Annotated in this window: 52 protein-coding genes and 1 other RNA gene (1 of these 53 running past the window's edge); 33 read left to right on the top strand and 20 right to left on the bottom strand. The window is 53.9% G+C overall.

The annotated features are described in order from the left end of the window. The 10 genes from hemN to ccoN form a co-directional block, all read right to left on the bottom strand. Positions 1–998, bottom strand: partial view of an oxygen-independent coproporphyrinogen III oxidase gene (hemN, locus tag ACNRUY_RS05960; RefSeq protein ID WP_488110727.1) — the 5' portion only. 409 nt of this gene lie to the left of the window's left edge; only the first 998 of its 1,407 coding nucleotides appear in the window; it begins with the start codon at positions 996–998; its stop codon lies off the left edge, out of view. A gap of 333 nt (positions 999–1,331) precedes the next feature. Then, positions 1,332–2,030 carry a sulfite exporter TauE/SafE family protein gene (locus ACNRUY_RS05955; RefSeq protein WP_488110726.1) on the bottom strand — a complete coding sequence of 233 codons (699 nt, stop codon included), beginning with the start codon at positions 2,028–2,030 and terminating at the stop codon, positions 1,332–1,334. A gap of 66 nt (positions 2,031–2,096) precedes the next feature. Then, entirely contained in the window at positions 2,097–2,300 is a 204-nt protein-coding gene (gene ccoS, locus ACNRUY_RS05950) for a cbb3-type cytochrome oxidase assembly protein CcoS (protein WP_488110725.1), read from the bottom strand. 3 nt (positions 2,301–2,303) lie between these two features. Continuing rightward, a complete protein-coding gene (locus ACNRUY_RS05945; RefSeq protein ID WP_488110724.1) occupies positions 2,304–4,868 on the bottom strand; it encodes a heavy metal translocating P-type ATPase in 2,565 nt (854 codons plus the stop codon). Then, a complete protein-coding gene (locus ACNRUY_RS05940; protein WP_488110723.1) occupies positions 4,865–5,452 on the bottom strand; it encodes a FixH family protein in 588 nt (195 codons plus the stop codon). Before ACNRUY_RS05940 ends, ACNRUY_RS05945 begins: the two co-directional genes overlap by 4 nt. 15 nt (positions 5,453–5,467) lie before the next feature. Further along, positions 5,468–6,862: a cytochrome c oxidase accessory protein CcoG gene (gene ccoG / locus ACNRUY_RS05935; RefSeq protein ID WP_488110722.1), complete on the bottom strand. Its 1,395-nt coding sequence runs from the start codon at positions 6,860–6,862 to the stop codon at positions 5,468–5,470. 68 nt (positions 6,863–6,930) lie between these two features. Next, on the bottom strand, positions 6,931–7,830 hold the full coding sequence (ccoP, locus tag ACNRUY_RS05930; protein WP_488110721.1) for a cytochrome-c oxidase, cbb3-type subunit III: 900 nt from the start codon (positions 7,828–7,830) through the stop codon (positions 6,931–6,933). Continuing rightward, complete coding sequence (locus tag ACNRUY_RS05925; RefSeq protein ID WP_488110720.1) at positions 7,827–8,030, bottom strand: cbb3-type cytochrome oxidase subunit 3; 204 nt, start codon at positions 8,028–8,030, stop codon at positions 7,827–7,829. The genes ccoP and ACNRUY_RS05925 overlap by 4 nt, the downstream gene beginning before the upstream one ends. After that, the gene (ccoO, locus tag ACNRUY_RS05920; RefSeq protein ID WP_488110719.1) at positions 8,030–8,644 is read right to left on the bottom strand and encodes a cytochrome-c oxidase, cbb3-type subunit II; all 615 of its coding nucleotides are present in this window, start codon (positions 8,642–8,644) and stop codon (positions 8,030–8,032) included. Before ccoO ends, ACNRUY_RS05925 begins: the two co-directional genes overlap by 1 nt. A 5-nt stretch (positions 8,645–8,649) precedes the next feature. Beyond that, the gene (gene ccoN / locus ACNRUY_RS05915) at positions 8,650–10,086 is read right to left on the bottom strand and encodes a cytochrome-c oxidase, cbb3-type subunit I (protein ID WP_488110718.1); all 1,437 of its coding nucleotides are present in this window, start codon (positions 10,084–10,086) and stop codon (positions 8,650–8,652) included. Positions 10,087–10,653: 567 nt separating this feature from the next. Between ccoN and ACNRUY_RS05910 the strand changes: the two genes are divergently transcribed. Beyond that, positions 10,654–11,289 carry an alpha/beta family hydrolase gene (locus tag ACNRUY_RS05910; RefSeq protein ID WP_488110717.1) on the top strand — a complete coding sequence of 212 codons (636 nt, stop codon included), beginning with the start codon at positions 10,654–10,656 and terminating at the stop codon, positions 11,287–11,289. An 8-nt stretch (positions 11,290–11,297) separates the two neighbouring features. Here the strand turns inward: ACNRUY_RS05910 and ACNRUY_RS05905 are convergent, their stop codons facing one another. Further along, positions 11,298–11,834, bottom strand: coding sequence for a GNAT family N-acetyltransferase (locus ACNRUY_RS05905; protein WP_488110716.1), 537 nt, complete (start codon positions 11,832–11,834; stop codon positions 11,298–11,300). Between the two features lie 211 nt (positions 11,835–12,045). Here ACNRUY_RS05905 and ACNRUY_RS05900 point away from each other — a divergent pair, with 211 nt between their 5' ends. Further along, positions 12,046–13,365, top strand: a complete 1,320-nt coding sequence (locus ACNRUY_RS05900; protein ID WP_488110715.1) for a YopT-type cysteine protease domain-containing protein — start codon at positions 12,046–12,048, stop codon at positions 13,363–13,365. A 69-nt stretch (positions 13,366–13,434) separates the two neighbouring features. Here the strand turns inward: ACNRUY_RS05900 and ACNRUY_RS05895 are convergent, their stop codons facing one another. Then, positions 13,435–14,358, bottom strand: coding sequence for a Dyp-type peroxidase (locus tag ACNRUY_RS05895; RefSeq protein WP_488110714.1), 924 nt, complete (start codon positions 14,356–14,358; stop codon positions 13,435–13,437). A gap of 237 nt (positions 14,359–14,595) precedes the next feature. Between ACNRUY_RS05895 and ACNRUY_RS05890 the strand changes: the two genes are divergently transcribed. The 6 genes from ACNRUY_RS05890 (at position 14,596) to ACNRUY_RS05865 (ending at position 18,667) form a co-directional block, all read left to right on the top strand. After that, positions 14,596–15,948, top strand: coding sequence for an MATE family efflux transporter (locus ACNRUY_RS05890; protein ID WP_488110713.1), 1,353 nt, complete (start codon positions 14,596–14,598; stop codon positions 15,946–15,948). A gap of 21 nt (positions 15,949–15,969) precedes the next feature. Further along, positions 15,970–16,236: a sulfurtransferase TusA gene (gene tusA, locus ACNRUY_RS05885; protein WP_488110712.1), complete on the top strand. Its 267-nt coding sequence runs from the start codon at positions 15,970–15,972 to the stop codon at positions 16,234–16,236. Positions 16,237–16,471: 235 nt separating this feature from the next. Further along, a complete protein-coding gene (locus tag ACNRUY_RS05880; protein ID WP_488110711.1) occupies positions 16,472–17,101 on the top strand; it encodes a glutathione S-transferase N-terminal domain-containing protein in 630 nt (209 codons plus the stop codon). A gap of 36 nt (positions 17,102–17,137) precedes the next feature. Next, positions 17,138–17,563, top strand: coding sequence for a ClpXP protease specificity-enhancing factor (locus tag ACNRUY_RS05875; protein ID WP_488110710.1), 426 nt, complete (start codon positions 17,138–17,140; stop codon positions 17,561–17,563). 208 nt (positions 17,564–17,771) lie between these two features. Further along, positions 17,772–18,374 carry an NADPH-dependent FMN reductase gene (locus tag ACNRUY_RS05870; protein WP_488110709.1) on the top strand — a complete coding sequence of 201 codons (603 nt, stop codon included), beginning with the start codon at positions 17,772–17,774 and terminating at the stop codon, positions 18,372–18,374. Between the two features lie 68 nt (positions 18,375–18,442). Then, complete coding sequence (locus tag ACNRUY_RS05865; RefSeq protein WP_488110708.1) at positions 18,443–18,667, top strand: YgdI/YgdR family lipoprotein; 225 nt, start codon at positions 18,443–18,445, stop codon at positions 18,665–18,667. Between the two features lie 90 nt (positions 18,668–18,757). On the opposite strand, the gene grcA is transcribed toward ACNRUY_RS05865, so the two are convergent. From grcA to ACNRUY_RS05835, 6 genes are all read right to left on the bottom strand, one after another. Beyond that, positions 18,758–19,141, bottom strand: a complete 384-nt coding sequence (gene grcA, locus ACNRUY_RS05860; RefSeq protein WP_488110707.1) for an autonomous glycyl radical cofactor GrcA — start codon at positions 19,139–19,141, stop codon at positions 18,758–18,760. A gap of 224 nt (positions 19,142–19,365) precedes the next feature. Then, positions 19,366–20,688 (bottom strand): phytase, encoded by a 1,323-nt coding sequence (locus ACNRUY_RS05855; RefSeq protein WP_488110706.1) that lies wholly within the window; start codon positions 20,686–20,688, stop codon positions 19,366–19,368. Positions 20,689–20,827: 139 nt separating this feature from the next. Beyond that, positions 20,828–21,400 carry a BON domain-containing protein gene (locus tag ACNRUY_RS05850; protein WP_488110705.1) on the bottom strand — a complete coding sequence of 191 codons (573 nt, stop codon included), beginning with the start codon at positions 21,398–21,400 and terminating at the stop codon, positions 20,828–20,830. Between the two features lie 60 nt (positions 21,401–21,460). Beyond that, on the bottom strand, positions 21,461–22,045 hold the full coding sequence (locus tag ACNRUY_RS05845; RefSeq protein ID WP_488110704.1) for a phosphoheptose isomerase: 585 nt from the start codon (positions 22,043–22,045) through the stop codon (positions 21,461–21,463). Positions 22,046–22,189: 144 nt separating this feature from the next. Then, a complete protein-coding gene (locus ACNRUY_RS05840) occupies positions 22,190–22,564 on the bottom strand; it encodes a YraN family protein (RefSeq protein WP_488110703.1) in 375 nt (124 codons plus the stop codon). A 32-nt stretch (positions 22,565–22,596) separates the two neighbouring features. Continuing rightward, on the bottom strand, positions 22,597–24,504 hold the full coding sequence (locus ACNRUY_RS05835) for a penicillin-binding protein activator (RefSeq protein ID WP_488110702.1): 1,908 nt from the start codon (positions 24,502–24,504) through the stop codon (positions 22,597–22,599). A gap of 167 nt (positions 24,505–24,671) precedes the next feature. Here ACNRUY_RS05835 and rsmI point away from each other — a divergent pair, with 167 nt between their 5' ends. From rsmI to ACNRUY_RS05725, 22 genes are all read left to right on the top strand, one after another. After that, on the top strand, positions 24,672–25,523 hold the full coding sequence (gene rsmI / locus ACNRUY_RS05830) for a 16S rRNA (cytidine(1402)-2'-O)-methyltransferase (RefSeq protein ID WP_488110701.1): 852 nt from the start codon (positions 24,672–24,674) through the stop codon (positions 25,521–25,523). Positions 25,524–25,646: 123 nt separating this feature from the next. Beyond that, positions 25,647–26,050: RNase P RNA component class A (rnpB, locus tag ACNRUY_RS05825), an RNA gene on the top strand. A gap of 434 nt (positions 26,051–26,484) precedes the next feature. Continuing rightward, on the top strand, positions 26,485–26,940 hold the full coding sequence (gene mraZ, locus ACNRUY_RS05820) for a division/cell wall cluster transcriptional repressor MraZ (protein WP_488110700.1): 456 nt from the start codon (positions 26,485–26,487) through the stop codon (positions 26,938–26,940). Between the two features lie 87 nt (positions 26,941–27,027). Next, positions 27,028–27,951 carry a 16S rRNA (cytosine(1402)-N(4))-methyltransferase RsmH gene (gene rsmH, locus ACNRUY_RS05815; RefSeq protein ID WP_488110747.1) on the top strand — a complete coding sequence of 308 codons (924 nt, stop codon included), beginning with the start codon at positions 27,028–27,030 and terminating at the stop codon, positions 27,949–27,951. Positions 27,952–27,965: 14 nt separating this feature from the next. After that, complete coding sequence (ftsL, locus tag ACNRUY_RS05810) at positions 27,966–28,259, top strand: cell division protein FtsL (protein ID WP_488110699.1); 294 nt, start codon at positions 27,966–27,968, stop codon at positions 28,257–28,259. Next, positions 28,256–30,139, top strand: coding sequence for a peptidoglycan D,D-transpeptidase FtsI family protein (locus ACNRUY_RS05805; protein ID WP_488110698.1), 1,884 nt, complete (start codon positions 28,256–28,258; stop codon positions 30,137–30,139). The genes ftsL and ACNRUY_RS05805 overlap by 4 nt, the downstream gene beginning before the upstream one ends. 55 nt (positions 30,140–30,194) lie before the next feature. Continuing rightward, positions 30,195–31,724 (top strand): UDP-N-acetylmuramoyl-L-alanyl-D-glutamate--2,6-diaminopimelate ligase, encoded by a 1,530-nt coding sequence (locus ACNRUY_RS05800; RefSeq protein WP_488110697.1) that lies wholly within the window; start codon positions 30,195–30,197, stop codon positions 31,722–31,724. After that, positions 31,721–33,133: a UDP-N-acetylmuramoyl-tripeptide--D-alanyl-D-alanine ligase gene (locus ACNRUY_RS05795; RefSeq protein ID WP_488110696.1), complete on the top strand. Its 1,413-nt coding sequence runs from the start codon at positions 31,721–31,723 to the stop codon at positions 33,131–33,133. The genes ACNRUY_RS05800 and ACNRUY_RS05795 overlap by 4 nt, the downstream gene beginning before the upstream one ends. Beyond that, positions 33,134–34,216 carry a phospho-N-acetylmuramoyl-pentapeptide-transferase gene (gene mraY, locus ACNRUY_RS05790; protein ID WP_488110695.1) on the top strand — a complete coding sequence of 361 codons (1,083 nt, stop codon included), beginning with the start codon at positions 33,134–33,136 and terminating at the stop codon, positions 34,214–34,216. It abuts the gene before it with no gap. A 33-nt stretch (positions 34,217–34,249) separates the two neighbouring features. Continuing rightward, a complete protein-coding gene (gene murD, locus ACNRUY_RS05785) occupies positions 34,250–35,632 on the top strand; it encodes a UDP-N-acetylmuramoyl-L-alanine--D-glutamate ligase (RefSeq protein WP_488110694.1) in 1,383 nt (460 codons plus the stop codon). Next, complete coding sequence (gene ftsW, locus ACNRUY_RS05780) at positions 35,626–36,873, top strand: putative lipid II flippase FtsW (protein ID WP_488110693.1); 1,248 nt, start codon at positions 35,626–35,628, stop codon at positions 36,871–36,873. The genes murD and ftsW overlap by 7 nt, the downstream gene beginning before the upstream one ends. Further along, positions 36,866–37,954: an undecaprenyldiphospho-muramoylpentapeptide beta-N-acetylglucosaminyltransferase gene (gene murG, locus ACNRUY_RS05775; RefSeq protein ID WP_488110692.1), complete on the top strand. Its 1,089-nt coding sequence runs from the start codon at positions 36,866–36,868 to the stop codon at positions 37,952–37,954. The genes ftsW and murG overlap by 8 nt, the downstream gene beginning before the upstream one ends. Beyond that, the gene (murC, locus tag ACNRUY_RS05770; RefSeq protein ID WP_488110691.1) at positions 37,947–39,437 is read left to right on the top strand and encodes a UDP-N-acetylmuramate--L-alanine ligase; all 1,491 of its coding nucleotides are present in this window, start codon (positions 37,947–37,949) and stop codon (positions 39,435–39,437) included. The genes murG and murC overlap by 8 nt, the downstream gene beginning before the upstream one ends. A 95-nt stretch (positions 39,438–39,532) precedes the next feature. Next, positions 39,533–40,471, top strand: coding sequence for a D-alanine--D-alanine ligase (locus ACNRUY_RS05765; RefSeq protein ID WP_488110746.1), 939 nt, complete (start codon positions 39,533–39,535; stop codon positions 40,469–40,471). A gap of 7 nt (positions 40,472–40,478) precedes the next feature. Next, positions 40,479–41,342, top strand: coding sequence for a cell division protein FtsQ/DivIB (locus ACNRUY_RS05760; RefSeq protein ID WP_488110690.1), 864 nt, complete (start codon positions 40,479–40,481; stop codon positions 41,340–41,342). A 52-nt stretch (positions 41,343–41,394) separates the two neighbouring features. Next, positions 41,395–42,633: a cell division protein FtsA gene (ftsA, locus tag ACNRUY_RS05755; protein ID WP_488110689.1), complete on the top strand. Its 1,239-nt coding sequence runs from the start codon at positions 41,395–41,397 to the stop codon at positions 42,631–42,633. 86 nt (positions 42,634–42,719) lie between these two features. After that, a complete protein-coding gene (ftsZ, locus tag ACNRUY_RS05750) occupies positions 42,720–43,904 on the top strand; it encodes a cell division protein FtsZ (protein WP_488110688.1) in 1,185 nt (394 codons plus the stop codon). A 126-nt stretch (positions 43,905–44,030) separates the two neighbouring features. After that, on the top strand, positions 44,031–44,945 hold the full coding sequence (lpxC, locus tag ACNRUY_RS05745; protein ID WP_488110687.1) for a UDP-3-O-acyl-N-acetylglucosamine deacetylase: 915 nt from the start codon (positions 44,031–44,033) through the stop codon (positions 44,943–44,945). Positions 44,946–45,413: 468 nt separating this feature from the next. Beyond that, entirely contained in the window at positions 45,414–46,349 is a 936-nt protein-coding gene (locus ACNRUY_RS05740) for a M23 family metallopeptidase (protein WP_488110686.1), read from the top strand. 520 nt (positions 46,350–46,869) lie between these two features. Beyond that, a complete protein-coding gene (gene secA / locus ACNRUY_RS05735) occupies positions 46,870–49,608 on the top strand; it encodes a preprotein translocase subunit SecA (protein WP_488110685.1) in 2,739 nt (912 codons plus the stop codon). A gap of 91 nt (positions 49,609–49,699) precedes the next feature. Then, positions 49,700–50,917, top strand: coding sequence for a bifunctional glutamate N-acetyltransferase/amino-acid acetyltransferase ArgJ (argJ, locus tag ACNRUY_RS05730; RefSeq protein WP_488110684.1), 1,218 nt, complete (start codon positions 49,700–49,702; stop codon positions 50,915–50,917). Positions 50,918–50,921: 4 nt separating this feature from the next. After that, positions 50,922–51,881, top strand: coding sequence for a Nudix family hydrolase (locus ACNRUY_RS05725; RefSeq protein WP_488110683.1), 960 nt, complete (start codon positions 50,922–50,924; stop codon positions 51,879–51,881). A 20-nt stretch (positions 51,882–51,901) separates the two neighbouring features. Here ACNRUY_RS05725 and yacG read toward each other — a convergent pair whose 3' ends face one another. Both yacG and ACNRUY_RS05715 read right to left on the bottom strand, forming a co-directional pair. Further along, positions 51,902–52,102, bottom strand: a complete 201-nt coding sequence (gene yacG, locus ACNRUY_RS05720; RefSeq protein WP_488110682.1) for a DNA gyrase inhibitor YacG — start codon at positions 52,100–52,102, stop codon at positions 51,902–51,904. Positions 52,103–52,197: 95 nt separating this feature from the next. Next, positions 52,198–53,070: an outer membrane protein assembly factor BamD gene (locus ACNRUY_RS05715; RefSeq protein WP_488110681.1), complete on the bottom strand. Its 873-nt coding sequence runs from the start codon at positions 53,068–53,070 to the stop codon at positions 52,198–52,200. Positions 53,071–53,533: 463 nt separating this feature from the next. Here ACNRUY_RS05715 and rluD point away from each other — a divergent pair, with 463 nt between their 5' ends. From rluD to ACNRUY_RS05700, 3 genes are all read left to right on the top strand, one after another. Further along, complete coding sequence (gene rluD, locus ACNRUY_RS05710; RefSeq protein ID WP_488110680.1) at positions 53,534–54,511, top strand: 23S rRNA pseudouridine(1911/1915/1917) synthase RluD; 978 nt, start codon at positions 53,534–53,536, stop codon at positions 54,509–54,511. Between the two features lie 2 nt (positions 54,512–54,513). Beyond that, a complete protein-coding gene (gene pgeF, locus ACNRUY_RS05705; protein ID WP_488110679.1) occupies positions 54,514–55,260 on the top strand; it encodes a peptidoglycan editing factor PgeF in 747 nt (248 codons plus the stop codon). Positions 55,261–55,620: 360 nt separating this feature from the next. Continuing rightward, on the top strand, positions 55,621–56,502 hold the full coding sequence (locus ACNRUY_RS05700) for a hypothetical protein (RefSeq protein WP_488110678.1): 882 nt from the start codon (positions 55,621–55,623) through the stop codon (positions 56,500–56,502). Positions 56,503–56,891: the final 389 nt, after the last annotated feature.

Below are 56,891 nucleotides of genomic sequence, written 5' to 3'. Positions count from 1 at the left end.
ATGGAAGAGACGCCCATTCCTATAAGATCGCAGTGGCTGTGAGTTGTGTAACCCTGGAAGTTTCTGTGCAGGTTTCCGGTTTCCTGGGCGGTGGCCAGCTCATCATCGGGCAGGGCAAAGTGATCCATGCCAATGTATACGTAGCCCTGGTCCAGCAGCTTTTCAGTCGCTTGCTGCAGGATTTCCAACTTGACCTCCGGAGCAGGAAGGTCGTCGTCATTGATCCTGCGCTGAGGCTTGAAGCGGTGGGGCAGGTGGGCGTAGTTAAACAGCGACAGCCGGTCTGGTGCCATATCGATGACCCGGTCGATGGTATCCATAAAGCCAGGCACAGTCTGGAAAGGTAGGCCGTATATCAGGTCCATGTGAACGGACTTGAAAGCCATGGTTCTTGAAGCATCCAGTACTGATCGGACCATATTTTCAGGCTGAACCCGGTTGACGGCTCTCTGGACCCGTTCATCCAGATCCTGAACACCCATGCTGATGCGGTTAAAGCCAAGATCCCGCAAGGTATCCATCATCGGCCAGTCCACTTCGCGGGGGTCGAGTTCAATGGAGTAATCCGAGGTGTCGCCGCTCGTCAGTTGAAAATGCTGGCCGACCTTACCGATCAGGGCGCGCATTTGCTCGCTGCTGAGAAATGTTGGCGTCCCGCCTCCCAGGTGCAGCTGCTCAACTTTCTGCTCGGGAGAATACAGCTTGCTCTGCATTTCAATTTCACGGAACAAATACTCAAGGTATTTTTCCGAGCGGCTGCGGTGTTTGGTGACAATTTTATTGCAGGCGCAGTAATAGCAGACGTGTGAACAGAAGGGGATGTGGAAATAAAGCGACAGTGGCTTGATGGTAGAGGCGCTGAGTTGAGCGCTGGCCTGGTATAGCTCAGGGTTAAAGGTGTTATCAAATTGAACGGCGGTTGGATAAGAGGTGTAGCGAGGTCCCGACTGGTTATATCGTTCAATCAGGTCTTTATCCCAAACTGGCGCATTTTTCATAATCTGTCTCTGGCCGATCTCTCTGGCTATAAGCTTCGGTGTTTTGAAGCGTGCGGCTGTTTTGTCAATGCTGTGCTGCTGTTGCCGAGTTTTGAATGCTCAAACGTAGCAGTCTTATTGATGAATAGCTGTATTTTTTAAAAGTGTAGAGAAAGCTAAACCTGTATTCCTTGATGCGTGTCAATACGGGGCTGCCGAATTGGAATCAGTAGTTATCTGTTTCGATGAAAATATGAACACAGGCTGGAGGGGATTGCATATTACATGGGCTGAGGATGATTTGCGAGTATCAAATTCAGAAAGAAGAGCGCTTTCCGGTTATGTCGGAAGCGGCTAATGATGCGCTATCAATGTCATCAGCCATTCCTGGTGGGGGCCAGGCATGGCCCAGGCGCCAAACAGAATCACCATGATGCCGGCCATATTGCGGGTAAAGCTGGCTTGGATGAACTGGCTGAGCTGGCGGGAGAAGGCGCCGATCAGAAAAACCGCGGGCAGGGTGCCCAGCCCGAAACAGAACATGGCCAGTGCTCCGGTGACCGGTGAGCCCTGGCTGGCAGCCCAGACCAGATTGCTATAGACCAGGCCGCAGGGCAGCCAGCCCCAGAGCATCCCCAGTATCAGTGCGTTGCCTGGGGATTGTATGGGCAGAAGTTTGCTGGCTATGGGTTGAATATAACGCCATAGTTGCTGCCCGGCGCGCTCAAAGTAAGTCAGTCCTCGCCACCACCCTGTGAGATAGAGGCCCATGGCGATCATCATCAATCCGGCAAAATAACGCAGCGCCATTTTCGCCCAGGGACTGAGATCACCCAGAAACCAGCCGATACCGGCCAGTAGAAAGCCGGCCAGGGCATAGCTCAGCAAACGGCCGCAATGGTAGAGCAGCATCAGCCCGAGCACCTGGACCCGGCTTTTACCCTGAATGGAAAGACTCAAGGCGGATGTGATTCCCCCACACATGCCAATGCAGTGGGCACTGCCCAGCAGGCCCAGAGTCAGTGCGGTTATAAAAATGGATAGATCACTCATACTGCTTCCAGATCTTTGTGTGTAGCTCTGTTTAGTGTTCTGGTGTATGCCACCGGCATTTTCCGCTCATGGCTGTTTGGATGTCTCAGGGGTTGACGACGGTTGACTGTTTCTGGTTCGAGTTTCCGACTCCGGTTCGTCAAACAGAATGCTGTGTGCCGGTCCTTCCAGGTCATCAAACTGGCCATCATCCACGGCCCAGAAAAACACTTTGATGGCAAGGGCGACCAGAATCAGGGCCAGGGGGATCAGGATAATCAGGCTTTCCATAGGTCAGAACGATGCTCCTGTTGATTGTCCGGGGTGGGGCTGAGATTGAGCGTCTGCTGTCTGCTGACCGGGTTTCTTTCTGGTTGTGGTTTCTGTCTTGTTGCCTCCCTGCCGGCTTAGCCGCAGAGCATTGCCAACCACAATCAGAGAGCTGAGTGCCATACCGATGGCCGCCATCCAGGGGGCGACCATGCCTGCAGCGGCCAGTGGCAGGGCAGAAAGGTTATAGCCCAGAGCCCAGGCAAGGTTCTGGCGGATGATCTTCCGGGTTCTATGGGTGAGGATAAACGCATCCGCAAGCCGCTCAAGGTGGCCGGATATCAATACCGCATCAGCGCTGGTTCGTGCAAGATCTGAGGCATTTCCCATGGCCATGGAGATATCTGCCCCGGCCAGAACCGGTACGTCATTAATACCGTCACCTACCATCAGGACATGCTGGCCTTTTTGCTGGAGCGTCTGGATAAACGACAGTTTTTCGTCCGGGCTGGTCCCGGACTGCCACTGGGTAATGCCCAGTTCCAGGGCCGTGGCAGCCACCACCGGCTCGGCATCCCCACTGAGCAGGGTGACTTCTTTGCCCATGCTATGCAGGCGGCTGATGGTAGCAGCGGCCTCCGGGCGCAGGCTGTCGGTAATCCGGAACCAGCACAAGGGCTGGTTGTTACGGGCCAGCAGCAGCCATTGTCCTGTTTTGGCCGGTGTCGTCGGGGTGTGTTCGGGGCAGGCAAAACCGGGGCGCCCAATTCGATAACGGGTGCCGTCTATCTCCCCTTCCAATCCCTGGCCGAGATGGTTGGTTACATTATGCGCTGGACTGGAAAGAGGGTCGTCTAAACCGGTAAATGCCCGGGCGATGGGGTGTTCTGAGTGGGCTTCCAGAGCGGCAGCAAACTTTGTCAGCTGCTCTGTAGAGTTTTTCTCCTGAGAGGCTGAACCATTGACGGGGAGCACCTCTGCCAGGGAGAGCTCTCCCCGGGTAAGGGTACCGGTTTTATCGAAAATCACGTGGTCGATGGCCGCCAGTCCTTCCAGAACATGTCCCCGGGTTACCAGAAGCCCAAGGTTGTGCAGATAGCCAGTTGCCGCTGTCAGGGCCGCAGGGGTTGCCAGGGAGAGGGCGCAGGGGCAGGTGACCACAAGTACGGAAAGGGTGATCCAGAAGGCATCCTCCGGGGCAATGCCGGACCAGCCCCAATAGACGAAAATGGCCACCAGCAGGACGCAGGCCACAAACCATCCGGCCACTCTGTCGGCCAGGCGGGCAATGGCGGGTTTGTCCTGCCGGGCCCGTTTGAGCAGCTGAATGATGCCTGCCACCCGGGTCTGCTCTCCCACCTGGGTGATTCTGACTTCAATGGTGTGGTCCACATTCAGGCTGCTGCACAACAGATTGTCGCCAGCCTGTTTTTCTACGGGCATGTATTCGCCGGTCAGCATGGATTCGTTGACACTGCTGGCGCCATGGAGCAGAACGCCGTCTGCCGGGATGGCATCACCCGGCAGTACTCGAACATGGTCGCCTGGCTGAAGGTCGGCCACGGGTACCCGGATAAAACGACCCTCCACTTTTTTCAGACAGCTCGGGGGCAGCAGGTTGGCCAGTGTTCTTGCGGCACGGGCGGTGGCATGTCGGGCCCGGAGTTCCAGGTAGCGGCCGGTAAGAAGGAAAAAGGTGAACATGGAGACCGAATCGTAATAGACCTCACCACTGGCAAAAAAGGTGGCCCAGAGGCTGGCCAGATAGGCACCGCCAATGGCAATGGAGACCGGAACGTCCATCCCCAGGTGGCGGATTCTGAGGTCACGCCAGGCTGCCTTGAAAAAGGGGGCGGCTGCATAAAAGACCACGGGAGTGGCAACAATAGCGCTCATGACCCGAATGAAGTCCCGGTAGTGGTCTGCCATATCATTACTGATGGCGCCGGAATAGAGGGCAATGGCATACATCATTACCTGCATGGCTCCGATGCCGGCCACAGCCAGTCGTCGTATAAATTGCCGGTTTTCCTGTTTGAGAAGGGCTTCCTGCCGGTCGGAGCGCCAGGGAAAGGCTTTATAGCCAATCCGGTGTATTTCCAGGAGGAGGGAACTCAGGGGGAGGGTATCCGGTTGCCAGATAATCTGGGCTTCATGGGTACTGAGATTGACGTTGACTTGCTCAACCCCTTCAAGAGCGCCAATATGGTTTTCCAGCAGCCAGATGCAGGCCGCGCAAGTGATGCCTTCAATCAGCAGGCTGGCCATCCTGAGATTGTCCTCTGGTGCCTGGTGGCTTTCCTTCGGGTTATGATTTCGGTTCTGGTATGGCTGGACAAAGTCTTTCTGGATATCCTCACGGTCGTAGACCAGCAGTTCTTCCCGGAGTCGCGGGCTGACCCCCGAGGCCTGCTGGCCGGTATCGGTGCGGTGCCGGTAATAGCCGTCCAGTCCTCCGGCGACAATGGCTTCGGTGACTGCCTTGCATCCCGGACAGCACATAGGCTGGTGGACCCCTTCCACTTCGGCCTGGAAGACGACGGGCTCTTCGACGGGCAGTGAGCAGTGAAAACAGCGGATATCGGTCATTGGGTTACAGGCGGATAAAGGTTAATCGGCTCGCCCGGTGTTACCACGGTTTCCATGGTGACTTTCCAGCCCGTTTCATAGCCCACCTCAGGAATGTAGGCATCCTGGGTTTCCAGTTGCAGGTAATAGCGCCCTGCTACCAGCTCCTGAAGCTGGCCGACGTATTCCCCACTGACGGCCCGCTTGAGCGTAAGGGTTTTATCCTGCTTTTTGAACACCGGTGACAGAAAACTGAGTGTCAATTGCTCTGGCCACTCTTCCAGGCTTCCCTGGACAGCCACTCGAACCTCTCCAATCAGGTCATCAACGGTCACCGTCGCCTGAATGCCGAGCGTTCTGGCATTGTGGGTTCGGGTCCTGTCGTGATTGATGGCTTTACCGCTTTTGTAATAATCGTCGATCACGACGCTGTCCTGGTTGGAGAAAGCGGTGTACAGCTGGAAGCTCCCCCAGCAGAAGGTGACCAGCAGGATGCCGACGATATACCAGGCCCAGGGTTCCCTGTACCAGGGAGTGAATGGTTCCCTTGCAACTCTCCGCCCGGTAGGGGGGGCGCTATTGGCCGGTGAATTCTGATGCGTCATTGTCATGGGTATCCTTTACTGCCTGGGTACCATAAACCGGCTTTCTGCCGTAACTGCCTCCAGGCCTGGCTGGCTGGAAGTAATGCTGAACCGGATGGTTCGGGTGGTTGGGGCGCCCTGAATAATGGGAGCGTTTACCCGAACCACCTGTTGGTCGACACTGCCTGGTGCAACGACAAATGTCGTTTTGCCGGGCAATCTCAGATTTTCAATGCCTGCTACTTGCACGCTGATCTCATGGGGCTTCTGATCTTTATTGGCAATTTTCAGGATAAAGATGTTTTCAATGCGGTCATCACTGATTTCCCGGTACAGCACATTCCTGTCCCTGAGCACATCCAGCTCCATGGGAACACGGTTGTTCAGGCTGTAAAGAAACAGGCCGATCATCACAGTCAGTGCGGTCACATAGCCCACCAGGCGGGGACGGAGCCAGTGGAACCGGGTTCCTTTGGTTAATGAATTTTCTGTGGTGTAGCGGATCAGGCCCGGGTTATACCCCATTTTGTCCATAATGGTGTCACAGGCATCGATGCAGGCGGCACAACCGATGCATTGATACTGCAGGCCATCCCGGATATCAATACCGGTGGGGCAGACCTGGACACAGACGCTGCAATCCACACAGTCCCCCAGTCCCACGGTTTTGGGATCGACGTTTTTCCTGCGGGAACCCCGCTGCTCCCCCCGCTGCTCATCATAGGCCACCACCAGGGTGTCATTGTCAAACATGACGCTTTGGAAGCGGGCATAAGGACACATATATATGCAGACCTGTTCCCGGAGGTAGCCGGCATTGGCGTATGTGGCCAGGGTGAAAAAGCCCAGCCAGAATACTCCCCAGGGGGCGACATCAAAGGCAAGGACGTCAACCACCAGTTGTCGTACAGGAATAAAGTAGCCTACAAATGTCAGGGCAGTGGCAAAGGCAATGGTGATCCAGAGCGCCTGTTTGGCGGCTTTGCGAAGGAACTTTTCAAGGGACAGGGGTTGTTTATCCAGCTTCATGCGCCGGTTGCGCTCTCCTTCGGTCACCCGCTCTGCCCACATAAATACCCAGGTGAAGACACTTTGCGGGCAGGTGTATCCGCACCAGATGCGCCCGGCAAAGACGGTAAGGGCAAACAGGCCAAAGGCGCAGATGATCAGCAACCAGGAAAGCAGGATAAAGTCCTGGGGCCAGTAGGTAGTGCCGAAAATATGGAACTGCCGGGCAGGCAGATCAAAGAGGACCGCCTGTTGACCGTTCAGGTTGATCCAGCAAGTGCCAAAGTAGAGGAGAAAAAGCAGGGCGCCGCCGGTCATGCGCAGGGTTCGGTAGCGGCCGGTGAAGCTGCGTGTGTAGATTTTGTCGGACTTCTGGTAAAGGTCGATCAGTTCCGGTTCGGTGGTGGTCTGTTGTTTGTTCATTCGGGTTACCGGGTCGGTGACCTGTCACGGATAAAAAGCGGGCCAGGGGATTACCCTGGCCACAGGGGTTATTGCTCTTGCTTTTGGCTCAGGCTGTAAACATAAGCCGATACCAGGTGCACTTTCTCTTCACCCAGGATGTCCTGCCAGGGGGGCATTACCCCGTTCCGCCCTTTCCGGATCGTGTACTCCACCTGGGCCTGGCTGGAGCCATAAAGCCAGATGTTATTGGTCAGGTCCGGAGCCCCCAGGGCCAGGTTGCCGGTGCCATCGGCGTTATGACAGACGGCGCAGGTGGTGTTGAATATCTGCTTGCCCGTGGCGAGGTCATCCTGACTGGCCGAGGTCTCCAGTCCGGACAGGCCCCGGACATAGCTGGCCACCTGTTTTACCCCCAGATCTCCAATGACAGCGCCCCAGGCTGGCATCTGGCCCTGGCGACCATGGGCAATGGTTGCCTTGATGGCTTCCGGAGAGCCGCCGTATAACCAGTCGCTGTCCGTGAGGTCAGGGAAGCCAAAGTTACCTCCGGCATCGGTTCCGTGGCAGAGTGCACAGTTATTGGAAAAAATACGTTCACCCATTTTCAGGGCTTTGGGATTGTTGATCAGCTTCTCAATGGGGGTCGCAGCATAGCGGGCAAACTCCGGTGCGTAACGTCGGGCGTGTTTCTGCTGGTCTTTTTCCAGCTCCCCCACAGATGTCCAGCCCCAGATTCCTTCCCATTTACCCAGGCCCGGGTAGAGCAGCAGGTAAGCTGCGCTGAACACCAGGGTAAACACGAACATCAGGAACCACCAGTGGGGCAGAGGGTTGTCGTACTCTTCAATGCCATCGTAGCTGTGGCCGGTGGTCTCTTCTGTGGTGGTCTTGCGCTGGGTTTTCCGGGTGCCAAACAGGATGCCAACCACAAACACCATGCAGGCTGCGGTGAGCAGTACAATCCACCAGTGCCAGAAATTACTCATTGTTGTTTTACTCCTCTCGTCTGGGAGTTTTCAGTCATTTCTCTGTTACTGTCCGCTTCTTTCGTGTCATCGGCAAAGGGGAGAGCGGCCGCTTCGTCGAAATCGTTCTTGCGACGGCTGCTGTAGGCCCAGAAGACCACTGACAGAAATGCGATCAGGGCGACCACTGTCGCCAGTCCTCGTATCGTATTGATGTCCATCAGCGCTTACTCTTGATGACGGTGCCCAGCCCCTGCAGGTAGGCGACCAGGGCGTCCAGTTCCGTATGACCTTTCACCGCACTGGCGGCTCCGGCAATCTCTTCATTGGTGTAAGGTACACCCAGGGTTTGCAGGGCTTCCATCTTGCGGGCGGTGAGCTTGCCATCCAGTTTGTTTTCCGCCAGGAACGGGTAGGCGGGCATGATGGATTGAGGTACCAGATCTCTTGGGTTGATCAGGTGGGCGCGGTGCCAGTCATCGGAGTAGCGTCCCCCCACCCGGGCCAGGTCCGGGCCGGTGCGCTTGGAGCCCCAGAGGAACGGGTAGTCATAAACGGATTCTCCGGCCACGGAGTAGTGGCCGTAACGCTCCACTTCAGCCCGCAGCGGGCGGATCATCTGGGAGTGACAGCCGACGCAGCCTTCACGGATATAAATATCCCGGCCTTCCAGTTGCAGGGCGGTATAGGGTTTCAGCCCATCAACGGGCTCGGTGGTGTCTTTCTGGAAAAACAGGGGAACCAGTTCCACCAGGGAGCCGAAGCTGATGGCAATCACCACCAGCAGCACCATCAGGCCGATGTTTTTTTCGAGAATGTCGTGTTTGCTAGCCATTGTTTTTATCTCCCTTCCACCGGCTGCGGGGCCTGGTTTTCAGAAAGGCTATTGGTTTTGGTGGCGGTCCTGTAAACGTTGTAAGCCATGACCAGCATGCCCAGGACAAAGAAGGCTCCCCCTATGGCCCGGACGATGTAACCAAAGCTGCTGGCTTCAACAGACTCTAAAAAGCTGTAGGTCAGGGTGCCGTCTTCGTTAACTCCACGCCACATCATTCCCTGAATGATGCCGTTCACCCACATGGCGACGATATAGAGCACTGTACCCACAGTGGCCAGCCAGAAGTGGGCATTGACCAGGCTCATGCTGTACATCTGCTCCCGGCCGTAAAGTTTCGGGATCAGGTGGTACAGGGAGCCAAAGGACACCATGGCAACCCAGCCCAGGGCGCCAGAGTGCACGTGACCAATGGTCCAGTCGGTGTAGTGGGAGAGGGCGTTAACGGTCTTGATGGCCATCATGGGGCCTTCAAAGGTGGACATGCCGTAGAAAGAGAGGGAGACCACCAGGAAGCGCAGAATCGGGTCCGTGCGCAGTTTGTGCCAGGCACCGGACAGGGTCATGATCCCGTTGATCATGCCACCCCAGGAGGGTGCCAGCAGAATCAGGGACATGACCATCCCCAGGCTCTGGGCCCAGTCAGGCAGTGCCGTGTAATGAAGGTGATGGGGACCGGCCCAGATGTAAATGGCAATCAGTGCCCAGAAGTGAACAATGGACAGCCGGTAGGAGTAGACCGGACGCTCAGCCTGTTTGGGAACAAAGTAATACATCATCCCCAGGAAGCCGGCGGTAAGGAAAAAGCCCACGGCGTTATGGCCGTACCACCACTGAATCATGGCATCCATGGCACCGGAATAGGCTGAGTAGGATTTGGTCAGAGTGACTGGAATGGCGGCGCTGTTGACAATGTGAAGCACGGCAACGGTGATGATAAATGCACCAAAAAACCAGTTGGCCACGTAAATATGTCGGGTTTTGCGCTTCATAATGGTGCCGAAGAACACCAGGGCGTAACAGACCCAGACCACGGCGATCAGAATATCAATGGGCCATTCCAGCTCCGCATACTCCTTGGAGGAGGTCAGTCCCAGCGGGAGTGTGATGGCCGCAGCGACAATCACCAGTTGCCAGCCCCAGAAGGTAAAGGCCGCCAGCCAGGGCATGACCAGACGGGTCTGGCATGTTCTTTGCACTACGTAGTAGGACGTTGCAAACAGGACGCAGCCGCCAAAGGCAAAAATGACGGCGTTGGTGTGCAGTGGCCTCAGGCGGCCAAAGCTGGTCCAGGGCAGGCCCAGGTTGAGTTCGGGGAAGACCATCTGTGAGGCGATCAGCAGGCCCACGGCCATACCGACGACACCCCATACCACGGCCATGATGGCAAACTGCCGCACTACCTTATAGTTATAGGTCGGCTGTAACGTTGCAGTACTCATGCTCCATGTTACCTTCGGATTATACTTATGAGATTTGCTGTGTATTGTGGGTAAACCGAAGGGTAAATGTATTGATGCGGATCAATGCCCGCTCAAAATATGAGCCAGTAACCCCATGACTTTGCTTTTTTGCCGCTATGGGCATTTATAGTGTTGGCTGTCGAACCGGTGACGTGTAAATAGCCAGTGAATCCCGAGCTGCTGCTCCCCCTTCCCGGGCGTACTCCGGTGCTGGGCGGTTACATCCTTGTAAACTGTGTTTACTTTTCGACCTTATCGAACAGACTTTGGGTTGTACCAATTTGTTCTGACTATGCATTTATCCTCTTCGATCTGACGGGGAATCTCATCAATACCCCGGCAAACCCGTGGCAATCATACAGAAATATAAGGGTTATCGCTAATGCTTTTTCGGTCTTTATTGTGGGGATTTGTGAGGACGTGAAGGAGGCTGTTAGTGGTTAAAAACAGTGAGATTTGATGAACTGAGAGGAAGGCCGGTATTTTGTGCCGGTGTTTGTTATCCTCTGACGTTTATCCTGTGAAAAGCGCGAATGGGTTGATGGCATGAAGCTGCTCTGGAATAAAGCTCAGGACGGTTCACCGGTTCTGATTCTGGCCCATGGGGCGGGTGCGGGAATGGGCAGTGAGTTTATGGAGGCTATGGCGGGTCGACTCAGCTCGGCGGGTGTTACTGTGGTCAGGTTTGAATTTGATTACATGCAGCAGAGGCGAATTACGGGGAAGAAGCGACCACCGGATCGGCAGCCAAAATTGCTGGAGTGCTGGCAGAGGGTGTTGAAGCAGGTTACGGCTGAAGTGAAGGCGCCTGTTTATATCGGTGGAAAGTCCATGGGAGGACGGATGGCTACCCTGCTGGCTGCAGGCTTGCCTGAAAACACAGTCCTCGATGTGGAAGGCATTGTTTGTCTGGGGTACCCGTTTTATGCGCCGGGCAAGCAGGACAAACCAAGAATCGAACACCTTGAAACCCTGGCGAAGCCGACTCTGATTCTGCAGGGGGAGCGGGACACCATGGGCAATCGTGAAGAAGTTGAACGGTATGGGTTATCGTCATCGGTTCGGATAGGGTGGCTGGCGGATGGGAATCACGACTTGAAACCCAGGGTGCGCTCAGGTCACACCCATGATGGCCATCTGCAGGTTGCGGTTGAGCGCATTGTTGAGTTCTGTAGCGGGTAAGCCAGCGTTTACTCTTCGCTTTTGTGAATGCCGTAAATGGCATGGGCCAGAATCCGGTCTCCTACCTTTTCCCGGTTTGAGAGGATTCCCTCAAGTTTCATACCCAGGCGTTCACAGACCGCCCTGCTTCGATGGTTTTCCTCTGCGGCTGCAATCTGGACTTTATCCATGCCCAGTTCTATGAAGGCGTGGTTGATTAAAAAACGGCACACCTGGGTGACGATGCCCTGGCCCTGGTGCTTTTCTGCAATCCAGTATCCGATTTCTGCCACTTTCAATGTCCGGTTGATGGTGTTGAAGCCGCAGTTGCCAATGATCTCTCCATGATACTCAATGGCATAGGTGGAGCCCTGGCCATCGGCGTATTTATGAAGTGAGCTTTTAACAAAAGCCAGAAAGTCTTCCTCTGTCTTGCAATGCCTTGGCCATTCCAGCCACTGGGAAAGGTGGTCGTAGTTTTCTTTTACCAGCGCCAGATAAAGAGGGGCGAAGGATTCGTTTACCAGGCAAAGGTTGATTTCATGGTCAATGGCTAATTTGAACATTGTTAGTTCCTGTTGATGTTTGCGTGGTCGTTATTATGGCCAAATACTCATTATTGTTAGATGTATTTTAAATGGGGGGAGCGCTTTTGAAAATGACCCTGGTCAGGGATTGGTTAATGGATTTTCCTAACCACCTGGTTATTGGCTTTGATCAATTTAATCGGTATTGATATGGGTTGAATCGGGAGTGATAGTGCAAGGAGGCGCTCTAATGCATGTTGTTGGCGGTTGTCAGGTCGGTTGTTTAGAGCAGGTTGTGGATGAGAATAATAATAAAGATCAAGTTTCTGCAAGAATGATTGCTTGCTCTCCAGATTCATTGTGTAGGTCTGATTCTGTTGGGGTTGATTCCAGGTCGGCTGTTTGTAAGCTGATCAGAGATAGAAAAGTTCGTTTTGAAAAGGAGGTGGCTTCTTTTAAAAATCCTCCAAGAGAAATGGTTCGCCCTTTTACATGGTTTGTATATGGTTGCAAAAATATAATAATGAAACCTCTGGAAGGTATAGCAGGTCTTGGGATCTGGGCTGTTCATAAGCAGGTTGAGCAATATGGAGGGGTTGTTAAATCCGGATTTTCTCAATCGCTGGGGGAGTGGAAAAGAAATTCCGGTTTTTATAGTGGTGTAAACAATGGCGCCTGTTGGGCGCTTTGCTTGAAGTGGCTGGAGGCTGAATCTAATGGTGTAGACTTTTTAGGTCGTATCTATAACGAAAATGGTCTTGATTTTGAGATTTTTGATTCAGTTTGTGGCTTGCATCGGTTTGGTGGAAAGCATATACAGTCGGATGTAGAGGATGAATGGCTGGAGAATCATGGTATGGCTGTATGTGGTTACAGTATGAATAATAGTGAGGTTGATAAAGAGGGTTTTGCAGAACAACTTATTGATGCTGTTTTAGATAAAAGTAAAAATGAATTTCCTGGTAAGCTAATTAGTATTAATTTTGGTGGTTCAAGTCATGCCGTTGCTGTATTTCATGATTTGAGGAGAGGGGTGGTGAGGTTTTTTGATCCTAATTTTGGGATGTTTGAATTTTCAGATGTAAAGAAATTTGATCGCTGGTTTGTTAATGGCTTTTGGGCGATGAACGTTTACGATGGAGGAAGGGGGAAGAATAGTTTTAGAGTAAGACATATAGGAAAAGGGCATGTTGGGAAGGAGCGTTTTGATGATTTTGTTGAGAGTGTTCGCCGTGAGTCTGGTCTGGCAATAAAGTGTGTTGACTCAGAGAGTTTTGTGGTTCCGTCTGATGACGATCTGAGATTTGAGTTGTCCAGATTTGAAAATAATCGTGTGGCTGTTTATTGCGATGTCGGGGATGTTCTGAATGAAAATAAACTGCCGCCCAGTTATGTCAGGCCCAAGCCGAATTTTGATTTTGGTTGCAGCGGCAATAGGCTTGTTCTTTGGAAGGATGCTTCGTTACTGAACTGTCAGCCCGCTGACTTTGCCCAGGATATCTCCGGGTTTATGGAGGGTGCGAAGTATATGAAAAGTGATTTAATAAGCCGTGGCGCCATAAAAGGTTGATGTTTATTCAGAAGATGGCTGGCAGCGGCCAGAATATGCGCCACCTGTAGCTACAGGTGGCCTTGTTTATTAACCGTTGTTCTTCAGAAACTCCAATGAGGGTGCAAAGAAAGCACAGCCTGTCACCGGAGTGGAAAAGTTCATCAGATGGTCGTAATGCCCGTTGCTGTCCGCGGTTACCATGGCTTTCAGCATCTGGTTAAAGTGTTTTGGTGTTCTGCCATAGGCGATAAAGAACAGGCCGGCCTCGCGGGAGTCGCCGTAAGGCATACTGTGACGAAGGATTTCCATGCTTTTGCCCTGGTCATCTTTCAGGTTGACCCGCTTAATATGGGCTGTGGGGGCTTTCTGCTCACTGCTGAACTCAATATCATCGGCTTTGGTGCGACCAATGATCTTTTCCTGCTCCTGAACCGGTTGTTTCTCCCACTTATCCAGATGGTGGACGTAACGCTGGCAGTGAAGGTAACTGCCACCGGCAAAGGTGGTGTCTTCATCTCCTACCAGAGCAACCTCCGCCCGGTTATCCCCGGAAGGGTTTTCAGTGCCATCAACGAATCCGGTGAGGTCTCGGCTGTCCAGGTAGCGGAAACCATTGACCTCTTCTTCTACTTCCACGGTAGGTCCAAAGTCATTGAGTACGGATTTCATTAGTGAGAAATTGATGTCTTTGCGGTTCGAACGGATATGAAGCAGCAGGTCCCCGGGGGTGGCTGGTGCCTCACGGTTGCCATCCTTGATCGCCATAAACGGTCGCAGGGCTTTGGGTTTTGCTCCCGGGTACAGTTCGTTCCATGCCTCGCAACCGATACTGATGGTGGTGCTCAGGTGAGCGTCCGGGTATTGCTCTGACAGTTTCCGGGTCAGGACTGGAATACTGGCAATGACACTGCGTATGGTTCCGAGATGTTCCCGGGAGTGGTCAATGTTAAGTACCAGAAAAAGCGCATCCGTGTTGGCTTCAGGGGTGATTCCTGACTGGGGAGTTGGCATGGTTTAAGACCTTGAATGGTTACCTTTGGTGGTTGTAGCGACAAACTTCTGAAGAGTGTACCACCATGGAGTGGTTAATAAATGTCACGGGTCAATTACTTATTCTTATTAGTCGGGAAGCTTCATAGAATGATGGTTATTTTCTGACAGGCACTGGTTTGAAAGTGACTTTTCCGGGGGGCGTTTGTGAAAGCCCTGGCAAGTGGATGTTCACGCTGGTGATGGGAGTATTGATCATTGTCTTCGGCGTATGCCAATTATAAACGGGTCTGGCATTTTGCCTGGCCCGCCATTATCTCCAATATTTCGGTTCCCCTGCTGGGGCTGGTGGATTCAGCCGTGCTGGGGCATTTGCCGTCTGCCGAGTATCTGGGCGGGGTGGCCATTGCTGCCACGGTATTCAGTATGTTGTTCTGGGCCTTTGGTTTTTTGCGTATGGGAACCACTGGGCTGGTTGCCCAGGCGAAAGGCCGGGGGGATTGCGAAGCGTTCAGAAAATGGCTGGTACAGTCCCTGCTGCTGGCGGCTCTGGTAGGGCTGTTACTGCTGCTGTTTTCACCGGTTATTATCCGGTTTGCGCTGCCTTTTTTTGAGGCCAGTGAGGCGGTGGCGGCTCAGGCCGGGGTGTACTTCCATACCCGGATTTATTCAGCGCCTGCCGTGTTAATGAATTATGCCCTGATCGGCTGGTTGATCGGTATGCAGAAGCCAAGGGGGCCTTTGCTGATTCTGGTGTTGGGCAATTTTGTCAACATAGCCCTGGATCTGCTGTTTGTTCTTGGGTTGGGCATGGCTACCCGGGGGGCCGCTCTGGCCACCGTGATTGCGGATTACCTGGCACTGGCTGCGGGTCTGCTGCTGGTGGCAAGGGTGCTGGGTGTTGAAGCGGGGCGTTTTACCCGGGCAGTATTGAGAAAAATGCTGCTGGACTTTGGTGCCTTCAAGCGCCTGCTGATGTTGAATCGTCATTTGTTTGTCCGCACCCTTTGTCTTTTGTTTGTTCAGGCCTTTTTTACCGCCCAGGGTGCCCGGCTGGGGGATGAAGTGCTGGCGGCCAATGCCCTGCTGTTAAACCTGATGCTGTTGATCTCCAATGGGCTGGATGGTTTTGCCCATGCCGCCGAGGCGCTGACCGGTGAGGCTGTGGGCAAGGGCGATCGTCGTCAGTTTGCGGATATGGTGCGTACCACTGGCTGGTGCTCTGCGATCTGTGGTCTGTTGTTTTTCCTGGTGCTGGCACTGGGGGGGAACTATTTACTGGGATGGCTGACCAATATTGAGGCCGTGGCCCAACTGGCCTCTGCTTATTTGCCCTGGCTGGTATTTATGCCGCTGGTGGCGGTCTGGTGCTTCTGGCTGGATGGTGTATTTATCGGGGCGGTGAGAACCGATATGATGCAGAACACCATGCTGGTGGCCACTTTTATGGTGTTTCTGCCGCTCTGGTTTGTTACTCAGGGGCTTGGCAATCAGGGGTTATGGTTGTCCTACACCGTCTTTATGGCGGCAAGGGGAGTCGGGCTGGCTTTCATTTGTCGGCGGTTTGGTCAAAAGGAGGTCTGGTTTATGGCCAGGCAGAACCGGGTTTGAGGAGTGCTAAAGGCGATAAGAATGTCAGAGACAATTGAGAGTAAGGTGCAGCCATTAGACGTTGAAGTGCAGCATGAGCTGGATACCTGTGGACTGTTCTGTCCGGAGCCGGTCATGCTGCTCCATAATAAAGTAAGGGATATGTCGTCCGGAGATGTGGTACGGGTGCTGGCCACCGATCCATCCACCCAGAGGGATATTCCGAAGTTCTGCAATTTTCTGGATCATGAGCTGCTGGAAAAGCAGACCTGTGATGACCGGTTTGTGTACCTGATCCGCAAGCACTGATACAACTATCGATGCATTGGTTGATGCATCGATTGATGCTTCTATTGATAAAAATGCTTAAGACATTAGCGTTAACGGGGCTGTTATGGCAGGGGCAAAGTTTGCTATGATAGTGCGTTATTTCGCGGGCGGCTGGTTTTCCCGTTATTCCATAGCCCGTTTCTGACGCTGGCTACTGTAATACCGGGACTGTTGCCGAACTCTCTCAACCTTTGCATGAAGGCGGGGGTACTTCATGGCTGTAGTTGCCAAAAAGTCATCCATGATTTTTTTCTCGGATCCCACTGACCATTACTGTCACCGGGTCCGTATTGTATTGGCAGAGAAGGGCGTTGCTGTCGACGTCCAGAATGTCAACCCGGAAAACCTCCCCCAGGAGCTTTCCGATCTGAACCCTTATAATAATCTGCCGACTCTGGTGGATCGTGAGCTGGTGCTTTATGAGCCAAACGTCATGATGGAATATCTTGATGAGCGCTTCCCGCACCCGCCTCTGTTGCCGGTCTACCCGGTCAGCCGTGCCCAGAGCCGTCTGATGATGCACCGGATCCAGAAGGACTGGTGTGCCCTGGTGGATACCATTCTTGATCCAAGAACCAAGGAAACGCCTGCGGCCCGTGCCCGCAAGGAATTGCGTGAAAGCCTGATGGCCATCGCGCCGATCTTTGCTGAAAAGCCGTTCTTCATGAGTGAAGAGTTTACTCTGGTGGATTGCTGCGTGGCGCCCATTCTCTGGCGTCTGCCAGTGCTGGGTGTTGAGCTGCCCAAGCAGGGTAAGGCCATTCTTGATTACGCTGAGCGCTTGTTTGAGCGTGAGTCCTTCCAGGAAAGCCTCTCTGAAATTGAAAGAGAAATGCGGGAATAAAGGAAATCTGCAGTCCCTGATTGCCTGGAGGCATTTATGACGATGACCAGTAGCCGTTCGTATATTGCCAGAGCGTTGTATGAATGGATTCTTGATAATGACTGTACTCCCTATATTCTGGTGGATGCGCGTCGTCGTGGGGTTCTGGTTCCCATGGAGTATGTCAAGGATGGGCAGATTGTCCTGAATATTTCCCCCGTTGCCGTGCGTGCGTTGCACATCGATACCGATGTGCTGACCTTTGATGGACGCTTCGGGGGGAAGGCTCTGACCATTACAGTGCCGATACCTGCATTGATGGCTATCTATGCCCAGGAGAACGGTCAGGGTATGGTGTTTGAGCCGGAGCCTGATCTACCTGAGGAGGAAGAGGGGGCTGATTCGGGGCTGGAAGGGGATGATTCTCCTGAACCGCCCAAGCCACCCAGGCCGGGTCGGCCCAATCTGAAGGTGGTGAAATAACCATCGTCCTTCCTGAAAAGAGCTGCTTTGGCAGCTCTTTTTTTTTGTCTGTAGTGTATGGTGTGAGTAAATCCTGACTGTTGGCTAAAACAGGTTAACCTGGGTTCTCGTATAAATAGGCTTTCCCGCTTGGCGCAGTTTGGGAAGTAAACTTCCAGGTATCTGTTAAAGTAAGGGTTCTACTTGACTGGCCAAAACAGGAACAACAATGAAGCTTGCAATCATCAGTGGCAGCCATCGTCATGATTCCCAGAGTGGGCGTATCAGCCATGTTCTTTCTGAAAGGGTATCGGAGTTATCGCTGTTTGAGTCGGTGGATATTCTGTCGTTGTCCGATAATCCGCTGCCGTTGTGGGATGAGTCGATCTGGGCGGGTAATGAGGATTGGAAGGCCCGGCTGGCCCCATGGAAAAAGCGGTTGAAAGAGGTGGATGCTCTGGTAGTGGTTGCGCCGGAGTGGAATGGGATGGTGCCTGCGGGGTTGAAGAATTTCTTTCTGCTGTTTGGTTCGGCAGAATTGGGTCATAAGCCTGCGTTGATTACAGCGGTTTCTGCGGGGTTGGGGGGCTCCTATCCTGTGGTTGAGCTTCGTTCCAGCAGCTACAAAAATTGCAGGATCTGTTATCTGCCAGACCATCTGATTGTACGTCATGTGGCAAAGGCTTTTACCGGTGAAGATCCGGAGGGAGATCAGCGCATACAGGATCGTGCGGATTACTGCCTGAAACTTCTAAGGGAGTACTCGCTGGGTTTGAAGTCGGTCCGTGAGAGTGGAGTGGTGGATCATAAGACCTTTGGTAATGGGATGTAGGGGAGGGAGCTGGCAGTTTTCTGGAGCTGGCCTATGCTAATGCCTGTTTTCCTTGGGAGTATCTTCCTATGAAGCGGGTAACCGGTCTGCCGGCTCTGTTATTGGTGGTTTTCTGTGTCTTCTTTCTGGTGGGGTGTCCATCGCCGCATATTATTACGTTGAAGGATGGTGAGCAGATTGATACCAGGAATACGCCCAGCATGAATCGGGATGGTTTTTATGAATACCAGGAAGAGGATGGAACCGATGCCAGTATTAATGGAGACCAGGTTCTGAAGATAGAGAAAAAATAAAGAGGTGTAACGCCCCTCACTCGCTGGTGAGTGAGGGGAAGGTGTTCAATTGGATTCTTCCCCTTTTCACAGTTGCTGCTCAGCGACTGTTTACATTTCCTGGGTGAAGGTACGGGTGATGACGTCGCGCTGCTGCTCTGGAGTCAGTGAGTTAAAGCGTACAGCGTAACCGGAAACCCGGATGGTGAGAGAAGGGTACTTTTCTGGATTAGCGGCAGCGTCTTCCAGCATTTCCCGGGACAGAACATTGACGTTCAGGTGTTGGCCGCCTTCACGGGCAGTGCTTTCCTGAACTTCCAGTTCGAGTTCCCGGGATTCGAATTGACCCAGTTTCTCCAGGGCCACTACTTCGTCTTCCTTGAATTCGTCGGTTTTGGCGCAGATCAACCGGGCTTCACCGGCGGCTTCATCCATAAGCCAGATGGAGTTAATCAGGGCGCTGTTGTCGCTGGCAGTAATCTGAATGCCTTTCATTTTTCTGATCCCTTTCTGTTCAAGTTCAAAAAGTTTTTGCATCCTAACAGCTGATGCCTGAGTGATATCTAGGTATTAGCCGAGATCAATGAAAGTGTTTTTTCTGGCGGGTATTGCTGTAAATTATTGACTTGAAGCAAAGCTTTGTCTTGTACCGGTTGTGGCGAGAGTGAGTGTTCAGTCATCAGATGGAGAGGATTTAACCTCTCCATCAGTGAGGCTGATTATTGGTCTCGACTTCGGTCATGGTTTTCAATTCTGAGCCCGAGAGGGGTGGCAATATCCTGCCATCGGACCCATTTGAAATTGGTATTGTCCCGGGTTTCTCCTTCAGGACTGGTGGCTTCCGGGGTGTTGTTGCCATCGTGAACGACCAGCAGCCCTTCACGGAATCGCCAGCCCAGTCGGGCGTTGGTGAGGGCAGCTCCGTCGGTGTGCTCCACGCCATCCACAGAGCCTGGAGTGATATTGAACTCGCCCATATAGGGGTTGCCTTCATCCCGGCTGTATAAAACAAACTTATTGTCGGACTGGCTGGAAGCCAGCAGATAGCCTTGACCAAAGCCGGCATCATAGATGGCCAGGCCTTCTACGTCGGCTGAAAGGTGCTTGCCGCCAAATCCGGGGTCGTTGTTATAGTCGAGTTGGCAGATATATTCTTCTTCACTGTCGTCCCAGATACGGGAGTAGGGAACACCATACTCTTTAACGGTATCAACCAGCTCGATGCTCTCCGCCTTCCAGATTGAGGTTTTCAACAGGCCGACGTCTTCCTGGGCCATGTAAAGAAGTCCGCGGTGCTTGTCGACTACCATGCCTTCTACATGGGGTTCTTCGTCATCGTCTTCTCTGCAGGCTTGCCATAGAGCGCCGTTGGGCAGGGTGAACTGGCTGTTGACGTTGAACCGCTCGGCAATGGCATAGTTCACTTTGTCTTCTCCCTGGGAATAGAGCACCAGTTTGGCGATGTCTGTTCTGTCATTGCGGCTGACAAAGGCAAAGGCGGTGCCTGTGGTATAGGGTTTCACTGTCGCCAGTCCATAGGCGGTGGCCTTATCGTTGACCTCCTCTTGATTGCTGGAAAAAATCCATGGTGCATGAGCTGCAGTGACTTCCTTGAGCAGGGCGTTCCGGTTTTTCCGGTCAATCCGGAAGATGCGTAACTGGTCATAACCCCGGTCAGTGACCACGGCAAGGTCTGAAGTGTTATTTCCCATGGGGAAGTCATAAATCAGGTCGACATTGTTAAAGCGGCCGGGGCGGTCTTCCCCGGTGGGCGGGGGAGGCGCCGGGATGTGTTGGAGCAGTTGTCCTTCGAGGTTGTAAACGTCCAGTCCACCTTCTTTCAGGGTTGCTATGACCAGGCTTTTCCGGGGCTGGTAAGGGTGCACCCAGATAGCCGGGTCATCGGCATCCGAGTTATGTCCAGCCTCGTCGTCAAAGTGGGGTCTTGACTCAATGACAGCCTGAACACTGGTGGAGTGAGCATTGACCGCCTGGAGGGCGGTCAGGAGTGCAGCAAACGCAAGAACAATCCTTTTTCTCATGGTGGGGTTCCTGTGACTTATTCCCGTTGTTGGAGGGGAATACTGTACATTCCCTATATTCCAGCTTTGTTACAGTGCGGGGAGTCAGTCAGGAAGGGCTGGCCCCTCCCCGGTGGGGAGGGTTGAATGGCTGTTGGGCTTAACGAACGTATTCAAATACCTTGACAACCTTTTGCACGCCATAGGTGTTGGCGGCAATGGCTGAGGCTTCCTGGGCGGTCTCTGGTGTGACCAGACCCATCAGGTAAACCGTTCCGCGTTCGGTGTTGATTTTAATCCGGTCCGCCACAATGGCTTCATTGGTGACCATGGCGGTCTTGATTTTGGTGGTTAGCCAGCTGTCGTTGCTTTGCACGACGATGTCAGCATTGTCACCAATATCCAGCTCGTTATAGACCTGTCGGACTTTCTCGACTCGCTGGGCAGTGGCACCAGCCAGTTCTTTCAGTCTCTGGTTGGGAACCTGGCCGATCAGCAGAACAATACCGTTGAAGCTGACGACTTTGACTCTGGACTCCCGAAGTGCCGGGTCGGCCTTGTTGATGTTGACTGAAGCGACGGTTTCAATGGTCTGATCGTCCATCCAGCTGCCCCAGGTGCGCTGGTCTTTGTCGATTTTAATGGGTTCCTCATTGACTGAGTCCACCAAGGCTGCGCAGCCGCTGAGCAAGGTTAACAGTCCAGTCAGCAGAATTGCTCCAATGGGCTTCATAAACTCCCCCTGCATAATTTCCTCTTGAGTGTTGAAAGGCTGATACGTTGGAATGCGTGCTTATCCCCCGGAAAAAAGGAATTCATCAATCAGGTCGCAGATGCAGTGTATGATCAGCGTGTGCACCTCCTGAATGCGATGGGGGCTGTTATCGGGCACCCGGATCTCCACTTCCTCCGGGTGCAGCAGTCTTGCCATGTCGCCGCCGTCTTTTCCGGTCAGGGCGACTACCTGTATGTTTCGGTCATGGGCCGCCTGAATGGCCTGAACCATATTCGGACAGTTGCCATTGGCGGAAATGGCCAGCAACACATCCCCTTCCTGGCCCAGGGCCCGAATCTGTTTTGAAAACACTTCGTTGTAACTGGAATCGTTGGCAATGGAGCTCATGGTCAGGCTGTCGGCACACAGAGAAAGCGCTGGTAGGGCTGGCCGCTCCCGGTCATAGCGGTTGAGAAGCTCAGAGACGAAGTGCTGGGCGTCACCGGCCGCTCCCCCGTTCCCGCAGGCCAGAATTTTGCCTTCACTGAGCAGGGTCTGCACCATCATTTCTGCAGCTTCAGCGATCAGTGGTGGGAGTGTGTCAGCCGCGCGGATCTTGGCATCAATGCTGTCTGAAAAATGTTGAGTGATACGTTCTTGCATGCCTTAAACCCATGAGTGAAAACAGCCGGGTGGATATTGAGTCCAGATGGATTTGAAAAAGGGAGTGGCTGTCTTCATGATCCTTTTTACAGGAACCGCAACGAAAAAGAAAATCGGCGCCCGGTTTAAAGTGGTTCCAGAGATTCAAAATGCGCCCTTAATCCATTGTAAGCGGTTTTTCCCTTCCGAGTCATGGCTGTTGATGGACAGGGTGTCAAATCGGCAGGTTCGGTGGTTGTGCTGGCGGTTTTTCTGGAGATAGAGGGCGGCGGTACAACGAATTTTCTGCTGTTTTCGGTGGGTGATTGAGTCCGCAGCACTGCCAAAGCGGCTTTTGCATCGGTAGCGGACCTCAATAAATACCAGTGTTTCATTGTCCAGCATAATGAGGTCAACTTCGCCGGTTTTGCAGGCAAAGTTCTTTGTAAGAAAAGTCAGGCCCTGGCGTTTCAGAAAACCCAGGGCTTCTCTTTCTGCCTTCCATCCTGCCGGGTTGCTGACCTTAAGAGTCCAGAACATTGATTTAAAATCAGCCGTGAACAGAAAGGGATCTACAGGTTTGATAAATCGTCGTTTATCTGCCGGGGGATCGGCAGTGGGGTCAGTCGTCCGCCCCGGAACAGTTGCCAGGAAAGCTCCCGGTGCACCTTGCCGTCGGGACTGATGCTAAGGGAACCGGTCAGTCCCTGGATCTGGCTGCCCTGAAGGCTGATCAGTTGCTGAAGTCGGGGGTAGAGGTGATAAGCATCCACGCCAAGGGCGAACAATGAGCCGTATTGAGTGCGGGACTGGGGCCACAGTTTGTTGATTTTTTGCTCCAGCTGGGTGGTTGTTCCGGGGGTCAGCCAGGGCATGACCGGGATGCGGATGCCGTTCATGTCCTGATCCTGGCTGGGGTTGGTTCTGCCGGAAAAGGCGTTTGAAGTGGCATAGACGGGCACGTTGCCTGCGTACTGGTAGGCCAGGGCTGGCTTGATTTGTCGGGCTTCTTCCGGGTTGGCACCGATAAAGACCATGTCTACGTCCTGGCGGCGACGAGCCTGGAATCCCAGTTTTTCCCCAAGCTGGCGACTCAGCTGTCGGGCTCTTGCCTCACTCTGGTCGGTGTGAAGAAGCTTCCCGGTCATCTGGCTGAATTGGGTGGATGCATTAAATTGGGCTGAGGCGATGATTTCCCCATCCAGTGTCTGCCAGGTGTTGATAAAGGTTTGGCTGACTTTTCGGCCCCAGTCTGAGTCCGGGGTGATAACAATTGCACGGCGGTGTCCGTCCAGCTTGCCCCTGTGGGCTGCCATTTGGGCTTCGTCTTCGGCTGAAAGGCCAAACTGGTAAAGGTTGGCGTTCCGGGGTGGGGGAAGCAGGGGGCTCATGGAGTTATTCTGGTTATCTTCGATTTTGTCATTGACGTAGTTCAGGGCCAGAAGGGGGATGCCTTGAACCGGTTCGGCCTGAAGGCGTCTGACATTGGCTTTGCTAAGGGGACCGATGATCAGTTGGGCTCCCTCTTCCATGGCTTGCTGTGCCAGGTCGTTAATGGCGGTGTTATGGGTGTTATAGAACTGAAGTTCTGGTTGCGGGTCCTGGCTGTTTATTGCTGCTTCATAGTGGGCGGTTATGATGCCATCCCGGACTGATCGGCCTGCTTTGCCAAGGCCTCCGGACAGGGGGAGCAGGATGGCTATTTTCTGGGGTTTTTGCAGGGCGCTGGCCCTGATGCTGTCAAAGTTGTCGGGCAGGTAGGCTGCAGCCGGGTGACCGGGCCATTGACTTCTCCACTGCTGCAGGCTGGTCAGTTGCTGGTCAAGTGGGGTTTCGGACTGATAAATCATGGCAAGGCTCAGCCAGCCTCGAAGGCTGGTGGAGGTCTCGCGGTTATAGAGGGATTCCAGGGTGGTCCTGGGCGCATGAAGCAGTGTTTGCCAGAAACTGTCGTAATAAGCGGTTTTCTGCTCCTCGCTGAGCAGGGGGCTGGCCAGTAGCCATTCGTCCAGAGCGGCTTTGAATTCGCCAAAGCGGGAATAGGTGAGGGCCTTGAGGATGTGTGACTGCCCAATGATCTCCGGGTCGTTGCTGCTGATGACTGGCTCGCGGTCCAGCCATTCAAAGACCTCCCAGTTTTTTTTGTGTATCTGGGCAATGGTTGCCTGCTGAACTGCCAGGTGGGCCTGGATATCCCGAGGTAGTTCATCATAGGGCATTTCATCCAGAAGGGTCTTCACTTGTTCCGGTGAAGAGAATAACAGCTCTCTGGTGATCTCCAGGGTCAATCTGGCCCGTTCCGGGTAGTGGGTGCGGGCAGCCAGAATCAGGCGCTGGTCAATGCTCTGATGCTGGGGGAGGGTGGAAGGCTGGCTGGTATTGACCGATGGTCCTGATGAGCAGGCTGTCATCAGCAGGGTGGCGATGGTCACGAATGCAAAAGCAGGCAATCTTCCAAGGGTGCTGGTATACGTCGTCATCAGGTATTGCTGGCCGCTCGGTTGTCTTCAATGTCGGGTTGGCTGTGGTGCTTCCTTGTGAGTCCCACTGATTGTACACAGGGCAGGGGAGTGAAACTATAGATTATTTTTTTTGAGGATGCCTGGGTTAAGATGGCGTCTGTAAAACTGGATGAGCAGCGGTTTTTATGTCTGATAGTGCCTTGTATATTGTATCAACCCCTATTGGTAATCTTGGTGATATGACGCCGAGGGCCATAGAGGTCCTGAAAAAGGTGGATGTGATTGCCGCGGAAGATACCCGTCACAGCCGTCGGCTGATGAACCACTTCGGAATTGAAACACCCATGATTCCCTGTCATGACCATAACGAGCGGCAGCAGGCAGAGCAGATTCTGGGAAGAATGAGTGCGGGGGCGTCTGTGGCTCTGGTCAGTGATGCGGGAACGCCGTTGATTTCAGATCCCGGTTTTTTTCTGGTCAGAAGTGTGCGGCAGGCGGGCTTTCCAGTGATTCCGGTTCCCGGCGCTTGTGCCTTTATTTCTGCGCTTTCCGTAGCGGGTCTGGCAACCGACCGCTTTTTCTTCGAAGGCTTTCTTCCGGCCAAAAGTTCGGGGCGGTGTAAACGGCTGGATGAGCTTTGTGCTTTTCCCAATACCTGGGGTTTTTATGAGTCTCCCCATCGTATTCTGGATTGCCTGGAGGATGTTCAGAGGGTATTGGGGGAGGGTCGCTATATTGTTCTGGCCCGGGAAATGACCAAAACCTTTGAGACTGTGATTGCAGGCCCTGTTGCTGAGGTTCGGGAGGTTGTGGCATCGGATGCAAATCAGAGAAAGGGGGAGTTTGTGGTTCTGGTGGAAGGTCTTAAGGAAGAGGTTGATCAGAGTATTGATGCCGATGCTGAGAAAATGCTGGTCCGGCTTATGGTTGAGTTGCCCCTGAAAAAGGCCGCTGCCGTGGTGTCTGATCTGACGGGTTTCCGAAAGAAGGCGCTGTATGAGAGAGGGCTTGCCATTAAAGAGGGAGGCCTTGAATAGTCGTAAAATGGCTGCAGGGTATGAGGCAGAAGCTGTTTCATGGGAAAGGAGAGTGATAGGTGGCAGGGTGTTCTGGCCCTTGGGGTTGATTAACGGTGCGCTGGCGAGTACTATTCGCCGCCTCGAGTTGGCCGGGCAGTCGCTGTCTGTCTCTGTTCTTTTATAGAAGCGGAGGTGGATGGAGGAAAGTCCGGGCTCCACAGGGTAGGGCGCCAGGTAACGCCTGGGGGGCGAAAGCCTACGGAAAGTGCAGCAGAGAGTAGACCGCCTAAGTCAAACCTTTTCTTGAAGAGGGTTGACCGGTAAGGGTGAAAGGGTGCGGTAAGAGCGCACCGCATGGCTGGTAACAGTTCATGGCACGGTAAACCCCGCCTGGAGCAAGACCAAATAGGAATCCTGTAGGTGTGTACCCGCACTGGATTCGGGTAGGTTGCTTGAGGTGTCTGGCGACAGACATCCCAGATGAATGACTGCCCAGGCCTGTTTGACAGGCTGGACAGAACCCGGCTTACAGGCCAACTCGTGTTTATTTTTCTGTTTTTTCGTTGCAGCATTTCTGTGGAAGGCATTTTCCAGATTCTTTTTGGGTAAATGATCGCTGTCTTACAACGTTGCTCTTCTCTTCTGGTTGATTGAAAAAAAACTGCTTAGTGCGGTGGCATTTGTTTTCTCTTCATTTTCCTTTCTTTGTCTTTGATTGTTGATGGCTCTTGCATCTGGCTGATGGGTTGCCCTGCGTCTGCTTTCTCCTTTTCTGGTAGATGGGCTCTGTCTTTTTTCTATCCGTGCCTCTTCTGTTCAGGTAGAAGCCCCGCTTGACGTGGGTTTTCAAGGTTTCTATAGTGTGCTTTAGTGGTGCAAAGTGGATAAAAGTGGGTCAATGTTCAAACTTTAGTGGGTTAGGGTGGCGACAGAAGAGGTTGTAAAGGTTGAGTGACCGCCCGGCCAGGGAGAAAGACGGTTGTTTCGAGGTGTGAATGCCATCAATCTGGACGCCAAGGGACGTCTTGCCATACCTACCCGTTATCGGCAGGTATTGCGGGATCGTTGTGACGGTGCTCTGGTGGCCACCATCGATACCGATGAACCCTGCCTGTTGATCTACCCTCTGGATGAATGGGAGCTTATTCAGCAGAAAATTGAAGCGTTACCCAGTTTTCATCCCATGACCCGCCGGATCCAGCGATTATTGATCGGCCATGCCACGGACATTGAACTTGATGGCAGTGGTCGTATTCTTGTTCCCCCTTTATTGCGCGATTATGCAGGCCTTGAAAAGAAAAGCATTTTGCTGGGTCAGGGCAAGAAGTTTGAATTATGGGATGAGGGTTGCTGGACTGAGCGCCGTGACCAGTATCTGAAAGAAGCCAGTGAAGCGGAAGAAGTTCCAGTTGAACTGCAGTCACTGTCTTTGTGAGACATTTTTTGTGAAAGCTTTATGAAAGCAGTAGATGGTAGTAATAACCCGGATCAATCGGCGGATGAGCCTTCAATTGAGGCATCTATGACGTCATCGCCGGAGCACAAAACGGTTCTGCTCCATGAGGCGGTGGAGGCATTGCTGACTGATCCGGATGGCACCTATGTAGACGGAACCTTTGGCCGGGGTGGTCATAGCCGTTTGTTGCTGGAGGGGTTGTCTGACCAGGGGCGACTGATTGGCATCGATAAAGATCCGGCGGCCATTGCCACCGGTGAGAAGCTGGCGTTGGAGGATCACCGTTTTTCGATACATCACGGATCCTTCACAGATATCGATCAGGTCAATGGCGACGACCCTGTGGACGGTATTTTGCTGGATCTTGGGGTTTCGTCCCCTCAACTGGATGACCCGGAGCGGGGCTTCAGCTTTATGAATGATGGCCCCCTGGATATGAGAATGAATCATCAGCAGGGTGAAAGTGCTGCCCAGTGGCTGGCCAGGGCAGAGGAGCAGGAGATCAGCAAGGTCATCTGGGAATACGGCGAAGACCGTTTTTCCCGAAGAATGGCCAGGGCCATTGTCCGGGAGCGGGAACTGGAACCCATCCTGACCACCCGACGGCTGGCCAATATTATTGCTGCCGCCTGCCCGACCCGGGAGAAGGGTAAGCATCCTGCGACCAGGGCGTTTCAGGCGATCCGGATCCACATCAACCGGGAGCTGGATGATCTGGTGCTCTGTCTGGATCGGGCGCTGGAAAAGTTGAAGCCCGGTGGACGCCTGGTGGTGATCAGTTTCCACTCTCTGGAAGACAGGATCGCCAAACGGTTTATCCGGAAGCACCAGAAAGGGGATGAACTGCCCAGCTGGTTGCCGGTGACAGAGGACCAGCTGAATCGCCGAATGAAGAGTCTGGGAAAAGCGGTCAAGCCTTCCCAGGAGGAAGTTGCCGAAAACCCAAGGGCACGCAGCTCCATTATGCGTGTGGCTGAAAAACTGGTGTGATCTTTGGTGCAGACATGGGTGCAGCGCAGCTGAAAGATTTGTTTTTACGCAGTTATGTCACGCTGTTTCTGCTGCTGCTTGTGGTGTTTTCCGGTTTGTCGGTGGGGTATGTCTCCTATGAGAACCGGCGGCTGCACAACAATATCCAGCAGGAGCTGGAAAACAGAAACAGTGCCCAGGTGGAGTGGGGGAAGCTGCTGCTGGAGCACAGCACCCTGACGGCACCTGGGCGTATTGAGAAACTGGCCAGGGAGAGGCTGGGTATGGAAGTTCCGGGATCCGGTCGCATTGAGAGGGTGCGCCCGTGAGCAGGGTTGAAGGTAAAAGCCGGAAGTCCGGGGTGTCCCGTGTTCGGGACAGGCACTCTCGTAAGAAAAAAGCGCCTTTTTTCGGCCTGGCAAGTCATGCATGGGCGGACAGCTGGGCAAAGAGCCTGGCAAAAAAGTGGCGCCTGAAAACCGTGCAGGCCCTTTTGGTCCTGGCGGGCCTGAGCATTGGTTACCGGATTGTCGACCTGCAGTTACTGGATCGGCATTTCCTCCAGAACGAAGGGGATAAACGCTCTGTTCGATATGAGTCCATTGCCGCTCACCGTGGGGTTATATTTGACCGGAATGGCGACCCTCTTGCCGTCAGTACACCGGTGGTTACCCTTTGGGCTGTGCCGGACGAGCTGCTTGGAGCACGAAAGCGCTGGCCTGAACTGGCCCGTGCCCTGGGAAAGTCTGAGGACTGGCTGGCCAGAAAGGTCAGTGCGGCCAAAGGGCGTGAGTTTGTCTATCTCCGTCGGCAGATGACGCCTGAAGCGGGTGCGAAAGTCAAGGCGCTGAGAGTGCCCGGCGTTCAGGTGAAGCACGAGCAACGACGTTACTACCCCGCGGCGGAAGTGACTTCTCACCTGGTAGGGTTTACGGATATTGATGAGGTTGGTCAGGAAGGCATGGAACTGGCCTACAATGACTGGCTGTCCGGAGAGCCTGGAAAACGGAGAGTTCTGAAAGACCGTAAAGGTCAGCTGGTTCGCCAGGCGGAACTGGTCAAGAGCGCCAGCCCCGGTAAAGAGCTGATGCTCAGTATTGATCTCCGGCTGCAGTATATGGCTTACCGTGAGTTGAAAAAGGCGGTTGAGGCTCACCAGGCAAAAGCAGGCTCTCTGGTGATGCTGGATGTTGAAACCGGTGAAGTGCTGGCAATGGTCAATCAGCCCAGCTACAACCCGAACAACCGGTCTGGTATGAAGGCGTACCGCATGAGGAACCGGGCCGTGACCGATATGATGGAGCCCGGCTCAACTCTTAAGCCCTTTACGGTGGCAGCGGCTCTTGAGTCCGGACAATATAAGCGGGATACCGTGATCCAGACTGCACCGGGTTATATGCGCCTTGGGCGGGATCAGGTTCGAGACATGCGTAACTATGGCGCAATTGATCTGACAACGGTCCTGGTCAAGTCCAGTAATATGGGCGTCTCTAAAATGGCCCTGGCTATAGGGCCGGATAAAGTCCTGGATATGATGCAGCGTCTGGGGCTTGGTCAGAGTACGGGAACCGGCTTTCCTGGAGAGAACCCCGGTTACCTCCCTTACCGGGATCGCTGGAGCGACATCGAAATCGCCACGCTCTCTTTTGGCTACGGGTTGACGGTAACGCCTTTGCAGTTGGCTCAGGCGTACATGGCGCTTGGGGCTGATGGGATAATGCGTCCGGTCTCCCTGATAAAAAGGGATGTTGTGCCGGAGGGCGTCCGCATCATGGATGCCTCCATTGCCAGAGACCTTCGCAATATGCTCAAGGCGGTGGTTCATGGTGGGTCCGGGCGTCGTGCCAAAATTGAAGCCTATGACGTGGGTGGGAAAACAGGGACTGCCCGCAAGGTGGTCAACAGTGGTTATTCAGAGGATCACCATATCGGCATGTTTGCCGGGCTGGCACCGATCGACAAGCCCCGCCTTGCCATTGTGGTTGTGATTGATGACCCCCAGGGCAAGTCGTACTACGGCGGGTTGACCGCGGCGCCGGTGTTTTCAAAGGTAGCATCGGGTGCATTGAGAATGCTGGGTGTTGAGCCCCGCAGCCAGAAAGTGTTGACCGCGGACAGGCATCTCCAGGGCTCTGAACCCTGGCAGGGTTATGGATTCCGGTTACCGGTAGAAAAGGCATCTGCCCCGGTTTCCGTCAATGAAGGCTAGAGTGAGCAGTTTTTACGGATAACGCTTTATAGCAGGCGTTTTGACAGGAATAGCAATGACAGCACAGACAGGACAGACTCTGAATGGAGTTTTGGCCTATTTGCAGAGGCCTCCCGTGAAGGAGGATAAAACAGTGAGTCACCTGACCCTCGACAATCGAAAGATTGCCGGGGGTGAGTTGTTTATTGCCGTTCCCGGTTTGCAAGTGGATGGCAGGCGCTTTATAGAAGACGCTTGTCGCCAGGGAGCGGCTGCGATCCTGTTTGATAACAGCGATGGCCTGGAGCCGACACACTTTTTCAGTGATGGCTTTGAGAGAGAGTCTTTGGTTTCCTCCTGTCCGGTGATTCCTGTGGCCGGTTTGAAGGAAAAAGTCGGAATGCTCGCTGATCGGTTCTATCGGCGGCCTTCTGAAAAAATCAAGGTAATGGGGGTGACTGGCACCAATGGTAAAACCTCCTGCTGCTGGTATCTTTCCCAGATTCTTGAGCACCTTGGTCAGCCCTGCGCCCTGATGGGAACTGTAGGCCAGGGAATGCCCGGAAACCTGAAAGCCTCACTGAATACAACTTCTGATATCGTGTCCCTTCAACAGTATCTGGCAGAACTGGTGACGCAATCGATTCCTGCAGTGGCCATGGAGGTCTCTTCCCATGGTCTGGACCAGGGGCGGGTAGCGGGAGTGACTTTTGAAGTGGCGCTGTTCACCCATATCAGCCGGGATCATCTGGATTATCACGGAACGCTGGAGGAGTACGCTGCGGCCAAGGCCAGGCTGTTCTCTGAGAACGACTACCGTCATGCTGTTATTGGCAGGGACGATGCTTTTTCGGAGCTGATGCTCAACGCCTGCCCGGATCATGTTCCGGTTACTACCTGGTCACTGTCGGATACGTCGGCGGATGTATTTGCCAGCCACCTGCAGGCCCACACTCAAGGTTTTACCGCAGAGATTCATACGCCCTGGGGCATTGGCCAGCTGGAAACGGCCTTGCTGGGTCGTTTCAATCTGGAAAACCTGTTGGCAGTCATTGCTGTCCTTGGGGTACAGGGTTATCCGCTGAATAAGATCCTTGAGGCGATTCAGGATCTCACCACGCCTCCCGGGCGCATGCAGCAGTTTGGCGGTGGTAGCCAGCCTTTGGTGCTGGTCGATTATGCCCATACCCCGGACGCCATAAAAAGTGTGCTCAGCGCCTTGCGTGAGCATGGTGCCCGCAGGCTGGTCTGCATATACGGTTGCGGCGGTGACCGGGATCCCGGCAAGCGCCCGTTGATGACGGCTGCCGCCCTGGAAGGGGCCGACCGGGTAGTGCTCACCAGCGATAATCCCCGAACTGAGGACCCTCAGAAAATCATCGGGGATGCCCTTGAAGGGGTCAGCGAGCAGGATCAAAACCGGATGGAAGTGGTGGTTGACCGCCATGACGCCATTGCCGGTGTGATTGCCCGGTGTGAGCCCGGTGACATTGTGGTGGTGGCCGGTAAGGGGCATGAGAATTATCAGGAAATCCATGGGGTTCGCCATCATTTTGATGACCGTGAACAAGTTCAGGATGCGCTGGCACTGAGGGAGGGGCAATGATTCAGACATTATCCCTGTCCACTCTGGCGACTCTGGTAGGTGGCTCTATTCAGGGCGGCTCTTGTCAGAGCGATGAGTCCCGGGAAGAAGTCCAGGTCAGTGGTGTCAGTATTGATACCCGGACGCTGAAGTCCGGTGACCTGTTTATTGCCATCAAGGGGCCGAGGTTCGACGGGCATGATTATATTGCCCAGGCTGCCGCAGCCGGTGCAAGCGCCGCTTTGACTGAACACTATGTGGAAAATGTGGAAGGCGTGGCAATCCCCCAGATTGTGGTGGCAGACACCCGAAAGGCGCTGGGTGTGCTGGGTGCAGCCAACCGTGATGCCTTTTCCGGCGTTGTCATTGGCGTCACCGGGTCCTGTGGCAAAACGTCGGTCAAAGAGATGCTGATGGCGGTGTTTTCCGGCCAGGGCCCCACGCTGGCAACAGAGGGAAATCTCAATAATGCGCTGGGGGTGCCTTTAACACTTCTTCGTATCGAATCCCGGCATGAATACGCTGTAATTGAGATGGGAACCAGCTCTCCCGGTGAAATTGCCTATATTGCCGGCCTCGGACGTCCGGATATCTCCCTGATTACCAACGCGGATGAGACTCATCTTGCGGATCTGGTGGATGTAAAGGGGGTGGCCCATGAGAAAGGGTTTATTCTGGATGCCCTGAGTTCAGAGGGGGCCGCTGTGCTCAATCGGGATGACGCTTTTTATCGGGAATGGTGTGACCGTGTCCACAGAGCCGGGGTTAACCGGGTTGTCAGCTTCAGCCTTTCTGACGAGAGTGCTGATTGTTATGCCAGCCAGGTGGTGTCTACGGAGTCGGGTATGGCTTTCACTCTTCATGTGGGAGAGCAGTCTTTACCCGTCCGGCTCTCTTTCTGGGGGCAGCACCAGGTTCTCAATGCCTGCTGTGCGGCAGCAGTGGCCAGTGCCCAGGGCCTGCCATTGGACATTATTGCTTCAGGGCTGGAAAATGCCCGCCCCTTTCAGCGTCGTGGCCAGCGGTTTCATCACACCAGTGGGGCCCTGCTGATTGATGAAACCTACAATGCCAACCCCCGGGCCACCCTAGCTGCAGTAGACCAGCTGGCGGACTGTGGTGGAAAAACCATCATGGTGATGGGCGATATGCTGGATCTTGGAGAGGTGTCTGATCAACGCCATCGGGAAGTGGGTCGTTACGCCCGCGAGCGGGGGGTTGATCATTTTCTCAGTTTCGGGCCGTCGGCCAGACTGGCCAGCGAAGCCTTTGGCAAAGGGCGCCATTTTGACAGTAAACCGGAGTTGATTGACTGGCTTGAGCCGGTTCTGGCCAAAGGTGTGTCAGTTCTGGTCAAAGGGTCAAGAGGAATGAAAATGTTGGATGTTATCAAGGCCCTGGCAGGGCCTGACTATAAGGGAGAAGCCTGAATGCTGCTCTGGCTGGCAGATTTTTTATCCCAGTATTATCACGGGTTTGCGGTATTTAAATACCTGACCCTGCGCGCTATTTTCGGGGTGCTGACAGCGCTTGGTATGAGCCTGTGGCTGGGACCGCACTTTATTCGAAAGCTCAGTTTTCACCAGATCGGTCAGTCGGTAAGGGATGATGGCCCCCAGAGTCATCTCAGTAAAGCGGGTACCCCCACCATGGGCGGCGCACTGATTCTGATCTGTATTGCCATCAGTACCCTGCTATGGGCCAACCTCAGCAACCGCTATGTCTGGGTGGTGTTATTGGTGACTGCTGTGTTTGGAGCGGTTGGCTGGGTAGACGACTATCGCAAGGTGGTGGAGAAAAACTCAAGGGGGCTGCCTGCCCGCTGGAAGCTGTTCTGGCAGTCGTTGGCCGGGCTGGGTGCGGCAATATTCCTGTATATGACGGCGCCTTCCGCCGTTGAAACGACGCTGATTCTGCCCTTTTTCAAACACGCCTCGCTGCAGCTGGGCCCCGCCTTTATTCTGCTGACCTATTTGACGATCGTGGGAACCAGTAACGCGGTCAACCTGACCGATGGCCTGGATGGTCTTGCCATTCTGCCAACGGTGATGGTGGCGGCCGCCCTGGGGGTGTTTGCCTATCTTAGTGGCCATGCCTCTTTTGCCCAGTATCTGCTGATTCCGGCGGTGTCAGGCTCCGGTGAACTGGTGGTGTTCTGTGCGGCTCTGGCTGGCGCCGGACTCGGTTTTCTCTGGTTCAATACCTACCCGGCCCAGGTGTTTATGGGGGATGTCGGTGCCCTGGCTCTGGGAGCTGCGTTGGGCGTTATCGCGGTGATTGTCCGCCAGGAAATTGTGCTGGTGATTATGGGTGGGGTGTTTGTGATGGAGACGGTGTCGGTCATTCTCCAGGTGGGTTCCTATAAGCTCACCGGCCGTCGTATCTTTCGTATGGCGCCTCTGCATCATCACTTTGAACTGAAGGGCTGGCCGGAACCCCGGGTCATTGTCCGGTTCTGGATCATCACCATTGTGCTGGTGCTGATCGGGCTGGCCAGTCTCAAAATTCGCTAACAGGTATCAGGCTGAAAGGTTTAGAGAATATACATGACCAGTGACGTCGGGCTTATCGGCTCAAGCTGTAACAGGGTGATTATCGGTCTTGGTAAGACCGGGCTGTCCTGCGCCCGATACCTTCACAGTCGAGGCCTGCCTTTCCGGGTGATGGATACCCGGCAGGCACCACCCGGCATTGAGGAACTTCGCCAGCAGTTCCCGGATATCATGGTGCATACCGGTGGGTTTAATGAAGAGTGGCTGACCGCGGCGGATGAGCTGGTGATCAGCCCTGGTATCCCCTTGAGTGAACCGGCCATTGACCGGGCTATTCACCAGGGGGCCACTGCGGTGGGTGATATTGAACTGTTTTGCCGGGAGGTGAATCGCCGCTTTCCGGAGCGGCCGCTGGTGGCCATTACCGGTTCCAATGGCAAAAGCACCGTAACGACCCTGGTCGGGGAAATGATCCGTGAGTCAGGACTTACCCCGGGTGTGGGAGGGAATATCGGTACACCGGCGCTTGATTTGCTCGAGCGGGAAGGTGTGGATGCTTATGTCCTGGAGCTGTCCAGTTTTCAGCTGGAGACCACTGACAGCTTGCGGGCAACCGCGGCGACGGTGCTCAACCTGACCCCGGATCACATGGATCGTTATGCAACACTGGCTGATTATCATAAGGCCAAGCAGAGGATCTACCGGGGCTGTGCAACCGCTGTTTTTAATCGGGATGATCCTTTGACTTCCCCTTTGCTGCCGGTCACCGCCGGAGCCACTACCTTCAGCTCCAGAGTGCCTGATCTGGGACAGATGGGGTTGCTGGTGGATGGAGACGGTACCTGGTTGTGCCGTGGTCTGGAAAAAAGAGTGAATGCTTCACAGATGCGCCTGAAAGGGCGGCACAACCAGTTGAATGCACTGGCTGCCATGGCCCTGGGAGAAGCTATTGGCCTGGAGGCCGATGCCATGGTCCGGGCGATCATTCACTTTTCCGGGTTGCCCCACCGGTGTCAGTGGTTGGCGGAATATCAGGGGGTCAACTGGTTTAATGACTCCAAGGCCACCAATGTGGGCGCTGCTGTGGCTGCTATTGAAGGGCTTGGGGAAGGCCTGGATGGGCAGATTGTGTTGATTGCCGGTGGCGATGGCAAAGGGGCTGATTTTTCAGAACTGAAGCCTGCTGTGGCAAAGCATGTGAGTCACCTGGTGCTGATCGGCCGGGATGCTTCTCAGATCGAGCAGGTCGTTGATGGGGCTTCCCAGGTTCATCATGCAGACAGCCTGGATGAGGCCGTCAGAGTTGCCGGCGAGGTTGCCGGTTCCGGCGATGCTGTTTTGCTGGCACCTGCCTGTGCCAGTTTCGATATGTTCAACAGCTTCGAGCACCGCGGTGAACAGTTTGCCGAACGGGTGGGGGAGTGGTGCCGATGCTGAAAATAACCGGTCGGAAATCCATCCTTGAGCGCAGCAGCGAAGCCTCTGAAGTGGTCGATGCGATTCGCCTGAAAAGCTTCGATACGCTGTTACTGGGGCTGGTTCTGCTGATGCTGGCGGTTGGGTTGGTGATGGTGGGGTCCGCCTCCATGGATGTGTCCAATACCACCTTTGGCAACCCGTTCCGGATTGTTATCAAGCAGCTGGTATTTATGCTGGCAGGGCTTGGGGCCATGGGCGTGATGCTGTTTATTCCCATCAGCCGGATTCAGCAGTACAGCTGGGCGGCTCTGTTCGTTGCCTTTTTTCTTCTGTTTGCAGTGTTGCTGGTAGGCCGGGAAATAAACGGCAGTATTCGCTGGATCCCCCTGGGCTTTTTCAACCTGCAGGCCTCAGAGCTGGCCAAGCTGAGCGTGGTTATTTATATGGCGGGTTATCTCGTTCGTCACCTGGATGAGGTCAGAACCCGCTGGATCGGTTTTGGTAAGCCCATGCTGGTCTTAATGCTGGTGGCGGCCCTGCTGCTGGCGGAGCCCGACTTCGGAGCCGTGGTGGTGCTGACCGGCGCGGTCATGGGCATGATTTTTATGGCAGGGGCCCGATTTCACCAGTTTTTGCTGCTGATTCTGCTGGTAGCGCTGGGGATTGCGGCCCTGGTGGTCATGGAGCCTTATCGCATGGCTCGACTGACCTCTTATATGGATCCCTGGGCCAATGCCTTTGGCAGCGGCTATCAGCTAACTCAGGCTTTGATTGCCTTTGGTCGGGGAGCCTGGCTGGGTGAAGGTCTGGGCAACAGTATCCAGAAGCTTTTTTATCTGCCGGAAGCTCATACCGATTTTGTCTTTGCAGTTCTGGCGGAAGAATTTGGTCTGGTGGGGGCGTTACTGGTCCTGGCCACATTTATGCTGATTACCTGGCGATCATTGCAGCTGGGATTCAGGGCGGAAAGCAAAGGTTTAATGTTCCACGGATTTGTGGCTTACGGCATTGCCCTGTTGTTCGCCAGCCAGGCCCTGATCAATATCGGCGTGAATACCGGTTTGTTGCCCACCAAGGGGCTGGCGTTGCCTTTGATCAGTTATGGTGGCAGTAGCCTGATTGTAAATTGTATGGCATTTGGCGTGTTGTTAAGAATTGATTATGAGCGACGGTCGGCAAAGGCCGTTGAAGAGCCGGTCATTGCTGGCAGAAAGGCCGGCAGAAAGCGCAGCAGCAGTAATGGAGGTGCCCATGAGTGAGCTGGCACCACTGATACTGGTGATGGCAGGTGGCACGGGAGGTCATATTTTTCCGGGGCTGGCCACGGCGAAAGCGCTTCAGGCGGAAGGCTATCGGGTCCACTGGCTGGGAACCCCCGGTAGCATGGAGGCCGACCTGGTTCCGAAGCAGGGCATTGATATCAGCTTTATCCCGGTAACAGGGCTTCGTGGAAAAGGGCTGGGCTTTTTGCTGAAAGCCCCCTGGCGCCTGGGGCTGTCTTTGTTCAGGGCGATTCGGGTGATGCGCCAGCACCAGCCGGTTTGTGTCGTGGGCATGGGAGGCTATGTGACCGGGCCTGGCGGAGTGGCTGCCCGATTACTGGGTATACCGCTGGTGGTTCATGAACAGAATGCAGTGGCGGGCTTTACCAACCGGGTTTTGGCAAAGATAGCCTGCCGGGTGCTTGAGGCTTTTCCGGATACCTTCCCGGAGAAACTTCGGGGTAAGGTGTACCTGACCGGAAACCCGGTGCGTTCAGATATTGCCTCGGTGCCTTCCGTGGCTCCCCATTCGCCTTTGCGTCTGCTGGTGGTGGGAGGTAGTCGGGGTGCCCTGGCTATCAACCGGTTGATGCCTCAGGTTTTGAAAAACGCCGGTGGCCAGGTCACGGTCTGGCACCAGACCGGCAGGGTGAATTTTGAAGAGTGCCGGGAGGCTTATCGGGCTTGTGGGGTTGAGGGCAAAATTGAGCCCTTTATTGATGATATGGCCAGGGCCTATGAATGGGCTGATCTGGTTCTCTGCCGATCCGGTGCTTTGACCGTGGCCGAGCTGGCTGCGGCGGGCCGGGCGGCGATTCTGGTGCCCTACCCCCATGCGGTGGATGACCATCAGACGGTCAATGGTGACTATCTGGTCAGCCGGGGAGCAGCGCTGATGGTTCAGCAAAATGAATTGGATGTAGACGGTTTGACAAAAATGATACTGGAGCTGGCGGAGTCTTCCGGTCAGCTGGAAGCCATGGCTTCAGCGGCGAGATCCTGTGGGCATTCCGGAGCAACCCGGGACGTTGTCACGCACTGCCTGGCAGCAGGCGGAGTGGAGGTGTCCCATGCCTGATCTGAAAAGTTGTATTCCGGTGGTTGCCGTACCTGAGATGCGGCGAATTCGCAGGATTCATTTTGTCGGCATTGGCGGTTCCGGTATGTGCGGTATTGCTGAAGTTCTGTTGAACCAGGGGTATCGGATTTCAGGTTCAGACATTCGCCAGTCTCCCGTGACCCAGCGACTCGAAGGGCTGGGTGTAGAGGTTTTTATCGGACACCAGTCTGGTAATGTGGAAGGGGCTGATGTGGTGGTGACCTCCACCGCAGTGGCTGCAGAGAATCCGGAAGTTCTGGAAGCGCAGGCGCGCCGTTTGCCTGTGGTGCCCAGGGCTGAAATGCTGGCGGAGCTGATGCGTTACCGTCACGGGATTGCGGTGGCGGGCACCCACGGCAAGACAACCACCACCAGTCTGCTAGCGTCAGTGCTTGGGTTCAGTGGCATGGATCCGACGTTTGTGATTGGCGGACGACTCAACTCTGCGGGAACCAATGCCAAGCTGGGTGGCAGTCGCTACCTGGTGGCGGAAGCGGACGAGTCGGATGCTTCTTTTCTCCACCTTCAGCCAATGGTATCCATTGTTACTAATATTGATGCTGATCATATGTCCACCTATGATGGTGATTTCAGCAAACTTAAGAAAACATTCATCGATTTCCTTCACAACCTTCCCTTTTACGGGGTTGCCATTGTCTGCATTGACTGTCCTGTTGTCCGGGAACTGCTGCCCGGCATTAAACGACAAGTGATTACCTATGGGTTCAGTGAAGATGCCGATTACCGAGCGGTTAATGTTCGGCAGCAGGGCATGAAAACCCTGTTTGACCTGGTTCGCAGAGTGCCAGAGGGTCCGGTAGACGGGCCTGAAGTGGATGAAGAACCGGTTGCCGTTGAGTTGAATATTCCGGGGCGGCATAACGTTTTGAATGCCCTGGCGACTTTTGCCACGGCTGCTGATGAAGGGGTGCCGGATCAGGTCATTGCGGACGGTCTGGCTCAGTTCGGTGGTGTCGGAAGGCGTTTTCAGGTCCATGGCCAGTTCAACACATCTGTTGGTGAAGTGATGTTGGTGGACGACTATGGTCATCACCCGACAGAAGTGGATGCCACCATCAAGGCGGTGAGGGAAGGCTGGGAAGGCAAGCGTCTGGTGATGATCTACCAGCCTCATCGCTACTCCAGAACCCGTGATCTGTACGAGGACTTTGTTGATGTGCTCTCCCGGGTGGATGTGCTGTTGCTGATGGAGGTTTATCCGGCCGGTGAAGATCCAGTGCCCGGGGCTGACAGTCGTGCCCTGTGTCGCAGTATCCGGCAGCGTGGCCCGGTGGATCCGATTTTTGTCAGTCGTCCGGAAGAGGTCGAGTCGGTGCTGGCCGGTGTGCTTCAGGATGGTGACCTGCTTCTGACTCAGGGGGCTGGTGACATTGGTGCGCTTGCGACAAGGTTGGGGAAGAGTGCTCTTGATCTGTCTGCCCGGGATGGGGGGATTTCATAATGAGCAAATCGGGTAAGACAACAGCCCGCTCAGCTGCGAAAGCCGTTTGTGACGCGGATGAAAAGAATGATCAAAAGTCAGAGGATATTGAGGTAATGAAGTACGTCCGCAGTTCGGATCATTTTGACCCGAAGGCGTTTGGCAAGGTTGCCGTGCTCTTTGGAGGAAACTCTGCAGAGCGGGAAGTCAGCCTGACGTCGGGAGAGCGCATTTATGCGTCTCTGGTCCGACAGGGGGTGGAATGCCAGCTGATTGATACCGCAGAAAAAGCCATTGAGCAACTGATCAGCTATGCCCCGGATACGGTTTTTATTGCCCTGCATGGTACCGGTGGTGAAGATGGTACCATCCAGGGGGGGCTTGAAAGCATGGGCGTTCCCTATGCGGGCAGTGGTGTTATGTCGTCCGCCCTGGCCATGGACAAGTACCGTTGCAAATTGTTGTGGCAATCCATAGGCTTGCCCACACCGGAGTTTGCCCTGGCCATGGGGCCCGGTGATCTGGAGTACTGCGAGGCGCTGCTGCCTGCTTTCGTTAAACCCAGCCTGGAAGGGTCCAGTGTGGGTGTAACCCGGGTGGACAGAAGGCAGGATCTTGAAAAGGCGCGGCTGCGGGCTGCGGAGCATAATGGCCCGGTGCTGGTTGAGACGTTTATTGATGGGCCGGAGTTTACCGTGGGCATTCTGAATGGCCAGCCTTTACCGGCGGTCAGGATCCAGGCAGAAGGCACTTTTTATGATTACGAGGCCAAATACCTGTCGGACAATACCGGATACTCCATTCCCTGTGGGCTTTCTTCTGCTCAGGAGCAGGAAATGCAGGCCATTGCCCTGACGGCTTTTGAGGCGCTGGGTTGTTCCGGCTGGGGGAGAGTGGACTTTATGCAGGACCAGCAGGGTCGGTTCTGGCTGCTAGAGGTGAACACCATTCCGGGAATGACGGATCACAGCCTGTTGCCGATGGCTGCGGCTCACGCCGGGCTCTCTTTTGATGACCTGGTGATTGAGATCCTGAAAACCGCCGGCTCGAACTGACGGGCGGGTGAACGATCAGTGCGGTGAGCGTTTTGAGAGGACAGGAGTGTTGAACCGAAACTCAAGCCGGATCGCACAGACAAACCGGGCAGTGGCGTCCCGTAAAACGCCTTCCAGAGGGGCGTTTCGTAAAAGGGCGTCCCCCGGGAGAATGAATGCCTGGAAAGCGCTGCCCTGGCAGAGAATGTTCCAGGGGCTGGTTTCGGTGTTGTTGCTATCGGGCCTGTTCTACAGTGCGCCGGGATTGATGAACTGGGTCAATCAGCCGATAGCACGGGTGGAAGTGCATTCACCGTTCCAGAACTTGTCCCGGCAGGGCGTGGAAGAACGGTTGCAGCCGTTCTTGGAGGCGCGCTTTTTTGAGCTTGACCTTGAAGGCATGCGCACTGTCCTTCAGGCAATGCCCTGGGTAAAAGCGGTTTCAGTCCGGCGATACTGGCCAGACCGGCTGCAAGTCAATATTGAAGAGCAGCAGGCGGTGGCCCGATGGGGAGACCGGCAGCTGATCAGCAATGACGGTGAGGTTTTTACACCGGTTGATGTGGCGAAGTTTTCGGCCATGCCGGTGCTGTCCGGCAGTGAGGACAAGGCTTCTGAAGTTATGCAGCAGTACCTGGCGATCAGTCAGTTGCTGAGGCCTATGGGGCTGGCGGTGATGACGCTGGAGCGAAGTGAAAATGGGGCCTGGCGTTTCAAGGTCGGGCATGTGGTGGTCAATATTGGTCGTGACAGGAGAATGGAGAGGTTGCAGAGATTTATCCGGCTCTACCATGCCAGACTGGAGTCCCAGTGGCAGAGGGTCAGCCGGGTGGATCTGCGCTATTTAAACGGCGCTGCTGTGGCCTGGAGAGGCAGTGTTCAGAAACATTAGTCTGTCGGATTCTGATACATGACGGGTTTTGAGGTTTGGGAAGATTAATGCCATGACATCGGCAGAAAACGGAAGCATGATTGTTGGCCTGGACATTGGCACCTCAAAGGTGGTGGCCATTGTTGGAGAGCTGAACGCCGAAGGTGATATTGAAGTCATCGGTATCGGATCGCACACTTCCCGTGGGTTGAAGCGGGGGGTGGTGGTCAATATCGACTCCACGGTGCACGCTATGAAAAGGGCTGTGGAAGAAGCTGAGCTGATGGCTGGCTGCCAGATACACTCTGTCTACGCAGGGATTGCCGGAAATCATATCAAGAGCCTTAACTCCCACGGCATTGTCGCGATTCGTGAGCGGGAAGTGACCCATGCCGATATTGACCGGGTGATCGATGCGGCCCAGGCTGTGGCGATTCCTGCGGATCAGCGCATTCTGCACATCCTGCCCCAGGAATATGTGATTGATAATCAGGAAGGTGTCAAAGAGCCACTGGGAATGTCCGGTGTCCGCCTGGAGGCAAAGGTTCATCTTGTGACCTGTGCGGTCAACGCTGCCCAGAACATTGAAAACTGTATTCGTCGCTGCGGCCTTGAGGTGGATGATGTCATTCTGGAGCAACTGGCCTCCAGTTACTCAGTGCTTTCCGAGGATGAAAAAGAACTGGGTGTCTGTATGGTGGATATCGGTGGGGGGACCACGGATATTGCCATTTTCACCGATGGTGCGATCCGTCATACCGCCGTGATTCCCATTGCCGGTGACCAGGTGACCAATGATATCGCCATGGCTCTTAGAACACCGACCCAGAATGCGGAAGATATCAAGATTAAGTACGCCTGTGCCCTTGCTCAGCTGGCCGGTGCCGATGAGACCATAAAGGTTCCCAGTGTGGGGGATCGCCCTCCCCGTGAGCTGTCCCGGCAGGCGCTGGCTGAGGTCGTAGAGCCCCGTTACGATGAGTTATTTACCCTGATTAATGCCGAGATCCGCCGGAGCGGGTTTGAAGACCTGATTCCTGCGGGCATTGTGTTGACGGGGGGGACTTCGAAAATCGAAGGGGCCATTGAACTGGCGGAGGAGATCTTCCATATGCCCGTCCGTCTTGGTGTGCCCCAATCCATCAAAGGCCTGAGTGATGTGGTCTGCAATCCTATTTATTCCACCGGAGTAGGCCTGCTGCATTATGGCCAGAAGGCGCAACAGGAAGGAATGAAAAAGTCCATTGGCAGCAAGCCTCAGGATACCAGTTTACTGAGTCGTATGAAGCGGTGGTTTCAGGGGAATTTTTAATTCCCGGAGATACCAGTGCTACTTGAGTGTTTTTGACAATTTGCCCGACTATTTGTCCGGATAAAGGTGAAAAAAAGGAGACAGCCATGTTTGAATTGGTGGATAACGTACCGCAGGAAGCGGTCATCAAAGTGATTGGTGTTGGCGGCGGCGGTGGTAATGCCGTGTGCCACATGTTGAACAGTCAGCTTGAGGGTGTGGAGTTCGTCTGTGCCAATACAGATGCCCAGGCTCTGAAGAAACAGCACTTGCAGGCGCATACCCATTTGCAGCTGGGTGCATCAATCACCCGGGGTCTGGGTGCCGGGGCGAACCCCCAGGTGGGTCGTGAAGCGGCTATGGAGGATCGCGAGCGTATTTCGGAATTGCTCCGTGGTGCCGACATGGTGTTTATTGCCGCCGGTATGGGCGGTGGTACTGGAACTGGCGCGGCGCCAGTGGTGGCTCAGGTGGCTCGTGAAATGGGTGCTCTCACCGTGGCAGTGGTGACCAAGCCTTTCGGCTTTGAAGGCAAGCGTCGTATGGCTATTGCTGAAGAGGGCCTGAAAGAGCTGCAGGAGAGTGTTGACTCATTGATCACCATTCCCAACGAAAAGCTGCTGCCGGTGCTGGGTAGCGATGTCAGTCTGCTGAATGCTTTTGGTGCTGCCAACGATGTTTTACTCGGTGCTGTTCAGGGTATTTCGGAACTGATCACCCGTGACGGATTGATCAACGTGGACTTTGCCGACGTGCGCACGGTGATGTCTGAAATGGGCATGGCCATGATGGGTACTGGGGTTGCCACAGGTACTGGCCGGGCAGGGGAAGCGGCTGAAAAAGCCATCCGCAGTCCGTTGCTGGAAGATGTGGACCTGCAGGGAGCCCGAGGGGTTCTGGTTAATATCACAGCCGGGCTTGATTTCACTGTCGGCGAATACAATCAGGTGGGTGAAGTGGTTGGGCAGTTTGCCTCCAATGATGCCACAGTGGTGATTGGAACGGTTATTGACCCTGAGCTGACGGATGAGTTGCGAGTAACAGTGGTTGCCACTGGCATTGGCATCGGTGCAGCGCCAAAGGAACCGCTGAAAGTGGTGGAAAAGTCTACGACTACCCGGCCTGATGGCACACTTAACCTGGCTGAGCTGGATATTCCGGCAAAGGTTCGTAAGCAAAGCAAGGCCGTGGATCCGGAAGAAAAAAAGGAAGCGCGTCCCCGTCAGGTGGCCTCTGCAGATAATGTAGATTACCTTGATATTCCGGCTTTTCTGCGTCGTCAGGCTGATTAATCAGGGATTGACCGGGGCGTCAATAGGGTGAGGGTAAATGCTACCTTGTGTCATGAGCAGCTTTTGTTACAATGTGGCGTTGCATCCAAATAACAGGGGCCGACGAGGTCGCGGAACAGCGTTATCATGATCAGACAGCGTACTCTGAAAAACATTATTCGTGCTACGGGTGTAGGCCTGCACTCAGGTGAAAAGGTTTATCTGACCCTGAAGCCGGCCCCCGTAGATACCGGCATTATTTTCTGCCGAACCGACCTGGATCCTGTGGTAGAGATTCCAGCCCATGCCCTCAATGTAGGACAGACGACACTTTGCACTTCATTGCAGAAAGACGGCTCGCGCATCGACACAGTTGAGCATCTCCTTTCTGCACTGGCCGGGCTGGGTATTGATAACGCTTATGTTGAAGTCAGTGCCCATGAAGTGCCCATTATGGATGGCAGTGCCGGGCCTTTTGTCTTTCTTCTGCAGTCTGCCGGTATTCAGGAGCAGGGGGCACCCAAGAAGTTTATCCGGGTCAAGGAAGATGTGACCGTCACTGAAGGTGACAAGAGCGCTACCTTCAAGCCCTATGATGGTTTTAAAGTCAGTTTTACCATTGATTTTGATCACCCGGTATTTAAAAGTCGCTCCCAGACGGCATCCATTGACTTTTCCAGCACCTCCTTTGTCAAGGAAGTGAGCCGTGCAAGAACCTTCGGGTTTATGCGGGATGTGGAATACCTTCGTTCCCAGAATCTGGCGCTGGGAGGCAGCGTTGATAATGTGGTTGTGGTGGATGATTTCCGGATTCTGAATGAAGACGGTTTGCGTTACCATGATGAATTCGTCAAGCATAAAATGCTGGATGCCATTGGCGATCTGTACCTTCTGGGGCATAGCCTGATTGGGCAGTTTGTGGGACATAAATCAGGTCATGAACTGAACAATAAACTGGTCAGGACGCTTCTGGCGAACCAGGAAACCTGGGAGATTGTTACGTTTGAAGATGCCGATGTCTCTCCAATTTCTTACCAGAAGCCAGTTGCTGTTACGGTTTGATAGAGCGGGTAGCCTGTTGAGGGTTCAGAGAGGTTAACAGGAAGGTCGCCCAGTCAGCGGCCTTGTTTGTATCTGGGGATGCTGGGGTTGAGCTGAAGCCGTCATTTTTCTGTCCTGGTCGTGCAAAAAAAGTGCTGCCTGCCTTAGGTTGTCAGAGTTTATGAAGCGCTTTTTTATCGCCGGGATTGAATATAACATGTTGTTTTTGCGATTTTTTCTCGGTTTTAGAATGCATTATTCAGGCTTTGGGTGGTGGGTTCAGTGAAAAGTGTGAGGCCTGCGTACAGGCGGTGTTTTGAACTTTTCCTCATATTCCTAGAATAAAACGGTAGGTGGGGTGTTTCTGTTGATGAATTCCACCGAATTTCAGGGGGAGTCCAGTCCCCATTGGTTGGTGCTCTTTTTCATGAAGAGTTTTCATGAAGGGCCGTTCATGGCTGCTGGTCAGTCTGGAGTGAAGGGTTTTAAATGAAAGTCATTGTGGTGAGCCAGGATCATTCGCGAACGCGGACGTACACCGGAGGCGGGTGGCAGCTGGTGAGCGCAGTTGTCGTGGCTGCATTGTTTTCCATGCTGGTGGGTGGAACGCTGGTTTATTCATGGATGACTTTAGGCAAAGAGCAGATGCTGACCAGTGAGGGGGTGCAAAACTGGAAGCAGGCCCTGGATGCCCAACAGCAGGATCTTGGTCTGGTTCGTCAGCAGACGGAGCAGCAGCTGGACGCATTGATGCTCAGGGTGGCCGAACTTCAGGGGCGTATTACCCGCCTGGACGCTCTGGGTGAGCGGTTGACGGTTAAGGGCAAGCTGGATGACGGAGAGTTCGACTTCAGTGACGCTCCGGCCATTGGTGGCCCCCATGAGGTCGCCGAGGTGGATCAGGTCCATGATCGCTCCTCTATTCTGGAAGCCATTGACCAGCTGGCGGACCAGATCGATAACCGCGAGCAGCAGCTGGATTTGCTCGACAGTCTCCTTTCTACACGCACTCTTCATGATGACGCTTTTCTGGCCGGCCTGCCTGTTCGAAAGGGTTGGCTGTCCTCCCGTTTTGGTCGGAGAACCGATCCATTTACCGGCAAGGCTGCATGGCATAACGGTGTGGATTTTGCCGGCAAGCGGGGTTCGGAAATCATCGCTGTGGCTGCGGGGGTGGTTGTCTGGTCAGGGCAGCGCAGTGGTTTTGGGTTGCTAGTTGAGATAAACCACGGTAATGGTTATGTCACCCGGTATGCCCATAGTCAGGAGAGCCTGGTGAAGGTGGGGGATATTGTCTCCAGGGGGCAGGCCATTGCAAAAATGGGCAGTTCCGGGCGTTCTACCGGCCCCCATGTTCATTTTGAAGTGTTGAAAAATGGCAAGCCCCAGGACCCTTCCCGCTATATTTACAGGGCGGGAAAATAAGCGTTTTGAGAAAAATGATGAAATAACAGCCGTTTCTGCAGCTGTAGCCGAGAGTTTTCTTTTCGTGTTACAGCTTTGGTTGTTGGGTTGAGCGGGTTACCGGTTTTGTTTAGCCTGTTGTTTGTTTCTGTCTGTATCGCATTCTTTCTTTTTTATTTCCGTTCAGTGGTGTTGTTTTTTTATTGTCTGTATGACCTTGGATTAATTGAGTGGGCGCAGGCCTTGAAATTACCGCTTCCAGCCCCATAACTCCTGATAGATAGTTCAATGTCAGCATAAATTGACAGAGTCAATGCCTTTTGATTGCGTATTTCCTGTTCAGGGCTCTGCACTTCAGGTGTGAAAGGCTTTAGCATTTTTAATGCCTGATTGATCGGTATCTCAGAAATGCGGCTAATATAGATGAGACTTTGCTGTGATTATCATAGAATGTTGGACTATTGTGCGCTTGTCTGCCCCGGCCCGGGTTTGTCGGCAGGAGGACAGCCCCGGAAACAGAGTGTGAGACTGTAACCAACTTATGTTTGCTTCTTTAATCAAGAAAATGATTGGCAGCCGGAATGACCGGCAGCTGAAACGCATGGGCAAAATTGTCAAATCAATCAATGCCTTTGAAGAAAGCCTCGCTGCTCTGAGTGACGATCAGCTGAAAGCCAAGACGTTGGAGTTTCGTGACCGTTTCGAGAAAGGGGAGACGCTGGATGCCCTTTTACCTGAAGCCTTTGCTGTGGTTCGCGAAGCCGGTAAGCGGGTAATGGGCATGCGTCACTTTGACGTTCAGATGATTGGTGGTATGACCCTTCATGAAGGTCGCATTGCCGAAATGCGCACCGGTGAAGGTAAGACACTGGTGGCCACCCTGCCGGCTTATCTGAATGCGATCCCCGGTAAAGGGGTGCATGTGGTGACCGTCAATGACTACCTGGCCCGGCGTGATGCCAACTGGATGCGACCTCTTTATGAGTTTCTGGGAATGCAGGTGGGGGTGGTTGTTCCCCAGCAGGATCCTGACGAGAAGCGCAAAGCCTATCAGGCTGATATTACCTATGGCACCAATAATGAATTCGGGTTTGACTATCTTCGGGACAATATGGCGTTTCGCAAGGAAGACCGGTTCCAGCGTGAGCTGTTCTTTTCTATTGTCGATGAAGTGGACTCCATTCTTATTGATGAAGCCCGTACGCCACTGATTATTTCCGGTCCGGCTGAAGACTCTTCTGAACTGTACAAGAAAATGAACCGCCTTGTGCCGTTGCTGAAGAAGCAGGACCCGCTGCCCGAAGGTGTTGAGCCGGAAGAGGTGGAGCTGACCGGTCACTTCTCCCTGGATGAAAAGGCCCGCCAGGTTGAGCTCAATGAGCTGGGCCACCAGTTCATTGAAGAGTTGCTGCAGAAGGAGGACCTGCTTCCGGAAGGGGAGAGCCTTTATGCCTCCAATAACCTGAACCTGCTTCATCATGTCAATGCGGCCCTGAAGGCCCATGTTCTGTTTACCCGTAATGTTGAGTACATTGTCCAGAACAATGAAGTCCTGCTGGTGGACGAACATACGGGTCGTACCATGCCAGGACGTCGCCTGTCCGAGGGGCTGCACCAGGCACTGGAAGCCAAGGAAGGGTTGAATATCCAGGCGGAAAGCCAGACGCTGGCTTCCACCACTTTCCAGAACTATTTCCGTAATTACGAAAAACTGTCCGGTATGACCGGCACCGCGGATACCGAGGCTTTTGAATTCCGGCAGATCTACGGGCTGGACGTGATTGTTATTCCTACCCATAAAGAAATGGTCCGTAAGGATGGCAATGATCTGGTCTATCTCACCATTGAGGAAAAGTACGAAGCCATCATTGCCGACATCAAGGAAACCGTTAAGGAAGGCCGGCCGACTCTGGTGGGTACTGCCTCTATTGAGTCGTCCGAACTGCTGTCCGGAGCCCTGAAGAAGTCGGGAATTCCTCATCAGGTACTGAACGCCAAGTTCCACGAAAAAGAAGCTGAAATTGTGGCACAGGCGGGCAAGCCTGGGGCCGTGACGATCGCTACCAACATGGCGGGTCGTGGTACTGATATTACCCTGGGCGGTAACTGGGAAGCAGAGATTGCCGAGCTGGACAATCCTTCCCAGGAGCAGATTGATCAGGTCAAGGCGGACTGGCAAAAACGTCACAAGGCGGTGCTGGAGGCCGGTGGCCTGCACATTATTGGTACCGAGCGCCACGAGTCCCGCCGGATAGATAATCAGCTCCGGGGCCGTTCCGGTCGTCAGGGTGACCCCGGTTCCTCAAGGTTTTATCTGTCCCTTGAAGACAACCTGATGCGGATCTTTGCTTCGGAGCGGGTCAAGAACTTCATGAAAGCCCTGGGCATGGAAAAGGGTGAGGCCATTGAGCACCGCATGGTGACCAATGCCATTGAAAAAGCCCAGCGCAAGGTTGAAGGCCGGAACTTTGATATCCGTAAGCAGCTGCTTGAATACGATGATGTCGCTAATGACCAGCGTAAGGTGATTTACAACCAGCGTGATGAATTGCTCAGTGCGGATGATGTTTCCGGAAGTATTGAAGCGCTGCGTGAAGATGTGGTCAGTGATCTGATCAGCCAGCATATTCCTCCCCAGAGCCTTGAAGAGCAGTGGGATGTAAAGGGGCTTGAAGAGAAACTGGCCAGTGAACTGAACGAGCGCATGCCCATCCAGAAGTGGCTCGACGAAGACGACCGGCTGGATGAAGAGGCGCTGCGGGAGCGGATTCTTGAAGGCATTGTTGCTTCTTACAAGAACAAGGAAGAGCTGGCGGGTGCAGAGGTTCTGAGAAACTTTGAGAAGCATATTCTGCTTCGCATTCTGGATGATAAGTGGAAAGAGCATCTGGCCACCATGGACCACCTTCGCCAGGGTATCCACCTTCGCGGCTACGCCCAGAAGAACCCCAAACAGGAGTATAAGCGGGAAGCCTTTGAGCTGTTCCAGCAGATGCTGGAAGATATTAAATGCGACACTATTCGTATTCTTTCTCATGTTCAGGTCCAGGAAGATGACCGGACCGCAGAAATGGAAAGGCAGCGGCGTGAAGAGATGGCGCGCCGGATGCAGTTTGAGCATGCTCAGGCGTCGGGTGTGGAAGGTGAAGAAGAGGGAGGCGAACAGCAGGCTCCCCAGGCTCAACCGTTTGTTCGTGAAGGCCGAAAGGTTGGCCGTAATGATCCATGCCCCTGTGGTTCTGGCAAGAAATACAAGCAGTGCCATGGCAAAATTGCCTGACGGGCAGATTTAACCAGTCATGAAGTGTCAATAGCGGGTCGGCTCACTGAGCTCGGCCCGTTTTTTTATCGTTCTGGAGCGGAGAATAACAATGGCGACAGGTTCGGGAGAGTGGGGGCATGTGCACCCGGTGTCTGGTTTCAGGCTGGGGTCTGCAAAGGCGGGTATCAAAAAAGTCGGTCGACGGGATCTTGTGGTAATGAACTGGGACCGGGGAAGCTCAGTCGCAGGAGTGTTTACCCGGAACCGGTTCTGTGCCGCGCCAGTGCATCTGAGCAAAGAGCGCCTGTCCGGAAACCCTGCTTTTTTTATGGTGAACACAGGCAATGCCAATGCGGGTACCGGTCAGCAGGGAATTGAGGCTGCCAGAAGGACCTCTGCTGAGCTGGCCCGGCTGACTGATGTGGGGGAGGATCAGGTGCTTCCCTTCTCTACCGGAGTCATCGGTGAGCCTTTGCCTGCAGATATAATCTGTGAAGGCCTGCCGGGGGCCGTTGAAGCGCTGTCGGAAAACCACTGGAATGAGGCGGCTGAGGGCATTATGACCACGGACAGTCGACCAAAGGGGGCGTCCCGGCAGTTCCAGGTTGATGGGGTCACTTATACGGTGTCCGGTATCAGTAAAGGGGCGGGCATGATCAAGCCCAACATGGCCACTATGCTGGCGTTTATGGCTACCGATGCGGCGGTGGAGCAGGGCTTTCTGCAAAGGCTGCTTGCTGATGTGGCTAACCGTTCCTTCAACCGGATCACCATTGATGGGGATACCTCCACCAACGACAGTTTTATGATGGTGGCCACCGGGGCCAGGGGAAATCAGCCGGTGGAAACCCTTGAAGGTGAACTGGCGCAAAAGCTGGTTACTGCGGTCCATGAGGTTGCCATTGAGTTGGCTCAGGCGATTGTCAGAGACGGTGAAGGAGCCACCAAATTTGTGACTGTCAGGGTTGAGGAGGCGCAAACACAGGGTGATGCCCTTGAGGTGGCCTACACCGTTGCCCATTCTCCGCTGGTTAAAACAGCCCTGTTTGCCAGTGACCCTAACTGGGGGCGTATTCTGGCGGCTATTGGCCGGGCAGAGGTGGCAAAGCTGGCCATTGAAAGGGTCTCTGTCTGGCTTGACGATGTGCCCCTGGTAACCTGCGGTGAACCGGCTAGAAACTATACCGAAGCGGCGGGGCAGCGGGTGATGGATCAGGAGGATATTCTCATCCGGATCTCTCTGGGAGAGGGCGAGTGTGTTGAGGAGATCTGGACCAGTGACTTGTCCCATGAGTATGTGAAAATCAATGCTGAGTACCGGACCTGAGTTCATGAGCAAGTGTAAGCGGGTTCACGTAGCGGTTGGCGTCATTGTTGGCAGAGATGGTCGTATCCTGGTGGCCAGACGCCCCCAGAATAAGCATATGGGGGGCTTCTGGGAGTTTCCCGGTGGTAAGGTGGAACCGGGGGAAGATGTCCGGGATGCTCTGGCAAGGGAGTTGAAAGAGGAGCTGGCTATTTCTGTTTCAGCGTTTCAGCCGTTGATTCAGATTCGTCATGATTATCCCGATAAGTCCGTACTGTTGGATACCTGGACTGTTTCAGATATTGAGGGTGAACCCAGAGGAAATGAAGGGCAGGAAGTGAAATGGGTTGAGCCTGAATCCCTGACTCACTTGAGCTTTCCACCCGCAAATGTTCCCATCGTTCGCGCCGTACAGTTGCCTCATTGTTATATGATCACCGGGCGATTTGATCACCCTGACGACCTGTTCCGGAAAGTGGATGCATCCCTGGCGTCCGGCGTTAAGCTGATTCAGTTCCGTGCTCCATGGCTTGACCCGCTGGCCTATATTGAGCTGGCTGAAGTGTTGTCTGAGCGGGCTCAATCTGCTGGAGCGGTCCTGTTAATTAAGGGGGCGTTGTCGTTGTTGGAGCGGCCCTGGTGTCATGGGCTTCATTTAACATCCGCCCAGTTGCTTTCAAGTGAGATTAAACCTGCGATTAAAACAAAGGTGCGGGAGGGGCAGTGGCTCGCTGCTTCCTGTCATAGTGAAGCAGAGCTCGCTCAAGCAGAGGCTCTGGCTCTGGATTTTGTAACACTCTCCCCGGTGGCCAGGACGACCACTCATCCGGAAGCAAAGCCACTAGGTATTAAAAAAGCCCGCTCTCTGACGGAGAGGAGCGTTGTACCCGTTTACTGGCTGGGTGGTCAGGACTTGGAGGGGATTGAGCAGGCAAGGCTCAATGGTGCCCAGGGAGTGGCTGCAATCAGTGCCTTCTGGCGTTGAAATTCTGTGGAGTCCCTACATCAGTGACGGGTGGGGGGCTCATCCAGTTCCGCCGACATTAAATCGTCAAAGGATGGGTCTCCGGGAATGGCGTGCTCTTCTTTGGCCCAGGCGCCAAAATCAATCAATTTGCAGCGTTCGCTGCAAAAAGGTCGGTACCGGTTTTCCGGCGTCCACTCCAGCGCTTTTCCGCACTGGGGGCAGTTCACTTTCTTGGCCATGGGGCTGACTCTTCAGGCGTGTTTATCAAAGCATGACCCTGCCACGGGGGCAGGGTCATGTTGGAGCTGTCGTAGATATTAACGACGCTTTCAGCTTATTCGGCGACGGGAGGCTTTGGAGCGATGACGGCTTCCGGTTTTTCCTGGGATCCGCCAATCAATCCAAAGGTCAGGGTGCTCCAGATGGAAGGATCCACGTCATCAAAGACTTTATAGCCGACAAAGTTGCCATTGCTGTCCAGGGATGGGTGATCTGGATAGTTCAGTTTGAGGGCCGCCAGTGCTTCTTCAGCCGGATCCGAAAGACCAAGGTGTTGATAGCTCTCCACCATGATAGCCAGTGCCTCGGGTACTGATGGCGTCTGTTGCATATTTTCCACTACGTAACGCCCACGGTTAGCGGCTGCCACAAAGGCCTTGCGCTTGAGGTAGTAATTGGCTGCATGAATTTCGTACTGGGCCAACCGGTTCCTGAGGGCAATCATTCTCTGGCGGGCGTCTGGGACGTACTTACTGTTGGGGTAGCGGCTCAGCAGCTCAGAGAATTCATTAAAGGATACCCGGGCCTGGCCTGGATCACGCCGGGTCAGATCCATGGGCAGGTAACGCTCCAGAAGACCCATTGCAGCGGTATTGGATGCCAGCCCTTTCATGTAGTAGGCATAATCTGCGTCCGGGTGCTGAGGGTGCAGGCGAATAAAGCGATCTGCTGCGGCTTTGGAAGCCTCTGGCTCAGCATTCTTGAAGTAGGCATAAATGATGTCAAGCTGGGCCTGCTCGGCAAAAGCACCGAACGGATAACGGGACTCCAGGGTTCTCAGGGCCTTGATGGCCTCTGTATAGCGGCTGTCGTTAATGGCTTTGTTGGACATCTGGTAGAGCTCAGCTTCGGACAGCGTTTCCGGAAGCTGCTCTTTATCGCCCTTTGAGGCGCATCCAGCCACAAAAACTGCCAGGAGTGCGGTCATGAGGAGTCTCATGACAAGCGTGGGCAGCAAACGGGTCAACGTAGAAATCGGTGTTGTCATGGTGTTGATTGGTTTCCGTACTCCGGCACTCTCGGTTCAGAATTAGCTCGCTGTTCAGAGTTAGCTCGCTGTTCAGTAAGAGTTCGCTGTTCAATAAGAGTTCCTATTCCAGATGGCCCGGGTAACAGCCCTGCAAGCCTCTGGAGCGATGGTTCTGTATCGTCCACTGATCAGGAATATCAATGACCCCCCTTCTTCCGGGGGCTGGATATCTCTTCAGGCTTTGGAGACTTCTTGTGATAAACTCTTCGGGCCTGCTGAACGACTGATGTAAACCTGAGCATTAAATCATAGTACGCAGGAAAACGAAAAGACAAGGTTTAGTGACCTTTTGTTCCGGGCTTTTTCCGGGTGTTAAAGAAAATCCGTATGAGACCGGAGTTTTCCGGTTGTGTGGTAGTGAATGGGTGAAGTGATAAATCAGAGTGTGGTGGTGCCGGATGATCAGGGTGGTCGGCGGCTGGATCAGATTGCCGCCGGTTGTTTTCCGGATTACTCCAGGGCCAAGCTGCAGGAGTGGATCCGGGATGGGCACCTGCTGGTGGATGGCCGTAACCGGAAGTCCAAAGAAAAGCTGTATGGCGGCGAGCAGCTGACGCTCTCTGTGGAAGTTGAGAATGAAGACCAGTGGGAAGCAGAAGATATTCCCCTGGACGTGATTTATGAAGATGAGGACATCCTGGTCATCAACAAGCCAGCGGGGCTGGTCGTGCACCCCGCGGCAGGCAACCGCTCAGGCACCCTGTTGAACGGCCTGTTGTTTCATTATCCCGACAATGCTTCAGTGCCCAGGGCGGGTATTGTTCATCGCCTGGATAAGGACACCACGGGACTGATGGTGGTGGCGCGGAATCTGGCGGCTCATACTGATCTGGTGTCCCAGCTCCAGGATCGCTCGGTGAGTCGTGAATATGAGGCCGTGGTCCGTGGTGTGATGACTGGCGGTGGCAAAGTGAATGCCCCCATTGCCCGCCACCCCCAGAATCGCCTGCGGATGGCTGTGGTGACCGGGGGGAAACCGTCGGTTACCCATTATCGGGTTCAGCAGCGTTTTTCAGCTCACACGCACATTATTCTGAAACTGGAAACCGGACGCACCCATCAGATTCGGGTGCATATGAGTCATCTGCACTTCCCTCTGGTGGGCGATGACCTTTATGCCGGTGGCCTGAAGCTGCCCCCCTCATGCCCGGAAGGCCTGGAGAAAACGCTGAGAGGGTTTCGCCGACAGGCACTTCATGCCCGGCGGCTGGGCCTGATTCATCCGGTAACCGACGAGTATATGGAGTGGGAAGTGCCTTTGCCCCGGGATTTTCAGGACTTACTACAAAGCCTGGCGGATAGTGAGCCATCCACCACTGCATCCACTACTGGAGAGTGAGCGTGTCTTCCGATCATCGTTATATTCATGCCCAGTGGCCTGCGCCTGATGGCATCAGAGCTCTGGTGACGACCCGCCGGGAAGGCGTCAGTCAGGGAGCGTATGCCAGCTTTAATATGGGGCTTTACTCCGGCGATGATCAGGAAGATGTATGGATGAATCGTCGACAGATCGCCAGGGATTTTGGACTATCTGGCTCTCCTCAATGGCTGAAACAGGTGCATGGCACGGATGTTATTGAGGCGGAGCCCGGCGGTGAAGAGCAGGAAGCTGACGCATCGGTTGGCCGAAGGCCCGGGGTGGTCTGTGCGGTGTTAGCTGCGGATTGCCTGCCGGTACTTTTCTGCGACCGCTCAGGGACCACAGTGGCCGCTGCCCATGCTGGCTGGAAGGGACTGGCTGCCGGGGTGCTGGAAGCCACCGTCAACGCCATGGGAGTTAACCCCTCAGAGGTTCTGGCCTGGATGGGGCCGGCGATCAGTCAGCCGCACTTCGAGGTGGGTCCGGAAGTCAGGGAGGCTTTTGTTAAGGTGGATCCCGCTTTTTCCGGAGCTTTCAGGGCGGGCCAAGGGGACCGCTGGCACGGTGATCTTTATGAGCTGGCGCGAAGCCGGTTAAGCCAGATGGGAGTGGCTGGCGTTTATGGCGGGAAGTTCTGCACTGTCAGTCAGCCTGACCTGTTCTATTCCTATCGAAGGGACGGTAAGCAATCCGGCAGGATGGCAGCCTTGATCTGGATGGAGGAATAGATAAATAGAGGGAGGCGGTAGCCCCTTACTCGTCCTTTTCGAAGCTGTCGAAAAAAACAGGTTTCCATGCTTCTCGACTCTATTTGGTCTGCGGGGAACCCCCTGTCCTGAACCTCAGTAAATCAAGTGCTTACACTCCCATTCAGGAGCATGGGAGCGAGGTTTGTGAGTTTTGCTGCCCATGGGGGGCTCTCATCTGGCGGGTGAGTATGCCCTGTATCATTCGCTCTTGACTGAAACCTAAGACTATTGGCTAAGTTTCATCTTCTGGTGATTTTGATATGTTTTTTGGAAATTGAAATGGCTGATGATGACAAATTGGTCAGAAAAGGAGTGTTCATGCAATAGGGAGTATTGAAAATGAGTGGAGCACATTATGGAATTATTCGACATGGAGCTCAAAGGCGTCGAGCGCTTGAGAGAGAATATCTCCATGAAAAAAGACAAGATCTAGCAAATCATCAGATAGCACAGCGCCATGGCTTTTTAAATAACGCTTGTTTTTATAGCGGGCCTCGTTCGGTAGATCCAGTCGAAATTATTGGGGTTTATCAGAAAAGTGAAGCCAAGAAACCCGGTGGGTTATATGCGTCCCTGGCTGACAGGGTGGTAAAAGAAGGGACGGGATCATCAATAATTCTCTTTTTTATGAAAAAAAGCAGATGCTTCAGAGGGATTATTTGTGAAGAGGTGAAAAGGAAGCGGCTACATGCAACCCAGTCAGCGTCTGAGCACAGGCTTGAGGCTGCAAAGGTGTATCAGTGTGTACAGCATTTAGAAAGAAAACTGGACTCTGTTTTTCCACTAGCAGTGAAAGAAGTAGAGGCGAAAAAAAAGGAGGACGGTGTTGAGGTCATCCCTATTGAACAACTTCCCAGGGGAGGAGAATATGACGATGTTCGCCGTACGTTATACAGTCCTGCTCTGGAGTTCGTATCTGAAAAGCATCGTTGGCTGCATTCGGATAAAGTGATGCGCAAGATGGGCTTCTATGGTGACTTTTTTCGTCAAGAGGGGCTTTCAGGTCCTGAATGTGCTGAATGGTTTACTCCAGAACCTGACACTGAAAATTGGAGTAGAGAGTTGGATGTGTACGGGTGCGAACAGGTTATGAAAATCGGGTGTAAAAATCTGAACGTACAATTTGGTATTATAGACAGGCATATGAAGGAGAGTAATGATCAGGCTGCTGATGAACGACGTTATTCCACCTTTTTAGAAAGGCTGAATAAATTGTTCTGATGATATTAGAAAGCTGGTAGTTTTAAGTGGGTTCACTCTGAGCTTTTGGACTGTTTGATGACTTGTTTAATACTCAACTCAAAGCTTTTTTTCGGTGCTCTTTGTGGAATGACTTTGATGGAGTGAATGCCGGTTTGTTGTAGCTCTGTGCATTGGCTGCAATGGATCTTAAAGGGATTCTCAGGATTGTCATCCGGGGAGTAACTGAGATGAAGAAAACCCTTGCCGATGGGCAGGTTCATGACGCCGTGTGAGTCTGATCTGTAGTAGTTCAGACCTGATCTGACAGTCACCGATTTTTCAGAGGGTGTCTGTCAGGTCAAATTCAGGCTACAAATTTTTCCTTCCAGATCTCTTTGCCATCTATCAGAGTTTCCATTGGCGTTCTT

This window comes from Endozoicomonas sp. Z74, from assembly GCF_057680865.1.
Note: the sequence above shows the minus strand (reverse complement) of the source record. Positions and strands in the feature narration are given on the sequence as shown.

Excerpts from the sequence above, each read along its gene's own strand:
- ACNRUY_RS05900 (WP_488110715.1), top strand. The coding sequence starts at position 12,046 with ATGCATGTTGTTGGCGGTTGTCAGGTCGGTTGTTTAGAGCAGGTTGTG.
- ACNRUY_RS05700 (WP_488110678.1), top strand. The coding sequence starts at position 55,621 with ATGAGTGGAGCACATTATGGAATTATTCGACATGGAGCTCAAAGGCGT.
- ftsL (WP_488110699.1), top strand. The coding sequence starts at position 27,966 with ATGGGTGCAGCGCAGCTGAAAGATTTGTTTTTACGCAGTTATGTCACG.
- murD (WP_488110694.1), top strand. The coding sequence starts at position 34,250 with ATGACCAGTGACGTCGGGCTTATCGGCTCAAGCTGTAACAGGGTGATT.
- ACNRUY_RS05845 (WP_488110704.1), bottom strand. The coding sequence starts at position 22,045 with ATGCAAGAACGTATCACTCAACATTTTTCAGACAGCATTGATGCCAAG.
- argJ (WP_488110684.1), top strand. The coding sequence starts at position 49,700 with ATGGCGACAGGTTCGGGAGAGTGGGGGCATGTGCACCCGGTGTCTGGT.
- ACNRUY_RS05875 (WP_488110710.1), top strand. The coding sequence starts at position 17,138 with ATGACGATGACCAGTAGCCGTTCGTATATTGCCAGAGCGTTGTATGAA.
- rsmI (WP_488110701.1), top strand. The coding sequence starts at position 24,672 with ATGTCTGATAGTGCCTTGTATATTGTATCAACCCCTATTGGTAATCTT.
- lpxC (WP_488110687.1), top strand. The coding sequence starts at position 44,031 with ATGATCAGACAGCGTACTCTGAAAAACATTATTCGTGCTACGGGTGTA.
- ACNRUY_RS05850 (WP_488110705.1), bottom strand. The coding sequence starts at position 21,400 with ATGAAGCCCATTGGAGCAATTCTGCTGACTGGACTGTTAACCTTGCTC.
- murC (WP_488110691.1), top strand. The coding sequence starts at position 37,947 with ATGCCTGATCTGAAAAGTTGTATTCCGGTGGTTGCCGTACCTGAGATG.
- ACNRUY_RS05955 (WP_488110726.1), bottom strand. The coding sequence starts at position 2,030 with ATGAGTGATCTATCCATTTTTATAACCGCACTGACTCTGGGCCTGCTG.
- ACNRUY_RS05880 (WP_488110711.1), top strand. The coding sequence starts at position 16,472 with ATGGCTGTAGTTGCCAAAAAGTCATCCATGATTTTTTTCTCGGATCCC.
- yacG (WP_488110682.1), bottom strand. The coding sequence starts at position 52,102 with ATGGCCAAGAAAGTGAACTGCCCCCAGTGCGGAAAAGCGCTGGAGTGG.
- ccoP (WP_488110721.1), bottom strand. The coding sequence starts at position 7,830 with ATGAGTAATTTCTGGCACTGGTGGATTGTACTGCTCACCGCAGCCTGC.
- rluD (WP_488110680.1), top strand. The coding sequence starts at position 53,534 with ATGGGTGAAGTGATAAATCAGAGTGTGGTGGTGCCGGATGATCAGGGT.
- ACNRUY_RS05940 (WP_488110723.1), bottom strand. The coding sequence starts at position 5,452 with ATGACGCATCAGAATTCACCGGCCAATAGCGCCCCCCCTACCGGGCGG.
- ACNRUY_RS05870 (WP_488110709.1), top strand. The coding sequence starts at position 17,772 with ATGAAGCTTGCAATCATCAGTGGCAGCCATCGTCATGATTCCCAGAGT.
- murG (WP_488110692.1), top strand. The coding sequence starts at position 36,866 with ATGAGTGAGCTGGCACCACTGATACTGGTGATGGCAGGTGGCACGGGA.
- ACNRUY_RS05765 (WP_488110746.1), top strand. The coding sequence starts at position 39,533 with ATGAAGTACGTCCGCAGTTCGGATCATTTTGACCCGAAGGCGTTTGGC.
- ACNRUY_RS05925 (WP_488110720.1), bottom strand. The coding sequence starts at position 8,030 with ATGGACATCAATACGATACGAGGACTGGCGACAGTGGTCGCCCTGATC.
- ACNRUY_RS05895 (WP_488110714.1), bottom strand. The coding sequence starts at position 14,358 with ATGCCAACTCCCCAGTCAGGAATCACCCCTGAAGCCAACACGGATGCG.
- ftsA (WP_488110689.1), top strand. The coding sequence starts at position 41,395 with ATGACATCGGCAGAAAACGGAAGCATGATTGTTGGCCTGGACATTGGC.
- ACNRUY_RS05840 (WP_488110703.1), bottom strand. The coding sequence starts at position 22,564 with ATGTTCTGGACTCTTAAGGTCAGCAACCCGGCAGGATGGAAGGCAGAA.
- ACNRUY_RS05725 (WP_488110683.1), top strand. The coding sequence starts at position 50,922 with ATGAGCAAGTGTAAGCGGGTTCACGTAGCGGTTGGCGTCATTGTTGGC.
- mraY (WP_488110695.1), top strand. The coding sequence starts at position 33,134 with ATGCTGCTCTGGCTGGCAGATTTTTTATCCCAGTATTATCACGGGTTT.
- ACNRUY_RS05800 (WP_488110697.1), top strand. The coding sequence starts at position 30,195 with ATGACAGCACAGACAGGACAGACTCTGAATGGAGTTTTGGCCTATTTG.
- ACNRUY_RS05835 (WP_488110702.1), bottom strand. The coding sequence starts at position 24,504 with ATGACGACGTATACCAGCACCCTTGGAAGATTGCCTGCTTTTGCATTC.
- grcA (WP_488110707.1), bottom strand. The coding sequence starts at position 19,141 with ATGAAAGGCATTCAGATTACTGCCAGCGACAACAGCGCCCTGATTAAC.
- secA (WP_488110685.1), top strand. The coding sequence starts at position 46,870 with ATGTTTGCTTCTTTAATCAAGAAAATGATTGGCAGCCGGAATGACCGG.
- ACNRUY_RS05945 (WP_488110724.1), bottom strand. The coding sequence starts at position 4,868 with ATGACCGATATCCGCTGTTTTCACTGCTCACTGCCCGTCGAAGAGCCC.
- ccoG (WP_488110722.1), bottom strand. The coding sequence starts at position 6,862 with ATGAACAAACAACAGACCACCACCGAACCGGAACTGATCGACCTTTAC.
- ACNRUY_RS05855 (WP_488110706.1), bottom strand. The coding sequence starts at position 20,688 with ATGAGAAAAAGGATTGTTCTTGCGTTTGCTGCACTCCTGACCGCCCTC.
- ftsW (WP_488110693.1), top strand. The coding sequence starts at position 35,626 with ATGCTGAAAATAACCGGTCGGAAATCCATCCTTGAGCGCAGCAGCGAA.
- ACNRUY_RS05740 (WP_488110686.1), top strand. The coding sequence starts at position 45,414 with ATGAAAGTCATTGTGGTGAGCCAGGATCATTCGCGAACGCGGACGTAC.
- tusA (WP_488110712.1), top strand. The coding sequence starts at position 15,970 with ATGTCAGAGACAATTGAGAGTAAGGTGCAGCCATTAGACGTTGAAGTG.
- ACNRUY_RS05905 (WP_488110716.1), bottom strand. The coding sequence starts at position 11,834 with ATGTTCAAATTAGCCATTGACCATGAAATCAACCTTTGCCTGGTAAAC.
- rsmH (WP_488110747.1), top strand. The coding sequence starts at position 27,028 with ATGACGTCATCGCCGGAGCACAAAACGGTTCTGCTCCATGAGGCGGTG.
- ACNRUY_RS05910 (WP_488110717.1), top strand. The coding sequence starts at position 10,654 with ATGAAGCTGCTCTGGAATAAAGCTCAGGACGGTTCACCGGTTCTGATT.
- ACNRUY_RS05715 (WP_488110681.1), bottom strand. The coding sequence starts at position 53,070 with ATGACCGCACTCCTGGCAGTTTTTGTGGCTGGATGCGCCTCAAAGGGC.
- ccoS (WP_488110725.1), bottom strand. The coding sequence starts at position 2,300 with ATGGAAAGCCTGATTATCCTGATCCCCCTGGCCCTGATTCTGGTCGCC.
- ccoN (WP_488110718.1), bottom strand. The coding sequence starts at position 10,086 with ATGAGTACTGCAACGTTACAGCCGACCTATAACTATAAGGTAGTGCGG.
- ccoO (WP_488110719.1), bottom strand. The coding sequence starts at position 8,644 with ATGGCTAGCAAACACGACATTCTCGAAAAAAACATCGGCCTGATGGTG.
- ACNRUY_RS05865 (WP_488110708.1), top strand. The coding sequence starts at position 18,443 with ATGAAGCGGGTAACCGGTCTGCCGGCTCTGTTATTGGTGGTTTTCTGT.
- ACNRUY_RS05795 (WP_488110696.1), top strand. The coding sequence starts at position 31,721 with ATGATTCAGACATTATCCCTGTCCACTCTGGCGACTCTGGTAGGTGGC.
- ftsZ (WP_488110688.1), top strand. The coding sequence starts at position 42,720 with ATGTTTGAATTGGTGGATAACGTACCGCAGGAAGCGGTCATCAAAGTG.